59 protein-coding genes, 4 tRNA genes and 1 pseudogene are annotated in these 57,343 nt (G+C 37.6%); 41 read left to right on the forward strand and 23 right to left on the reverse strand.

The window, feature by feature from the left end:
- Positions 1-246: ShlB/FhaC/HecB family hemolysin secretion/activation protein (locus tag ACFSAV_RS07540; RefSeq protein WP_379098058.1), on the forward strand; the 246-nt coding region annotated here is incomplete at its 5' end.
- A 757-nt stretch (positions 247-1,003) separates the two neighbouring features.
- On the forward strand, positions 1,004-2,194 hold the full coding sequence (locus ACFSAV_RS07545) for an MFS transporter (RefSeq protein ID WP_379098061.1): 1,191 nt from the start codon (positions 1,004-1,006) through the stop codon (positions 2,192-2,194).
- A gap of 294 nt (positions 2,195-2,488) precedes the next feature.
- On the opposite strand, the gene toxA is transcribed toward ACFSAV_RS07545, so the two are convergent.
- From toxA to ACFSAV_RS07585, 8 genes and pseudogenes are all read right to left on the reverse strand, one after another.
- Positions 2,489-6,346: a dermonecrotic toxin ToxA gene (gene toxA, locus ACFSAV_RS07550; protein WP_379098064.1), complete on the reverse strand. Its 3,858-nt coding sequence runs from the start codon at positions 6,344-6,346 to the stop codon at positions 2,489-2,491.
- Between the two features lie 732 nt (positions 6,347-7,078).
- Complete coding sequence (locus ACFSAV_RS07555) at positions 7,079-8,524, reverse strand: ParB family protein (RefSeq protein WP_379098067.1); 1,446 nt, start codon at positions 8,522-8,524, stop codon at positions 7,079-7,081.
- 1 nt (position 8,525) lies between these two features.
- Positions 8,526-9,067 (reverse strand): annotated as a pseudogene (locus tag ACFSAV_RS07560) (DnaB-like helicase C-terminal domain-containing protein); the annotation flags it as partial.
- Entirely contained in the window at positions 9,057-9,893 is an 837-nt protein-coding gene (locus ACFSAV_RS07565) for a DnaB-like helicase N-terminal domain-containing protein (protein WP_379098073.1), read from the reverse strand. The pseudogene ACFSAV_RS07560 and the gene ACFSAV_RS07565, both read right to left, overlap by 11 nt.
- A 14-nt stretch (positions 9,894-9,907) precedes the next feature.
- A complete protein-coding gene (locus ACFSAV_RS07570; protein WP_379098076.1) occupies positions 9,908-10,714 on the reverse strand; it encodes a ParA family protein in 807 nt (268 codons plus the stop codon).
- A 296-nt stretch (positions 10,715-11,010) separates the two neighbouring features.
- Positions 11,011-12,033 (reverse strand): site-specific integrase, encoded by a 1,023-nt coding sequence (locus tag ACFSAV_RS07575; RefSeq protein ID WP_379098079.1) that lies wholly within the window; start codon positions 12,031-12,033, stop codon positions 11,011-11,013.
- Positions 12,034-12,065: 32 nt separating this feature from the next.
- Complete coding sequence (locus tag ACFSAV_RS07580) at positions 12,066-12,974, reverse strand: BRCT domain-containing protein (protein ID WP_379098082.1); 909 nt, start codon at positions 12,972-12,974, stop codon at positions 12,066-12,068.
- Between the two features lie 4 nt (positions 12,975-12,978).
- Complete coding sequence (locus ACFSAV_RS07585) at positions 12,979-13,554, reverse strand: phage repressor protein CI (protein ID WP_379098085.1); 576 nt, start codon at positions 13,552-13,554, stop codon at positions 12,979-12,981.
- 125 nt (positions 13,555-13,679) lie between these two features.
- Between ACFSAV_RS07585 and ACFSAV_RS07590 the strand changes: the two genes are divergently transcribed.
- From ACFSAV_RS07590 to ACFSAV_RS07630, 9 genes are read left to right on the forward strand one after another with little or no spacing between them, the layout of a single operon-like run.
- The gene (locus tag ACFSAV_RS07590) at positions 13,680-13,892 is read left to right on the forward strand and encodes a hypothetical protein (RefSeq protein WP_379098088.1); all 213 of its coding nucleotides are present in this window, start codon (positions 13,680-13,682) and stop codon (positions 13,890-13,892) included.
- A gap of 50 nt (positions 13,893-13,942) precedes the next feature.
- The gene (locus ACFSAV_RS07595; RefSeq protein WP_379098091.1) at positions 13,943-14,302 is read left to right on the forward strand and encodes a hypothetical protein; all 360 of its coding nucleotides are present in this window, start codon (positions 13,943-13,945) and stop codon (positions 14,300-14,302) included.
- Positions 14,303-14,332: 30 nt separating this feature from the next.
- Complete coding sequence (locus ACFSAV_RS07600) at positions 14,333-14,662, forward strand: hypothetical protein (protein WP_379098094.1); 330 nt, start codon at positions 14,333-14,335, stop codon at positions 14,660-14,662.
- Positions 14,646-14,849: a hypothetical protein gene (locus tag ACFSAV_RS07605; RefSeq protein ID WP_379098097.1), complete on the forward strand. Its 204-nt coding sequence runs from the start codon at positions 14,646-14,648 to the stop codon at positions 14,847-14,849. The genes ACFSAV_RS07600 and ACFSAV_RS07605 overlap by 17 nt, the downstream gene beginning before the upstream one ends.
- Before the next feature lie 16 nt (positions 14,850-14,865).
- The gene (locus ACFSAV_RS07610; protein WP_379098100.1) at positions 14,866-15,315 is read left to right on the forward strand and encodes a hypothetical protein; all 450 of its coding nucleotides are present in this window, start codon (positions 14,866-14,868) and stop codon (positions 15,313-15,315) included.
- A 1-nt stretch (position 15,316) separates the two neighbouring features.
- Positions 15,317-15,589 carry a hypothetical protein gene (locus ACFSAV_RS07615; RefSeq protein ID WP_379098103.1) on the forward strand — a complete coding sequence of 91 codons (273 nt, stop codon included), beginning with the start codon at positions 15,317-15,319 and terminating at the stop codon, positions 15,587-15,589.
- A 48-nt stretch (positions 15,590-15,637) separates the two neighbouring features.
- Complete coding sequence (locus ACFSAV_RS07620; RefSeq protein WP_379098106.1) at positions 15,638-18,034, forward strand: replication endonuclease; 2,397 nt, start codon at positions 15,638-15,640, stop codon at positions 18,032-18,034.
- Between the two features lie 3 nt (positions 18,035-18,037).
- Positions 18,038-18,283 carry a hypothetical protein gene (locus tag ACFSAV_RS07625; protein WP_379098110.1) on the forward strand — a complete coding sequence of 82 codons (246 nt, stop codon included), beginning with the start codon at positions 18,038-18,040 and terminating at the stop codon, positions 18,281-18,283.
- Between the two features lie 44 nt (positions 18,284-18,327).
- On the forward strand, positions 18,328-18,870 hold the full coding sequence (locus tag ACFSAV_RS07630; protein ID WP_379098113.1) for a phage N-6-adenine-methyltransferase: 543 nt from the start codon (positions 18,328-18,330) through the stop codon (positions 18,868-18,870).
- Between the two features lie 96 nt (positions 18,871-18,966).
- On the opposite strand, the gene ACFSAV_RS07635 is transcribed toward ACFSAV_RS07630, so the two are convergent.
- The 4 genes from ACFSAV_RS07635 to ACFSAV_RS07650 all read right to left on the reverse strand — a co-directional run bounded on the left by ACFSAV_RS07635 (position 18,967) and on the right by ACFSAV_RS07650 (position 22,688).
- Positions 18,967-19,206 carry a hypothetical protein gene (locus tag ACFSAV_RS07635; protein WP_379098116.1) on the reverse strand — a complete coding sequence of 80 codons (240 nt, stop codon included), beginning with the start codon at positions 19,204-19,206 and terminating at the stop codon, positions 18,967-18,969.
- Positions 19,207-19,485: 279 nt separating this feature from the next.
- On the reverse strand, positions 19,486-19,755 hold the full coding sequence (locus ACFSAV_RS07640; RefSeq protein WP_379098118.1) for an ogr/Delta-like zinc finger family protein: 270 nt from the start codon (positions 19,753-19,755) through the stop codon (positions 19,486-19,488).
- An 81-nt stretch (positions 19,756-19,836) separates the two neighbouring features.
- Entirely contained in the window at positions 19,837-20,814 is a 978-nt protein-coding gene (locus tag ACFSAV_RS07645) for a phage portal protein (protein ID WP_379098468.1), read from the reverse strand.
- A gap of 62 nt (positions 20,815-20,876) precedes the next feature.
- On the reverse strand, positions 20,877-22,688 hold the full coding sequence (locus ACFSAV_RS07650; RefSeq protein ID WP_379098121.1) for a terminase ATPase subunit family protein: 1,812 nt from the start codon (positions 22,686-22,688) through the stop codon (positions 20,877-20,879).
- Between the two features lie 191 nt (positions 22,689-22,879).
- Between ACFSAV_RS07650 and ACFSAV_RS07655 the strand changes: the two genes are divergently transcribed.
- From ACFSAV_RS07655 to ACFSAV_RS07775, 25 genes are all read left to right on the forward strand, one after another.
- Positions 22,880-23,767, forward strand: a complete 888-nt coding sequence (locus tag ACFSAV_RS07655) for a GPO family capsid scaffolding protein (RefSeq protein WP_379098124.1) — start codon at positions 22,880-22,882, stop codon at positions 23,765-23,767.
- A 3-nt stretch (positions 23,768-23,770) separates the two neighbouring features.
- On the forward strand, positions 23,771-24,778 hold the full coding sequence (locus ACFSAV_RS07660; protein ID WP_379098127.1) for a phage major capsid protein, P2 family: 1,008 nt from the start codon (positions 23,771-23,773) through the stop codon (positions 24,776-24,778).
- Positions 24,779-24,797: 19 nt separating this feature from the next.
- Entirely contained in the window at positions 24,798-25,667 is an 870-nt protein-coding gene (locus ACFSAV_RS07665; RefSeq protein WP_379098130.1) for a phage terminase small subunit, read from the forward strand.
- Positions 25,640-26,092, forward strand: coding sequence for a head completion/stabilization protein (locus tag ACFSAV_RS07670; RefSeq protein WP_379098133.1), 453 nt, complete (start codon positions 25,640-25,642; stop codon positions 26,090-26,092). The genes ACFSAV_RS07665 and ACFSAV_RS07670 overlap by 28 nt, the downstream gene beginning before the upstream one ends.
- Positions 26,089-26,625 carry a phage tail protein gene (locus tag ACFSAV_RS07675; RefSeq protein ID WP_379098136.1) on the forward strand — a complete coding sequence of 179 codons (537 nt, stop codon included), beginning with the start codon at positions 26,089-26,091 and terminating at the stop codon, positions 26,623-26,625. The genes ACFSAV_RS07670 and ACFSAV_RS07675 overlap by 4 nt, the downstream gene beginning before the upstream one ends.
- On the forward strand, positions 26,622-27,311 hold the full coding sequence (locus ACFSAV_RS07680) for a hypothetical protein (RefSeq protein ID WP_379098138.1): 690 nt from the start codon (positions 26,622-26,624) through the stop codon (positions 27,309-27,311). Before ACFSAV_RS07675 ends, ACFSAV_RS07680 begins: the two co-directional genes overlap by 4 nt.
- Before the next feature lie 18 nt (positions 27,312-27,329).
- Positions 27,330-28,460, forward strand: coding sequence for a DUF2586 domain-containing protein (locus ACFSAV_RS07685; protein ID WP_379098141.1), 1,131 nt, complete (start codon positions 27,330-27,332; stop codon positions 28,458-28,460).
- A gap of 4 nt (positions 28,461-28,464) precedes the next feature.
- The gene (locus tag ACFSAV_RS07690; protein WP_379098144.1) at positions 28,465-28,917 is read left to right on the forward strand and encodes a DUF2597 family protein; all 453 of its coding nucleotides are present in this window, start codon (positions 28,465-28,467) and stop codon (positions 28,915-28,917) included.
- Between the two features lie 79 nt (positions 28,918-28,996).
- A complete protein-coding gene (locus ACFSAV_RS07695) occupies positions 28,997-29,209 on the forward strand; it encodes a phage holin (protein WP_379098147.1) in 213 nt (70 codons plus the stop codon).
- A complete protein-coding gene (locus tag ACFSAV_RS07700; RefSeq protein ID WP_379098150.1) occupies positions 29,196-29,747 on the forward strand; it encodes a lysozyme in 552 nt (183 codons plus the stop codon). The genes ACFSAV_RS07695 and ACFSAV_RS07700 overlap by 14 nt, the downstream gene beginning before the upstream one ends.
- The gene (locus ACFSAV_RS07705; protein ID WP_379098153.1) at positions 29,744-30,130 is read left to right on the forward strand and encodes a hypothetical protein; all 387 of its coding nucleotides are present in this window, start codon (positions 29,744-29,746) and stop codon (positions 30,128-30,130) included. The genes ACFSAV_RS07700 and ACFSAV_RS07705 overlap by 4 nt, the downstream gene beginning before the upstream one ends.
- Complete coding sequence (gene lysC, locus ACFSAV_RS07710) at positions 30,036-30,257, forward strand: Rz1-like lysis system protein LysC (RefSeq protein WP_379098471.1); 222 nt, start codon at positions 30,036-30,038, stop codon at positions 30,255-30,257. Before ACFSAV_RS07705 ends, lysC begins: the two co-directional genes overlap by 95 nt.
- Before the next feature lie 6 nt (positions 30,258-30,263).
- Positions 30,264-30,572: a putative phage tail assembly chaperone gene (locus ACFSAV_RS07715; RefSeq protein WP_379098156.1), complete on the forward strand. Its 309-nt coding sequence runs from the start codon at positions 30,264-30,266 to the stop codon at positions 30,570-30,572.
- 56 nt (positions 30,573-30,628) lie between these two features.
- Positions 30,629-30,751 (forward strand): DUF6890 family protein, encoded by a 123-nt coding sequence (locus tag ACFSAV_RS07720; protein ID WP_005725168.1) that lies wholly within the window; start codon positions 30,629-30,631, stop codon positions 30,749-30,751.
- A 12-nt stretch (positions 30,752-30,763) separates the two neighbouring features.
- The gene (locus ACFSAV_RS07725) at positions 30,764-32,884 is read left to right on the forward strand and encodes a phage tail tape measure protein (protein WP_379098159.1); all 2,121 of its coding nucleotides are present in this window, start codon (positions 30,764-30,766) and stop codon (positions 32,882-32,884) included.
- Positions 32,885-32,887: 3 nt separating this feature from the next.
- Entirely contained in the window at positions 32,888-33,226 is a 339-nt protein-coding gene (locus tag ACFSAV_RS07730) for a DUF2590 family protein (protein ID WP_379098162.1), read from the forward strand.
- Positions 33,219-34,385: a baseplate J/gp47 family protein gene (locus tag ACFSAV_RS07735; protein ID WP_379098165.1), complete on the forward strand. Its 1,167-nt coding sequence runs from the start codon at positions 33,219-33,221 to the stop codon at positions 34,383-34,385. Before ACFSAV_RS07730 ends, ACFSAV_RS07735 begins: the two co-directional genes overlap by 8 nt.
- Entirely contained in the window at positions 34,385-34,909 is a 525-nt protein-coding gene (locus ACFSAV_RS07740; protein WP_379098474.1) for a phage tail protein, read from the forward strand. The genes ACFSAV_RS07735 and ACFSAV_RS07740 overlap by 1 nt, the downstream gene beginning before the upstream one ends.
- A 16-nt stretch (positions 34,910-34,925) precedes the next feature.
- Entirely contained in the window at positions 34,926-37,229 is a 2,304-nt protein-coding gene (locus tag ACFSAV_RS07745) for a phage tail-collar fiber domain-containing protein (RefSeq protein ID WP_379098168.1), read from the forward strand.
- Between the two features lie 8 nt (positions 37,230-37,237).
- On the forward strand, positions 37,238-37,840 hold the full coding sequence (locus ACFSAV_RS07750) for a hypothetical protein (protein ID WP_379098171.1): 603 nt from the start codon (positions 37,238-37,240) through the stop codon (positions 37,838-37,840).
- A complete protein-coding gene (locus ACFSAV_RS07755; protein ID WP_379098174.1) occupies positions 37,816-38,094 on the forward strand; it encodes a DNA helicase UvrD in 279 nt (92 codons plus the stop codon). The genes ACFSAV_RS07750 and ACFSAV_RS07755 overlap by 25 nt, the downstream gene beginning before the upstream one ends.
- A gap of 16 nt (positions 38,095-38,110) precedes the next feature.
- On the forward strand, positions 38,111-38,875 hold the full coding sequence (locus ACFSAV_RS07760) for a hypothetical protein (protein WP_379098177.1): 765 nt from the start codon (positions 38,111-38,113) through the stop codon (positions 38,873-38,875).
- The gene (locus tag ACFSAV_RS07765) at positions 38,862-39,434 is read left to right on the forward strand and encodes a baseplate complex protein (protein ID WP_379098180.1); all 573 of its coding nucleotides are present in this window, start codon (positions 38,862-38,864) and stop codon (positions 39,432-39,434) included. Before ACFSAV_RS07760 ends, ACFSAV_RS07765 begins: the two co-directional genes overlap by 14 nt.
- Positions 39,431-41,032 carry a hypothetical protein gene (locus ACFSAV_RS07770; protein ID WP_379098183.1) on the forward strand — a complete coding sequence of 534 codons (1,602 nt, stop codon included), beginning with the start codon at positions 39,431-39,433 and terminating at the stop codon, positions 41,030-41,032. The genes ACFSAV_RS07765 and ACFSAV_RS07770 overlap by 4 nt, the downstream gene beginning before the upstream one ends.
- 564 nt (positions 41,033-41,596) lie before the next feature.
- A complete protein-coding gene (locus ACFSAV_RS07775) occupies positions 41,597-41,845 on the forward strand; it encodes a DinI-like family protein (protein WP_379098186.1) in 249 nt (82 codons plus the stop codon).
- Positions 41,846-42,081: 236 nt separating this feature from the next.
- On the opposite strand, the gene ACFSAV_RS07780 is transcribed toward ACFSAV_RS07775, so the two are convergent.
- The 3 genes from ACFSAV_RS07780 to ACFSAV_RS07790 all read right to left on the reverse strand — a co-directional run bounded on the left by ACFSAV_RS07780 (position 42,082) and on the right by ACFSAV_RS07790 (position 42,369).
- Positions 42,082-42,168, reverse strand: a tRNA-Leu gene (locus ACFSAV_RS07780).
- A gap of 44 nt (positions 42,169-42,212) precedes the next feature.
- A tRNA-Cys gene (locus ACFSAV_RS07785) sits at positions 42,213-42,286 on the reverse strand.
- Between the two features lie 7 nt (positions 42,287-42,293).
- A tRNA-Gly gene (locus ACFSAV_RS07790) sits at positions 42,294-42,369 on the reverse strand.
- A gap of 274 nt (positions 42,370-42,643) precedes the next feature.
- Here ACFSAV_RS07790 and ACFSAV_RS07795 point away from each other — a divergent pair.
- The gene (locus ACFSAV_RS07795; RefSeq protein WP_101776062.1) at positions 42,644-43,753 is read left to right on the forward strand and encodes a methionine biosynthesis PLP-dependent protein; all 1,110 of its coding nucleotides are present in this window, start codon (positions 42,644-42,646) and stop codon (positions 43,751-43,753) included.
- 111 nt (positions 43,754-43,864) lie between these two features.
- Complete coding sequence (trxA, locus tag ACFSAV_RS07800) at positions 43,865-44,188, forward strand: thioredoxin (protein WP_167383056.1); 324 nt, start codon at positions 43,865-43,867, stop codon at positions 44,186-44,188.
- A 57-nt stretch (positions 44,189-44,245) separates the two neighbouring features.
- Here trxA and cobB read toward each other — a convergent pair whose 3' ends face one another.
- Positions 44,246-44,950, reverse strand: a complete 705-nt coding sequence (gene cobB, locus ACFSAV_RS07805; protein WP_101776064.1) for a Sir2 family NAD+-dependent deacetylase — start codon at positions 44,948-44,950, stop codon at positions 44,246-44,248.
- A gap of 62 nt (positions 44,951-45,012) precedes the next feature.
- Positions 45,013-45,984, reverse strand: a complete 972-nt coding sequence (rluC, locus tag ACFSAV_RS07810) for a 23S rRNA pseudouridine(955/2504/2580) synthase RluC (protein WP_379098190.1) — start codon at positions 45,982-45,984, stop codon at positions 45,013-45,015.
- A gap of 425 nt (positions 45,985-46,409) precedes the next feature.
- Between rluC and rne the strand changes: the two genes are divergently transcribed.
- Together rne and ACFSAV_RS07820 are read left to right on the forward strand one after the other, a co-directional pair.
- Positions 46,410-49,421 (forward strand): ribonuclease E, encoded by a 3,012-nt coding sequence (gene rne, locus ACFSAV_RS07815; RefSeq protein ID WP_379098477.1) that lies wholly within the window; start codon positions 46,410-46,412, stop codon positions 49,419-49,421.
- Between the two features lie 142 nt (positions 49,422-49,563).
- Positions 49,564-49,653 (forward strand) — tRNA-Ser (locus ACFSAV_RS07820).
- A gap of 360 nt (positions 49,654-50,013) precedes the next feature.
- On the opposite strand, the gene priC is transcribed toward ACFSAV_RS07820, so the two are convergent.
- The 4 genes from priC to gloA all read right to left on the reverse strand — a co-directional run bounded on the left by priC (position 50,014) and on the right by gloA (position 53,240).
- Positions 50,014-50,562: a primosomal replication protein PriC gene (gene priC / locus ACFSAV_RS07825; protein ID WP_101776067.1), complete on the reverse strand. Its 549-nt coding sequence runs from the start codon at positions 50,560-50,562 to the stop codon at positions 50,014-50,016.
- A 44-nt stretch (positions 50,563-50,606) separates the two neighbouring features.
- Complete coding sequence (locus tag ACFSAV_RS07830; RefSeq protein ID WP_379098193.1) at positions 50,607-51,965, reverse strand: Na+/H+ antiporter family protein; 1,359 nt, start codon at positions 51,963-51,965, stop codon at positions 50,607-50,609.
- Between the two features lie 137 nt (positions 51,966-52,102).
- Positions 52,103-52,753, reverse strand: coding sequence for a ribonuclease T (gene rnt / locus ACFSAV_RS07835; protein WP_101776069.1), 651 nt, complete (start codon positions 52,751-52,753; stop codon positions 52,103-52,105).
- A gap of 79 nt (positions 52,754-52,832) precedes the next feature.
- The gene (gloA, locus tag ACFSAV_RS07840; RefSeq protein ID WP_379098196.1) at positions 52,833-53,240 is read right to left on the reverse strand and encodes a lactoylglutathione lyase; all 408 of its coding nucleotides are present in this window, start codon (positions 53,238-53,240) and stop codon (positions 52,833-52,835) included.
- A gap of 121 nt (positions 53,241-53,361) precedes the next feature.
- On the opposite strand from gloA, the gene ACFSAV_RS07845 reads away from it, so the two are divergent.
- On the forward strand, positions 53,362-55,836 hold the full coding sequence (locus ACFSAV_RS07845) for a GDYXXLXY domain-containing protein (RefSeq protein ID WP_379098199.1): 2,475 nt from the start codon (positions 53,362-53,364) through the stop codon (positions 55,834-55,836).
- Between the two features lie 46 nt (positions 55,837-55,882).
- Here ACFSAV_RS07845 and cmoA read toward each other — a convergent pair whose 3' ends face one another.
- Entirely contained in the window at positions 55,883-56,608 is a 726-nt protein-coding gene (gene cmoA, locus ACFSAV_RS07850) for a carboxy-S-adenosyl-L-methionine synthase CmoA (RefSeq protein ID WP_379098202.1), read from the reverse strand.
- A 64-nt stretch (positions 56,609-56,672) separates the two neighbouring features.
- A complete protein-coding gene (locus tag ACFSAV_RS07855) occupies positions 56,673-57,191 on the reverse strand; it encodes an isoprenylcysteine carboxyl methyltransferase family protein (protein ID WP_379098204.1) in 519 nt (172 codons plus the stop codon).
- Between the last annotated feature and the right edge of the window lie 152 nt (positions 57,192-57,343).

The raw sequence follows: 57,343 nt of genomic DNA on the forward strand, positions 1-57,343 counted from the left end.
GATTATGTGCAAGAAATCGCAGCGGCTTTTGGTTCGACGGTAATGTATTCGGGGCGAAGTGAGAATAGCAAGGTCACACTTTCTCGTTTAGTGTTTCGTAATGCGCAACATAAAACCACCCTTTCAGGCGCATTATGGGCAAGAAAATCACATAATTTTATTAACGATGAAGAAGTGAGGATTCAGCGTAAACGGACGGGGGGATGGGAAGTAGTTATTATGCGGAAGTACCGAATGCAAAAATAGATAGGGAAAAACGAGAGAGATTTATAAAAATTTGGGGGAGCCAAGTTCAAATGAGTACAATCCATCTTCACCCAAATTAGTTAAACCAATAAATAGTAAAGAGCATGGAACATATGATGAAAATCCATTTTAAACTAATATATATCAGTTCAGTATATTTTTATTATCAGGTTGCTATCCTTGTAAATTTTTAGATTGGAATTGTAATCAAAGTATAGCAGATACAAAATGGTATAAAGCGTCTCTTTTGTGTGAAAAAGAGCAACAAAAAGCTGCAAAAAAGATATTATAAGGAAAAATATACAGAAGATGTAGATATTTACATTATAGATAAGTGCATTATTTATAATGGGAAATATGAATTTATTTCAGATTCTAAATTCAAACAATAATTGAATAATTTTTTGTATTATGGATAAATAAGAAAAGTGCGGTCAGTTTTGAATGAGTTTTTGGTTTTGAGAGATTAAGCACGTTTTTATATGACAAAGTAAGAGCGAAACTAGATGAGGTTTCTGTTTAGCGTTTCAAGCCTTTTAGGCCTTTTTTTCCTTTCATAAGGAATCAAAATTTCCTTTTTTAGTAAGCCCACTCCACTTCGGTGGAGTGGTTTATCCTTAAAAAATTACCCTTATTCCTTTGGCCATTTTGGTGATGATGAATTTCATCTGATTGATGGAAATGCATTAAGGGGTTGGAAAGATAGAAACCTATCTCAATTCTAAACTTATATTATTAATATTAAGGAATTGTAATAATGAATAGAAACTTTTTAATTTTTATTATCAGCTCTGCTTTAACATTATTAAGTGTAGAAATTTTTTATATTGCAATTCCTTTAACTGTTTTAGCATTAGGCTATTCTGCTGTACAAACAAGCTGGTGTACTTTTGCTTTCTTTTTACCTGTTATTTTAGTCAAGATATTCATATCTCCAGTAATTGAAAATAAAGAAAAGAAATTATTATTGTTGAATAGTGAAATTTTTAGAGGATTAATCATTTTCATTTTTATAGTGACTTTGTTTTTGATGAAAGACAGTAACTCTCTTATTTGGTTTATAATTCCAATATCTTTTCTATTTGGCTTATTTACTACATTAACAGAAATAACAGAACCAGCTGCACTAAAAAGCTTGTTAACAGGAAAAGATGCAGCACCAATAATTAGTAAGTATGAGATTAGAACAAGAGGGGTTCAGCTTTTAGCTCCTACATTGTGTGGTATTCTTATATCATTTGACTTGTCAGCTCCTTACTTGTTAGCCTTTCTAATATCATTCTTATCTATACTCTTATTATATCAATTAAATTTATCAATGCCTTATGGGAATTCTAATGCTTCAGTGAATTTAATTAAGAGTATTTCTGAAGCAGCTATTTGGATAAAAGAGAATAAATTATTTCTAAGAATGGTTATGTTGACAGCTATTAATAATTTCTTACATCCTATTTTATATTTAACAATTATATATCAATTGAGCTTTAATAATGTAGGATTTGATATTACAGGCTATATATTATCTGGATTGGGTGTTGGAGGGATAATAGGGAGTATAATATCAAACCCTTTGTCTAAAAAGTTAAGTTTTAGCCAGTTAGTTATAAGCGTGAATATATTACGAATTTTTGTTTTTGCTGGTTTCATATTTTTTCCTACAGCGTGGGGATATTTTGTATTCTTCGTATTTAAAGCTATACTAGGGGGAATATGGAATGTTTGTTACAATGTTTATACTATTCAGGAAATGCCTCATGCTTATGTGGCTAGAATATCTGGTCTTAGTGGTTTAATCATAAAGATATTTACTGCTATAGCAAGCCTTCTCGCGGGATATTTTATTAAGTATTTAGGCGTAGATAACGTATTGTATTTTCTAGTCCTATTAACTGTTGGGATGTTCCTGTTTACATTGAATATCAAAAAGTACACTATTAATAAAGATTAGTTTTTATTCTATGTCAGTATAGCCATTGTAAAAGAGAGTTAGAGTGAACCGTCCCTAGCTCTTTTTTATTTTGAAATCATCAACTAATTTAATTGAAAAATTTTAAAATATAATTTTTACCCTTTAATAGTAAATAACCTTTTTAGGCAATGAATTTATTATATATCCAAGAAAGTTATATTGGTAATAACATTTGATTTTATCTATCTCATTGATTTTGATTTTTTTACTTAATAATTCTTGAAAGAAAATTAAAGCCTTATAATATAAGGCTTTAATACAGTCTTTAATTAGTTATAGTACTCTTGTTAAGCGAGGCTTTGTGAAAAGAGGAGGCATGAAGAGCGCTAACATATTTCCTTTTTTACTAACATATTCCACAAAGGGATTAATAGCCCGATTTCTTTGAGCTATTTCTAAAGCCCAATCATCGACAGGCAGTATCAGGATAGTTGTATCTAATTGGTCATGTACAAATTGCAGATGTGAAGCATCCACGGCAAACTCTTTACCAGCAAATTTAAAGGAAGCAGTAGTGTGCATCTGATGTGAAAATTCCATCCCGCCTTCACGTCTCCACCAGGTAATAGAAGCGCCCATCCCAGTTTCTAACCCCATATCTTTAAGGCGGGCAGCTACTTTAGGGCTTACTGAATCACAAGAGCCAGCCTCCATACACACTAAACTATTCATTTCCACATCATTTTTTATTGCATCAATCTTTTGCATTAATTTTTCCCTTAAATCTTCAGAAACTGAATTCTCTAGAAGAGGTAAGCGACTTTGTTCTGTTGGAAAACCTGCCGTCAATTTAAATTGCTTTAATCCAAGAATCTTACCTTGTGGAGGAGTTAAGACTTGCCAATTTTCTAACTCTGTAACTTCAATAGGAACTCTGCTTGAAGCTACATCTGGAAGAAATTGCCATGCACCATCGCTATCTACTACAGTTGCAGGTATTTTTAAATATTGAACTAGTCCTGGCATAGGACGACCTGTCCCAGGCGTGCTGTTGAGCAGAGAACTATCAGCAAATACAACAAATTTTTGACCTTCTCGATCTAGTTTTTCAATTGCTTCAGCTATTGTATTTCCTTTATAATATAAAGACTTATAAGGGTTATTAAATGGCGGAACAGAATTATCTGAATGCCCTATAGCTCTAAATTTTATATTATTATCTTTTGCTGATTGCAGAAGCTTTCTGAAAGCACCATTAATATCTCCTTTATCTAAGTTAAATAACATGGCATCAAGTGTTTTCCATTCATTACTTCCTTGTAAGAATTGAGAGATTTCTTGTTGCACAATATCATACGGTAAATCAGATATAGCAATTTCGGTTAGTCCATTATCAATGAATGTGGTTAGATTATTTAGGAAAAAGTCAATACTTTCTGAAGAGTTTTGGAATGCCACACCTCTATAGGTATTCATACATTTTTCTATGCGTTCATTAATAGACATTGCAGCAAATTGTTCATCATAATTAATATCTCCATAAATAGCATCCCAAGGTGTATAATCAAAACTTTCTGTAAGTAACATCGTATTTTCCATTAAGGATAGTCGATCAGAAACAAGAGTATTGAAAAAGTTACGTGTGGCAAAGGCCTGCTCAAATCCTAAATCACCTTGTACCTCTTGAAGCATACTGAAAAAAGTGAAAGGATATAATTCGTAAGGTCCTCCAATCTGGTTTGAATATGGAGAAATGCTGTAAAACATTTCTTCATAGCTATGTCCAATATAAAGGCTATTTTCTATGATACGACACTTACTTAACATCCCCTTACTCTGCGATTCGCGTAATAAACCAGGCAGTAATGCGCTATTACTTTCTTCGTTCCAGCTTTCATAAGCAGGGAGTTCCCAGTAATTTGTCTGTATTTTATCAAATACAGATATGTCTTCTATTACATATTTTATGGGAAAGTCTATTACCTCTGGAATCGCGCCAGCATATCCGCGAAAAGGCGCTGAAATTACTGTATCTTGCAAGGCAAAGCGTATTAAATCAGCTGTGCTTTCACTAGTTTTTCCAGCCATTTCATTCATGGCTGTACGAAGTAAAAATCGAGCGGCACCAGAACCTTTGTTAGGAATCTGTAGTATTTGTTTTTTTAATGCTTCCATTTCAGGAAGATAAAGCGCTTTTTCTAATTGAGTACGCAGTTCACGAAAAGCATTCAAACGCTCTGAAGAAGGTTGCGATTCTTCATAAAGATCAATAAGCTCCATGAGTTCATGCATTAAACCTTGTCGCTCATCTAAGACATTACTGTTATGTATTCCTTGTAGTTTGGCTAATATTCTTTTATATGATTCTCCAATAGGCTTTCCAATAACGGAAGCTCTTGCTTTTAATACCTCTGGTGTCCAAACACCTTCTAATCCAATACGGAAAGGGCTATAAGGAGAGCCCCCTAATAGTTTAGCATTGCTTACATAGTACGTTTTATTAGTCACTGGATTTATAACTTCACTTACTAAAGAACCTTTTATTTCCTGGAATGTTATAGGATCGATTCTGATAAATTTATTTCCTCCTAATCTTCGCAACATAACTAAAGGTTGATTTTCATTGTTAAGACGTACTAGACGAATTTTATGTAAATTCTTGTCAGTAATTTCTCGAGGAGGATCATCAGGTGAGATCGAATGTAATTCTTCTTCTATCATTTCAAAGCGTTGAGCTAAAGCTTGTTCTTCAGTTAAAAAAGCTGGAATAGCTTCTTCTGTTCTAGAGAAAGAAGATAAAATTTCTGCAGTTTCCGAAATAACTGGAATAAGATTAATTCCTGTGAATAAGGCAGATTGCACTAAAGACCCTATTCCATATTTTCTCTTTTCATATGAATCTCCATTAACTACAATATCTGAGCTAAGTCCTAATGCTGTAGCTGATAGAGCAAAATTAATTGGGATACCTACTGCGGGCACTAACATATCTATTGCAGATAACTGTGAAATAAAAGTTTCAAGTAGTGAAAGAGCATAGTCACGGGCAGCTTCTGAATTTGATCTAATCTGTGCATCACTATCTTCAAGCATTCGCTGTTCTGTTCGCTTCATAATGATGTTGAATAAATTTCCTGTTTCTAAATGTGTCGGACTATAAAGGATGTATTTATTGGCGGGCCACTCAGGAGACTCTTCTGCAATATATTGGAGTGCCTTATCTATACCTGTAAACGTTTCTCCTTCCTGACGTTGTTTTAGTGAGAAATGTTTGCGGAATGCGACCATATGTTTGCTATCTTTTAAATGCCATGCAATCCATTGTTTCAGATCATCTATATTAAGAAATTCAACAAATGGTTGTGTTCCTCCAGGAATGTAAAGTATCACTTTAGTAGTAGGAAGCCCTTTTTGCTCTATACAAATTATATCAATGGAAGGGTATCCATAAATATCTAGTAGAGTTATCTGAACTTCTTCCTTATTGCCATAATATGTGTTACAAACCATAAGAAAGCCTTCATCAGTAAGCGTTTGTCTTGTATATTGCTGAATAGCCATTGCAAGAAATGTATCAGATAACATTTCGGTATAAAGCTGATCATATTTTTGCCAATACTCCATGAAGTATTTTTTAAATTCATCCCATACAGAGCGAGCATAAAGGATATCTGCAATCACTCTAGAATGGCAAATTTGTTCATTTGGTCCCCAAACAGGGTTATATTCTGGACCATAATCATGATCAGGATAATAAGCTCCTTCTTTTCCTACTGAATATATTCCATTATTGGCTAAGTTATTTAGCAGATCCCAATCATCAAAATAACGCTCTACAAAAATATTCATTAGACAGGCATCAGTAACTCGATAGGATTCTGATAAAGAGTTATAATGAAAAACGTTTCCATCGGAACTGTCAGAAGATGAAAAAATATTGAAATATGTAGTTTCAGGATCTATATTTTTCAGGCCTTGTTTTCCAATCCCTTCATTAATAATTCTTTCTACAATCTTTCTTGGATTAGGAGTATCTAGCATCATCTGACCAAAACGATTAATAAAAACTTCTTTCCATTTTATATTGTTTAATTGTTTGTCAGGATGATCAGTACGCAATCTTCTAAAAATTTCATCGGCACTTTTTCCTTTTATATTAAAATCTGAGTTAAAAAAATGTTTTGTTTTCATATCTATAACCTCTATGTTAGTTCATTCCTAAAGTAAGACAATGCTTACTTAATGAACATACTAATATCAATTGGTTATAAGTAAAACATTTTTATTAATTTTTTGTTATAAAAATATTACTTAAGTACTTTCAATATGTACGATTTTGTTATGATGACCACGTTGTGGAGCTTCAAACTAATCTCACAGCCTCCCGTGTAAAACTGAATTTCTGTTGATTGGCTTGAGCTTAGATTGTGTTGTTAATAATAGTCGATATTCATGGGCTTTATTTGATAGAAAATCAGTTCATTTTCAGTAATATTATTAAGCATAACCATATAGCTATATGCGTAAATGTATTACGAGTTTTTGTATTCTTCATGTTTACAGAGGAGGAGTGTGGAATCTTTATACTATTCAGGAAATGCCTTATGCTTATGTAGTTAGAATATCTGGTTTAGTAGTTTAATTATAAAGATATTTACTACTGCAGCGGGTCTTCTCATGGGATATTTTATTAAGTATTTAAGTGTAGATAACATATTGTCTTTTCTATTCTTATTCACCAATATCAAATTAAATACATTTAGAGAGAAAAGATGTGTTGAAGCTCTTTGTTGAAAGCGCAGTTAATAAAAGGTGAGTAAGTGTTGGGTTCTAAAGAATGAACTTTAAAACTATAATCAATAGGATCATGTATTACATGCTCAATGAGATGCATAAAACCACATTCTTCAGCAATATCAATTGTTAATGAATATGCTTCTGTTTTATGGAGCGATTTGGATAGATTTTCCAAATGCTGCTGATTGGTTGGCGGACAAGATTAGCAAATTCCAACGTATTAATACGCGCTTCTTCTCTTTGAGTTTGAGGATTTACACCTGGCGTTAAACCTAAATTTGCTAAATATTCACTCGCCTCAGCTGCAATTTCGCTGATACCTAAATTGACTGGTATGCTATCTTCGACGGATACATCGTCATTTTCATCTGATAGATATGCCTTTGTATTATTTGATGGCATATCATTAAAAGTAGATAGCGTTTGCTCTTCTGACTTTTGGTTATTTTTCTCAATTCTTTCTGCTGGATTTTTGGCATCAGAAGGTGAGACCCTCGTTTCAATAGCTGGCAAAGATGGGGATTTTTCATTATTAGCGATGGTGTGACTTTCGGTAGAACGTTGTAAAATAGCAGGCTGTTTTTCAGCTAATTTACGCAGTTTCTGCTCAGTTAAATCAATATCAAATTTAAATGTTTCGTAAGGGATATTGTAAGAAAATGCTTCGGTGATATTGCCAATTAAAGTATCTTGAACATCATTGATTGTAAATTCGGTAGGCTCCTCATCAAAACTAGAGAGTGTATCCATCCATAGCTGATCAAAGTCAACTGTTGGAAGATATTCTTCCTTATGAATATCCCATGAAGTCATTGCATTTTTGCGAAGATTAAGTAATTTTTCTATTTGTGGTTTACCCAAACCACTTAGCAATACATTAGGGATATGAGGGTATAAATAGACTAAGCATTGTTCCATTCTTACAAGAATAGAATGAGAAATTGGGTAACCATTTTCACCTAATTTTTCAGCCAGTTTGCGATGTGAAAAAAATTCTTGGTATTTTTTCTCATATAATGCTTTTACTTCACGGATACCTAATGCTTTTTCGATAAATGAAAATTCCCCTCGGATATCATTTTCAGCTAAGTGTCCAATCAACACGTTTAGCTGTGAGTTGATATCATCAGCATCACCTTCCCAAGGTTTGAAAATGCATTCAATCGTCCAAAAACGCAGATCTTGCGTTTCTTGGAAAAGTTCATTTAATGCTTGTAAGCGTGTATTACCACCGTCTAATATAGTATAGAAATCATCTTCCGGGTGTTGAGTAATATTCGGTGCATGATCTAAGCCACGTGATTTAATTAGGGCTTTAATTTCCTCATAAGTAGGGTTTTTTGTTTTTCTTGGATTACCTTCATACGGTCTTAACTGTTCTAAAGTAACCGTGACCAAACGATGCTTGTTTTCTATTGTTTGCGATGCAGCTAAATGTTGCGCTTGTACTATTTGCTGATATTCAATGGAATTGTTTGCAATTGGTGGCGTACTTAATGCTGCTAACATTTGTTTTGCTCTTTCTTTTTTACTTTTCTTGACTACAAGTGGATTTTTATTTTTACTCATCATCTTATAATCTCGCTAATTTGTTATATTCATCATCAGGAATGTTCTCAAAAAGAGAATATTCACCTTTAAATTTTGCAAAAATAGTGCCAATAGGACCGTTGCGTTGCTTTGAAATGAGATACTGCGATATTCACTATCTGAGTAGTAGACTTCATCTCGATAAATAAAGAGAATGACATCTGCATCTTGTTCAAGTGGGCCAGAGTCTCGAAGATCAGCAGGCATTGGTCTTTTATCTGCACGGTTTTCTAAGTTTCGGTTTAGCTGTGATAAGGCAATAACTGGGCAACCGATTTCTTTGGCTAGTTTTTTCAGTGAGGTTGAAATACTACTAATTTCTAGATTTCGATGTTTACTGTCTTTGTATGATGGGTCATTCATTAATTGAAGATAATCAATAATAATGACAGCAGGTTTGCCGTATTTGCGAACATTACGTCTTACGCGACTACGTAGCATTTGTGGTGTTAATTCACAACTATCATCTAGTAATAAACGATTTGTCCAATAGTTTTTGATATGCCCGATTGCATCAGCATATTTTTCCCCAATCTATTTGAGTCATATTGACTGCTTGTCTCGCTTTTTGCATTTCAACTTTTGAAATCATGGATAAAAAGCGTTGCATTATTTGCTCTGCGGGCATTTCTAGACTGAAGTGATGTACTGGCTTATTGGTTGATTCTAATGCACTTTTGGCAAAAGTAAGTGATAGTGCAGTCTTCCCCATAGACGGACGAGCAGTGACCATGATGAGATCTCCATCTTGTGCGCCTGTAGTATTAAAGTCGAGGCGCTCAATTCTAAATGGGGTACCCGTAATAATCGAACCATTTTCAGAAGCAATAGTCATTTTATCTATCACTTTCTCAATAGCATCATCTAGAACAACATTTGTTTCACTTTCTATAGAATTTAATGTTAATTCTGTTAAACGCTTTTCAGTTTCTGTGATAAGAAAATTAAGTTTATCTTCTGTATTTACTTTGCGGGCTTCTTTACAAATTAAATCCCCTAATGCATATAAATATTTTGTTTGACTATCTGTTCTCACAATTTTTGCGTAAGCAGAAATATTAGAAATATGTGGAAGATTTTTGATCAGCTCTGCTAAATAAACGAAACTTCCAATTTGCTCTAATTTTCCTTGTTCTTCTAATATGCGGCTGACAGTTAGTAAGTCAGCGGGAATATTTGAAAGCAGTAAGCCAGCAATAGTAGTAAAAATGAGTTTATGAGCAGAAATATAAAAATTATTTTCATTAATAATTAAAGATATTTCATCCCATAAATCATTATTGATCAGTAATCCGCCAAGTACAGATTGTTCAGCCTCATTGGAATAAAGTAATTGAATAGTAGAAGTCATCTTTTCCCCCTTAATTAGAATTTATCTTTCCATTGAGGGAATAAAAGAATACAAAGTTGACGAATGTTTTGCTTTTCTTTCTTGCTATGACGATGTACTGGGAGGGCAAGACTTGCAGCCTCTCGATATGCCACACGAGATGGAATTGTAAAATCGAGCAATTCCATATTTGGAGCATCGTGTTGTGCAAAAAGACTTTTTAAACTTTCGACTACTGATTTGCCATCATTAGTATGATCTAAACAATTGATAATCGCTTTTACTTTAGGAAGTGTAAAATCATGTTTAGTAAATGCTTGTAATTGTTGGTATAAACCCAGAGTGCCACGCATGAATTCTCTTGCTGATAGCAATTCAGGTTTAAGTGGAGATAACACTAAGTCACTGGCCAATACTGACATATCGACAGTAATCCCTCGAGTTCCTCTTGTATCAACAAGGATTAATTCATATTCATGAAATGCTTCAATAAGATCATTAAAGCGTAGCATTTCATCAGGATAATTACGTAAATATGTCGTGATAGTGTCTGTTGGATCATTCGATTGAATGATGTCTAAATGAGTAAATTCAGTTTTTGAGATAATTTGTTCTGCTTCAGTTTCTCGATGAATAAGAAATTCAAAAAGTCCTTTTGGCACAGAGTAATTAAGATGATAGTAAGAGGATAAAGTTGGTTGCACATCTGTATCAATCATTAATGTTTTGATACCTGAGTCAGCACAGAATGCACCGATGTTTGCAACATTAGTGGATTTAGTTACGTCACCTTTAGTGGATATAACAGTTACAACAAACGTATTAAAGTGCGATTTTTTCATAACGAACTCTCTAACTTGAAATTAAAGTGAACTTATGAACAGCTAAGATAGGATTCTTTAGAAGTTTTATATGGTGCCCGAGGCCAGACTTGAACTGGCACGCTTCGAAAAGCGAGGGATTTTAAATACTTTTTAATATTCTTTAAAATCAAATAGTTGTGTAAAAATAATAATTTATTAATAATATATATTAACAAATATTGATTAATATTAGCGGCGACAGCCACCAAAAAAGCCACATTAAAATAGTATTTTTTAAAGAAAAGAACAAGGGATTTTTAAAAATAAATCCCTTTTTAACGTCTGTTTGATGGGTTTGTAAGCGGATTTAGGGATATAGCGCTTTCTAAATGTGATGGCGCGAAGTGTGCATATCTCATTGTCATTTCAATAGTTGAATGTCCTAGAATTTCTTTTAATACAAGAATATTCCCACCATTCATCATAAAATGACTGGCAAAAGTATGACGTAAAACATGCGTTAACTGCCCCTTTGGTAAATCTATGCCAGCTCTTATAACTGCATTTTCAAATGATTCATAAGCGTCACAAAATAAGCGCCCACGTTTTTTTGGTAGCATGTTATATAATTCAGGACTGATTGGGATTGTTCTGTTTTTTCCGCTTTTAGTATTTATATAAGTAATTTTATATGGGATAACTTGTAATTGTTTTAATTGCTCTGCCTCGCTCCAGCGTGCGCCCGTCGCTAGGCAAATACGTGTGATTAAACCTAAATCTTTATTTCTAGAATTATCACACTCATCAATCAAGCGGCGGATCTCGTCGCCATATAGAAACGCAAGTTCTGTATCGTTTTCTTTAAAAAGTGAGATTTCACTTAAGGGATTATCGCCAGACCACTTGCCTAATGACTTTAATTCATTGAAAACCGCACGTAAATACGCATGTTCGCGGTTAACTGTGGATTGTTTAGGTGGGCGTTTAGGATCAGCTGAAAACTTACCCGCAAGCCGTTTTTTTCGATATTCCGCAAAATCTTGCGTAGTAAATTGATTCGCTGGCGGGTCGCCCAAGTGTGTACAAAGATTTAATAATTTATTTAATCGTGCTTGCCCGTCATTAAGCGTTTGCCCGTAGAGTTCGAACCATTCTTGCGCGTAGTGACTTAACGGTGGAAGATCGTTAGATAATAAAACACGAACATTTTCACTTTGCGCTGCATTCTTTGCTTGTTCTTGATTGAAAAAACGTGTGGCTTCCCCTTTCGTAGCAAACCAACGGCGTATGCGTTTGCCGTTGTTATAAAATTCTGCAAGCCATTTTCCGCCTTTTGTATTATCTTTACGTACCGCCATTACCTCAAATCATCCTTATTATTTATAATGCATTATTCTATGATCCATTGAGTTTCAGAAATGATTTTTACTTTATGCGCACGTTTTAATTGATATTGTTTTGCTATTTCAATTTTTTTTCCGTAGCTTTGATACATCCAATCACGTGAATTGAACGAACCTACAATTAAATAATCTAAATCAAGACGAAAATCATCAATAACAGTTGCTCCTTGTGAAATAGCTAAGTTCTTGCATTTTTGTCTTGAACCAAATTTAAATTTACCCGTCAATTGAATAACTTTACCATTTAAATCTAAGTCATTAATTTGATCAAAAAAAGAATCACCTAATGATAGCCCATCAGCGTTTCCTTCCATGTCTGAACCGCTAAAATCCACAAGTAATCTTTTTAACTGTTCTAATTCATTTGAAGATAAGTTTTCAATATCAATACTATTAAAAAAAGAAAAAAACTTACTAGCTAGAGGGTCGTTCTGTAACAATTTATACTCATCTAGCCAATTTGCTAAACATCTTACTTCTTCAATAGCAATATCATTATCAGCAATTAATCCTTTGCATAATCCTTGAAGTTCATTGATTATAATTGCTAGATAGTAGCTATTTATCTCATCTTCTGAAAAATCATCAATAGATTTATTAAATTGCTCTATAACTTGATCTTGTAATAATTCTAATTCAGTAAGTAATCCATCTAATGTTTTATCTTGTAATTCATTGTCAGAATAAGATAAAACTTTATTAGAGAATTGCCTTGCGCTTTCATAAACTTGAGTTGAGAGAGGATTTAAATAGATTGATGAATTGAGTTCTAGTAACCAAGTATCTAAAAATAATGCTTCTGATTTATTCATTGTGAGATCACAGTAAAGTCCTTCAAGAATGCCATTTAATACAGCAAGAAACTTAATGTTAGTTCTTTGGTAATTAGTAAGCATATTTTTAATATTTCTCCATTTTTAAAATAATCTTACCTACAATCTCAATATCATTAACGTCACATTCAAAAGAGAATTTACCGCCATCCACGCGTACTTTGCTGGCTGGCAAAATTGTTAAATAACGAATTAGATGTGAGTTCTCAACAGATATAAAATATTCACCATCAATTAAAGTGCCATATTCTTTATTAGCAAAATAAGTGCATTTATTTTCAGTAATTGCAAAAAGATTGTCATAGTCTTTACGACTATCTAAATTCGGCAACTGGCTAATAAAAAAAGGAATTTCTTTTTGTATGAAAAATTTCCCATTTTCTAAATTGATTGCATGAAAATATTTCATATCACTAGAATCATCAAAAATTGGCTCTATTCCGCATGCTACATAATCTAGTCTAGCACCAGTTTCTTTAACACAACGTATAACAAGTTCAGCAGGGAAAATTCCACGTGAACCCCATGTAGCAAAGGTACTTTGTGGAATAGATAAATGTCTAGCAAGATCTATTTGTTTTGTAAAACCATAGGCTTTTTTGATCCGTTCTATTACTTCCTTACCGCCAACTAAATCATTCATAAAACACCGTAAAACTCAAATGCAATAAAAATCCTCTTGAATATCGCAAATGAAATATAGTATTATTATATTGCAAATGCGATATTCGCCAGTATCCATTAATATTCATTATGAGGTTATACAGTATGACAGCACAAAATGCAATTTGTATAAACATACAGTTGGACGCGCCATTCGTGACGAAAGACGAATATAAGAGAAGAACAGGGCTACCAATGGGGACGATTAACGACCAGTTAAAAGCAGGCAAATTACCAACATTACCGCGTAAGTCGCCAAAAGAAAAAGTACTTATCAATTTAATTGCACTGGCAGCGCAGGCTGCAAGTCAACAATAAAAAACCGCACAAAAGTGCGGTCAGTTTCAAAAAGTTTTAGGGGTAAGACTATGAATAAACAAATCATTATTATCAATTCTTCAACAGATCAACAAAATAGCTCTCAATCGCCTGGGCGATTTGCGGATCTGTTTCAGCAATTACGCTCACTTTCTCGAGAATCTCAACTTCAAGCGAATCAACAAAATGCGGAGAAGTGCGAGCGAGCGCACGAACAAGAGAACGATTTAATGTTTCTAGAAATGCTAGTCGCAAAGTCAATTCGCGCAGATGTTTTTGTGATTCTTCAAGATTTTCTAATGTCTGATCAGTCATATCAGGATTACCTAAATTTAAGAAATGATATTGAGAAAATATGTAAAGAAGAATACAGCAGAATACAAGGGCTTGCAATTAAATCAGTTAAATAGCTGAAAGCGCTATAGTTGAGGGTACTAGTTATGAGTGAAGTAGATCAAGTAAGAGAACGAGTTTTAAAAGATTTTCGACACAAATTAAAACTTAGTGAAAATCGAGTAGAAAGACATTTTGACAAAATGCCGCAAGACGAAAAAGAAATTATTTTCGCACTGGCGGGCATAGAAAAAGAACACTTAATAAGAACTTCGAAGAAGCCAAAATATTTAAGAGATTTTACAGAAAGCGGGCAAATTAAAATTGCGCGTGCTTATAAAAAGATAAGAAAAATCGCGAATAGATTGCCGCAGGGTATCAGTATGAGCGAATTTTCAAAAATTGATAAAGAGGTGCAGTATGCAAACGCAAATTAAAGTAAACATAAATAAAGTAAATGAATTGATGTTCTATTTTAAAGATTCGCACGACGCATATTTAACGTTAGCAAAACGCGCAGAGACAAAATCACAACGAATTATGCATGCAGAAAATGCTAAAAAGTGCCGTCAGTATTATAAAAATGCGGCTGATTTTTCACGTTTAATAAAGCAAGTTCATTAATTAAATAGGTGAAAAAATGGAAAAATTTAATAAAGAAAAAGCATTAACAGGCGAGCCAGTTCGATTGAAAAATGGTTGTAAAGCGTTTGTTAAGTTCGAATTGATGAAAACAGAATCTACATATCAAAGATTGCATGGTTTTTTTATAGATACTAATGGTATTTATGTACATCTTAATTGGAATGAACAAGGGCGTTACTCCATACATCCACATTGTTTAGATATAGCTGGAATGTATGCTGAAAAAGATGATTTTGTGAATATAAAACTCGCAAAACCTTTAAATGCCATAACGGTTATTGAAGGGGAAAGAGTGTTTTATTTATCTGGAAGGGGGATTGAATCATTTATTTTTAATAAAAGATTGATTGGGCATAGCTTAATGTTAAGCAGTGGGGAATTATTTAAAACTGCTGATGGAGCATTGAGTTGGAAAGAATTAAGAAAAAAAGTGCAGGGTAAATAAAATGGCAGAGCAACACATCATAGAACTATCAAATCACTATCAATTAAAAGCAACAGATGATTTTTTAATTCTTTATCAATTGAAATTACAAGATAACGGGACTTGGGCGAGAGTAAAAGCATGCGCTACAAAATCACCAGATTATCTAATTGATACTTTAATCAGATTGGAGCTTCAAAACGAAGAAGTTGCAACGCTTGAAGATATTGCAAAAACAATCAACGCAATGCGCGCAGAACTTAAAGAAGCGATTAATGTTGGTCGTACACAATAAAAATTTTAACTCTTATCATTAATTCATTTCATAATTAAAGGTTTTCTTATGATTAATTCTAATAATTTGCAAGCGGGGGCGAACAATAGCGCGCCCGCTGTATTTAAATGGAATTATGAAGAAAACGCACGTTTAGTTGACGAGCGTCGTCATCAGCAGTTTTTAGAGAAAAAAGCACATTACGACGCTATTCATAAAAATGCATCTTTAATACCGCCAAAATCAGCAAGAACAGAATTACAACTTGAGCTATTTAATACAGCACCAGAAAGCTATGACTTTGTTGAGAAGATGATAGAAAAGCTACCGCGTCAGCGGCAGCGTGAATATTTTCGCAAGCTTTATCTAAAAACATATAGATCAGTAAAAGATGATGGATCGATTGCGTATCGCTTGGGCAATATTCAACGCCGTACAGCTAATATTTTTTTGCGTGATGTTTTAGAAAATCGCTTAAAAAAAGTAATGTCAAACTATCATATAAATGTTTCTTTTTTACTTGCATTTAGTCGTGATTTACCCAAGTGGAAGTTGGATTTAGAAAGTGAAATTGCGCAATCTTTTAATGAAAAAGAACCAGAAATCAAGATTTCACAAGAAATAATCGATCGCATAAATGAAGATTACTACAAGCAGAATGATCTCATTTCACCAGATAGAAACACTAGCGCAGCACAGATCGACGCAAATTTTGAGCAGTATACGAAAAACCAAATTAATAAATCAAAGTTGCCGTTTTATTTAATTACAAAGCAGAAGTTAGAAGAAATCGCAAAAATGATAGCGAGTGCGTTTGAGCAGGAATTAATACATTTTATGTATGATCTTGCGCCAAAAGCAGAAGAATTGGGCGCAAAAGGTGTTAAAGACGCATTTCTAAAACTATATGAAAAATGTGGTTTTGCTTGTTATGAAATGGGATTCCCTGCCCCCTCTTGGGATATGAAAAAAAGCCGCTTGACTGGTGAAAAAATAGATATAGCACTACAAAAAATTAGCTGCGAAAAATATTGGTTAAGGATTCTGAACAGAACACAAAAGAGAATGATTGAGCATGTATCTATTGCATGTGGTGAAGTGCGTAAACAATCAAGTAGTTATATCTCATTTAATGGGTTTAACGGCTGGTTAAGTAAGCAAAAATCAAATCTTGATTATTTACGTTCAATGACTTTAATTAATATTGATAATCCAGAGGAACAGATTGAACTTTTTCAAACATTTTTAAAGTCATCATCAAATCCCAATAATCGCCGCAACGAAATGATGTGCCGTTTGCGAGGCTTAGAAGAATGGGCGGAGCGAGAAGAGCACGAAGCGTTGTTTTTAACTTTAACAGCGCCGTCTTCATTTCATGCAACGCGTAGCACGGGAAATCTTAATAAAAAGTGGCAGGGTGCAAGTCCGCGCGATACACAAGCTTATTTAAATAAAGTATGGCGACAATATCGAGCACTTTTAGCGAAGCGTGGAATTAAATTCTATGGAATGCGCGTAGCAGAGCCTCATCATGACGCTACACCTCATTGGCATTTATTGGTTTATGTAAAATCAGAAGAAAAAGCCGAAGTGATTCGTTTATTCAAGAAAAAAGCGCTTGAACAAGACGGCACTGAACGGGGCGCGTTAAAACACCGTTGTGAAGTAGAGGAGTGCGATAAAGCAAAAGGAAGTGCAACTGCTTACATCGCTAAGTATATTTCGAAGAATATTAATGGTTTCGCACTAGATGGCGAAATGTCAGACGAAGTGCCTAATCTTTCCTTAAAAGAAAACGCACAGCGTGTACGTGCGTGGGCGAGTACATGGGGCATTCGACAGTTCCAATTCTATGGAGGTGCGTCGATCAGTGTTTGGCGCGAATTACGTCGTTTAGTCGCGGGTCAAGCTGATGATGAAATTATAGAAAAAGCCCGTGCTTGTGCTGATGTATCGTGCTTTGCTTCGTATTTAGAGGTTCAGGGTGGCGCAATGGCTATGCGTAAAGATCAACCGATTAAATTAAATTACATCGAAACCGAACCAAATAAATACGGCGAAACTCGTCAGAAAATTGACGGGTTAGAAAACAAAATCAACTTTAGAAAAGTATTAACAAGACTGAAAAAGTGGGTTATCGCAAAAAAAACTGTTTCGCGTAGCGAAACACAAGAAAGCGCGGTACGCGCAACTTGGACTTGTGTCAGTAACTGTAACCGGTCAATTATTGAGCAAAAGATAAAAAACGCAGTCGCGCCGATCTGTTTACCGCTTCACGGGCGACAAATTGAACAATTATTAAGCGGAAAACCGCTTTTATTAAACGAGCGCAACAAAATTCAAGTCGTGAATAATGAGATTGTGATCACAGATCCGCTCAAAGAACGCGTCGAACGCGAGAGCTTGAGCAAATCGCATATTGATCGCTTGCGAGAAATACCAGTTTTTTTAACTAACAAGGGGTAAATTATGGAAAAAGTAGAAATTACAAAAGAGTTTTTTAATTCTTTAATAAAAGATAGAGAAAGATTAGATTTTATTGAGTGTTATAGAGTGAGGATTATTGAAGATAAGCCAGGAGAAAATGGAGGATTCGAATTATCTCATTGTAACGGGAGTGAGTATCCAATTCTAGTAGATCTTGTTTATTCAAGCAATGTAAGGGAGGGTATAGATAGAATGATAGAATATCAAAAAGAAGTGGAAAGAAAATAAAGAGGTGAGTTATTGAATTTTATTGAAGAAAAGGAAATTTAAAAATGAATATTTCTAAAACAAACAAAAACGATAAAGACTTATGGGCTACGCCCTGGTGGCTTTTCTTCTTTGCTGAATATTATTTCGATGTCAAGTTTGATCTTGATGTATGCGCAAGTGCGCATAATACGAAAGTTAAAAAATATATTAACCAAGAGCAAGACACGTTAAAAACTGTGTGGTCAGGGCGATATTGTTGGTTCAATCCGCCGTATTCTAATCCGTTGCCATTCGTTATGCGAGCTGTTGAGATGGCAACGCTACATCGCAAAACAGTTGTAATGTTGCTAAACGTCGATAATTCTACGAAGTGGTTTAATTTATGCGTGCGAAATGCGAAAGAAATCGTGTACATCACAGATAAACGTGTGCCATTCGTACATAACCAAACAAGAAAAGCTGTAGATCAGAATAATAAAGGGCAAATGCTAGTATTGTTCGCACCAGAAAACCCACTAGAAACGCTAAAATCCAGTTACATTTCAATGCAAAAAATGAAAGAAATTGGCGAGAGAATTAAAAATGAGAAAAAGAAATTATTATGATTTATGAACCTTTTAAACATATACCAATATATAAAAAAGGCGGGTATGATTTACCGCCCATGCAACCGAAAAAAGAAAAAGACGATAAAAAAGCCGCTACGTAATGTTAGCGGCTTTATTTAATTTAAATTCTAAATATAATTCACAAAGTATTTTCAAACATTCCGGTCTGCTTAATCCTAATTCTGTGGCAATAATATCAAAATTATTCGCAACTGATGTTGGAAGCTGCATTGTAATTCGCCGCGCAGTACCATTTTCTAAAACTTTTTTATTATAATTAGAAGCAGTTTTTACCCGTAAATTTTTACTATGTTTAGTCATTGCGTTTGCCATAATTTACCCCTTGCTTTTTATTATAACTTTGATTAATATTGGAGCCGTTGGGGGGAGTGCCATTCCCCCCGCAGGGTTATCTAATAACTAATAAGCAGATTTGCTTACCGCTAACAAGATAACTAGGATGATGAACTGAAACCACATATCCTAGCTCCTTTTTTAAGCCCCACTCTACACAGCGTGGGGTTTGCTGTATCTAGCCCCTTGCTAGATGATTTTATTATATTGTGCAATATAATAAAAAGCAAGTGTTTTCATAAAAAAAATCGCTAAATTTTAGCGATTTTCTTCATCTAATAATTTTTTAATTTTTTCTTTATCTTCTTTTGAGAGTTGACTTAGCGTCAACGCTAGCAGCTTATCTTTTGTTAATAGAGATGAGGAAGTGGAGTGGCTAAACTCTAAATTAAAAACGAACTTATGTTGGCATTTTTGATTACGGCAAGAACAATATAGCTTATTAAAATTACTGTGTATTCGATCAGTGCGCGTCACAATTGCTTTAGAGTTGCAAACATTGCAGTAAATATCAAGCGTTCTAGCCATTTAATAATCCTTTAACCATTAAAAAAACTAAGCTTATTCTATCAAAGTACTGTTATTTTATACAGACTAAAAAACGAAAAATTATTCTTTTTTATCGGGTTGTTTAAACTTGATTTTTAATGCGTTTTTAATTTCATAATCAGAATTAATCGCTTCCGCGATTATCTCTTGCAACGGCAAAACTTCATCAGCTTGATACGCTTCACGGATTTTAAGAGGATCGCCAAGCCCAGCGGTATTGACAGGAATAATACCGCTTAGACCTGGTGGAAATCGGTGCGAAGTTAATACATCTTGCGCAGATATGTTTTTAATATTCGCAAATTCGTCTTTTTGTCCCGTATCGCCGATCGGAATGACTTTCAAGCCGTCGGGATGACCGCCGGCGATATTCACAAACATTGATCGGAAGTTGCCGACGCCTTTAGAATCGCGGATTCTTTCCGCGATTTCGTCTTCCATTTCTTCCGTCATATCGGGGTCAGTCGAATAAAGAATAAAGCCCATATGCGCACCGTTTGAGTAGTAACGGCGGCGGAATATCGTTGCGTCAGAGTTTAAAAGTGCAGATGTAATACCGCCTACGTAGTCCGGTGAGCCGTAGATTTGCTGCATTGGGTCATATAGTTTAATAAAAATAATATCGTTTGTGTTGTATTCGTAAATCTCTGCTTTTGTATCATAGAGAGATTTTTTCATTAAATATTTATAATTGCCGTCTTTGCAAACACGCATATAAAGAGACGACAGAACGTGCAAGCGCACGACTTGCCCGAATGCGTTGCGAATTTTTAACAGTGCGACGTCGCCGAATTGAATCAGATTTAAACATAGCGCGCGCATATCAATTTTTGACAGCAAAGACCCGCCCATATATCCCGCGCTAACCATATTTGCGCGGCTATGTAAGATCCCTCCGTGTTGCGCGTTTTGGTGCGGCAACTTAGCGAGCGCGTGGCGGTTGATCGGTGGCATAAAACAATTATAAATATCATCGTGCATAAGCCCCACATAATCCAAGGCTGGCGCGGAAGAATAAGAATAATTTGCACTGTTCATTGAGATAATCGACGTGCTTTTTACATCTTTTTGTTGTGATTTTTGTTTATTTCTCGCCATTTTTACATTCTCCAGCCACGCATTTTACGGCGTGGCTTGTCTGTTAATGATTTATTGTTTACCGCATTCGCAATCGCAAAGAAAACGTCTGCATGTTGTGTTTTTACTGTGCGTTCTGCTGTAAAAGTCATTGTGTTGCCGCTTTTAGTTGATGTGTGTCGAATCATCAAGAAAGACGGCACAATGTCGCTTTCTTTCTCGTCCCATTCTATTTGTTCGTGTTCGACTAAATCATGGACTTTTAAAACCATTTCTGTCTTGCTTTCAGGATTGTAAACAAGCGGCACCGCTTTGCGCCCAGCAAACTCTTTTACTTGTTCGTAAACGCCGTAGCCGACACCTGTCGCGTCGATCCCTATGTACGTCATATTGTATTTTTCAAAGAGCTGCTTAATTTGCGCCGCTTGATACTTATAAGAAAGCCCGTTCCACTGGTAACGTGCTAGAACTCTGTATTTTTCTTTTAATAACGCGGGCGGTGCAACAATCACAAAGCTAGCCCCGTCGCCACTGTGTGCGGGGTCATACCCGCCCCACACTTCACGCCCGCCAAAAGGTCGCACATCGTTCGGGTTGTGATCTTTCCATTTGTTAACGTCAACACAACATTTAAGCAGTTTTTTAATGTTAAAAATTGAATCTGCGTCATCGACCCAAACACACATAAACAACTGGGCGAACGCGTATTTGCTATATTTCTGTTTGAGTGCGTCAATATCGAAAAGCACGCCAGCCCCGCCTTTTAGCGCGTCCTCAATTGTGATGACATAGCGCCATGTGCCGTCGGGGCATACGCGCCCGCCGTCGCGCAATTCATCAAAGCTTGGGAAAACTACATTTTTTCGTCTAGGATCGCCTTCTTTCCACATATCGCCCGACCAGAAGGCATATGCAGGGTGAAATTTCGATGACGGCGTAGAAAAATACGTTTCGCGCCAGTGCTTGTGCGTCGCCATTGCCGACGATACAGTGTTAAATCGCTCAAAGTCGCGAATCCACGCATATTCGTCGCCGTAAACATGACCACTATTACCCTGCGATGTGTTTGCATTTGTTGCTAAAAAGTGCAATTCAGCGCCGTTGCTTAAAACAATAGGACTACCTTTTAATTCAACATCGAAATATTCACGTGCCATTTTTACGATGTACGTTTTAAAAATTTCGGCTTGTCGTTTCGAAGCAGATAAAAATATTTGATTATCGCCAGTAAATATCGCGTCTTCCAACGCTTCAAACGCAAAATAATAAGTCGCGCCAATTTGGCGTGATTTAAGAACATTGCGCACTGAATGATGTTTATTAGCACGGCAATGCTTTTGATAATCGAATAAAGAATCAATGAACGGCTGTACCATTTCTGCAGTAACATGCGAGATGTCATTTTTAGCCCGCTTTTTGCTTTTCTTCTTATTATCGCTGTCGCTGCCGTCGCCTGAATCCGCGAAATCGCCGAAACTTTCTGAAAAAGTGACCGCACTTTTTGCTGTGCTTTGCGCTTTTTTCGCGCGTTGCTTTTTGTATTCGATATCCTTATCGATCAGTGCTTCAAGTTCTTTAATTTCTTGATCTGTTTTATTTTCACGTTCAGTGAGAGTGATAATTCGTAGCGCGATCAATTCTTCAATGCCGTTTTCATTAATCAGATTGCGCCAGTTATATTTTTCCGCCCAATAGTAGATCGGGCGCGCTGAATTTAAGCCAAGTTCTTTCGCTATTTCATTCGGCGTCCACTTCTTCAAATAAAGAAATTTAGCCGAATAAATCAATTCATCGTCATAACGTTTTGTTTTTCTTATTCTAAGTTGTGCCGTCATTTATGCTCTTTTTTATAGTTTTTAGGGCTATTTTGACAGTAAAGCAGGGGTAGAAAAGTAAGAGAAAATAGGCTATGGACGGTTATTAATGATAGTAGAGTAATATCAGAACATATCCGAATTTAATCACATGATTTCTGAAAAAAAATCAGGAAAACTAACATCAATTACATGAAATTTTAGGTGTAAAAATGGGAAATAAAACCGAATTAATTACAGATTTTGTATGCGTCGCGACGTCTGGTAATACAGTCGATGGGCGCCATATTTCAGCGCAAGATCTTAAAGAAATGGCAGAAACATACGATCAAGCAAAATATACAGCTGTAATCTGGTGGGAGCATTTTCGCTGGCGAAATTTCGGGCGTGTCGTTGAAGTGAAAGCAGAAGACGGCGACGACGGAAAAACGCGTTTATATGCCCGCATTGCCCCGTCACTTGAAATGATCGAAATGAATAAAGACGGGCAAGGACTGTTTACAAGTATTGAAATCACGCCGAACTTTGCGAATACGGGTAAAGCGTATTTAAGCGGTTTAGCGTTTACTGATCAGCCAGCAAGTCTTGGCACAACGCAACTAAATTTTTCAAAGCGTATTAAAGATGAAAACGTAAAAGTAGGCAATTGCGAGCAATTAGACTTTTCAAAAGTTACGTTTTCAGAAGATGAAACGCGCGAAAGTCTTTTAAATAAATTTTTTAATCTTGGGAAAAAACTGTTTAGCGCTGAAGAAGTCGCAACAGCAGAAAATCCCACAATCAATCCCGACAATAATAATAAAAAAGAGGAAAACGAAATGACCGAAGAACAGTTCAACAAGTTGATCGGCGCGGTACAAGGCTTGGGCGAGAAAATCGACAAGCATTTTAATGTACAGCAACCAGAACAACCAGCGGCAGAGCCAAAAGCGGAAGAAAAACCGGCAGAAACAGGCGTGACCGCAGAGCAATTCAACAAGCTTATGCAACAAGTAGAAGATTTAGGCAATAAGTTTAATCAAGCGTTAACGCAAGAAGTGACACAAGTGCCAAATGGCGCACCAGCGTCACAAGAGTTCACTTTAAAGAAAGGAATTTAAAAAATGGATAAAAGCAAGTTTTATTCTTTCGTTAAAGCCGTCGCTGCATATTACAACGTCCCAGTTGAAAGTGTTTTGCGTGGCGAATCATTCAGTTTGGAAGCACCACAGGCTGCATTGTTGGGCGAAAACATTCAACAGAGATCAGATTTTTTAAGCAAAATCAATATGTTTTTTGTTGAAGATATCAAAGGTAAAAAATTACTTGGTGCGACTGAAAAAGGTATTACAGGGCGTAAAAAAGACGGTCGTTATATTGCGAAACTAAATCACGATCAATTTGGTTATGACCTTGCGGAAACTGATTCAGGGATCATCGTACCGTGGCAGATGTTCGATTCTTTTGCACGTAATTATGAAAAGTTAGAAGAATTATATGCGGAATTTGTGCAAACACAAATCGCACTTGATATTTGTCAAATCGGTTGGCACGGTACAAGCGTTGCAGAAAATACAACCAAATCCGATCTCTCTGATGTGAATAAAGGTTGGTTGACGCTATTAAAAGAGCAGAAATCAGAAAACTTTATGACAGAAGGCACACAAAGTGGAAAAATTCGCATTTTTGGCACAGGGGCAGACTATGACAGTCTTGACGATCTGGCGTCAGATTTAAAACTTGGGTTACATCAACGCCACCGTGACCGCAACGATTTAGTGTTTCTCGTTGGTGCTGATTTGGTGAGTAAAGAAACGAAACTCATTAATAAAAAGCACGGCTTAACACCGAGTGAGAAAGCTGCACTTGGCTCACATAACTTGCTAGGTAGTTTTGGCGGTATGAATGCGATTACCCCGCCGAACTTCCCCGCGCGTGGCGCTTGTGTGACAACGCTTAGAAATTTGAGCGTTTACACTCAAACAAAATCGGTGCGTCGTTCTTTACGTAATGACGAAGATAAAAAGGGAATTATTAACTCTTATTATCGTCAAGAGGGCTATGTTGTCGAAGATCTTGGCTTAATGACTGCGATCGATCATAGCAAAGTGAAGTTTGAAGGTGAAAACTAAAAAAGTTTGAGTGTTAAAAATGGGGATTCGTGAATTTCAAGCGCGTATGCGTGCTTTACAACAGATTCAACAAGCGACAGATGACAGCACTTTGCAAAGTGAAGTCGTTGCACAGCATGGCAACGATTACACAGTGCTAGAAATCGCGCTTGCAAATGATGTCAACGCAATTCGCGCAATCCCGACGCTTGAGCTTAGAGCAGAACACAAGCGCAACCGCTTTTTACCGAAGTGGTTGCCCTTCGTTGATGAATATTTAGAGAAAAATGCAGTCTATCAGAATGATTATTTTACTTATTGCATTATCTATTTGTTTGATATTGGCGATTTCGACAAAGCTTTGCAGCTATCTGAAATTGCAATCGAACAAAAACAAAGTTTACCAGCGCGCTTTGATTCAACTTTACCGAATTTTGTCGCTGATCAAATCTTTAATTGGGCGAATAAAACAGCGAGTGCAGGCGGTTCGGTTGAGCCATATTTTACGCAGACTTTCGAAAATGTGGCGACGAAGTGGCAACTACACGAGATTGTAAAATCAAAGTGGCTAAAAATGGCTGCCGCACTGCTATTAAGAAATGACAACGGCGAAGTAAAGGCGTCGGGAATTGATGACCCAGACAGCCTGATCTTAGCAATTAAATTGTGTATTAGAGCGTTTCAGCTTAATCACAAAAGCGGCGTTAAAAGTATGATTGAGCGCTGCTATATGCGACTTAGCGCACTTGAAAAAGAGGGGAAATTTACCCCGAATGAGCTTACCCCACTGCCCGCTTTAAGTTTGGAAACGGTCGAAATTGATTTTTCAGAAGTCGTGAAAAAACTTAGACGCGGGCAACTTAACGAAGAAGAAGTAAAAGAATGTTCAACGGCAGAAATCAACAGCTAGAAAGCACTGTAATTTTAAACAGTGGATTTTGGGCGGATATTAATATTGCGGAATTTCAGAAAGAAAGAAATATTCCGCTACAAATGCCGGTTGAAACAGTAAAGTCGGCACTAATCACTGCTATGCAAGAATTAGAGCTTGATTTAAAAGATGTCGAGCAACGCTATAAAGCGCGTGGCATTAATAACGTGCGAGAGATTGCTCAAAGCACAGTGAACAATGAAAACCCCGCGCAGACACTGTACAAAAAAGCAGTATTTGCGCGGGCAAAAGCGGATCTATTACCCGAGTTTTTCGCGCTATCGTCGCGTGAAATTCATCAGAACCGCGACTACGTGGAAGAACAAAAGAGCTTGTTAGCGGAGGCGACGCGCGCAATCCGCACGTTAAAAGGCAAAAAGCGGGGATCGGTGCATTTACTATGAAAAAAATGCTTTATCAACAACTAACCGAATTTTTGCTTACGAAGTTGCCAGCACGCTATCACGCGCACTTTCACGCGTGGATCGAGAACGGGAAACTACTCAATCAAGGCAAGCGCGTGACAGACGCGGGAATTGAGATCGCGCATATTCAATATGACGCAGTTTTGTTCTTTGACGAGTTCCCATTTCGGGAAATTTCAGCGCAAAAAATTATGGCTGATATTCAAATTTGGCTGAATGAAAACGATTATTTGCGCGACGTATTAGATGAATATGAAACGCCGTTCGAGCTAGAGATTATCAATGACGACGTAGCGGATCTCACGTTCACAATCTCTTTTCAAGAGCCTTTAACCGCCGTCGAAGATGAAAGCGGCGATCTTGAAATTGACGGGAAAAAATATCGACTTGATGAAATCGAAATTAATATCGTGAACAGTATTGATCTTGTCTATCCGCAGCCGAAACGATCCGAAGACAGCGCAGAAACGCAGCACGATGATGACGCATTAAAAGAAACAATAATGTTATGAATACGGCAATAAAAATGGGCGTAAATCCAAACGATTTACGCGATTTTTTAAAAGATTTAGAGCTTCTAAACATTCCGCCGAAAAAGAAAAAAGAAATTTTAATTCGGACGTTGCAAGAAATGAAAAAACGTTCGGTGAAAAGCGCAAGCAATCAACGCACGCCCACCGGTTCAGGCTGGAAGCCGCGTAAAAATGGCAATGCGAAGATGTTGCGACGTATTGCAAAACTCTTAAATTCACAAGCGCAGACAGCGAACAAGGCGCGCTTGCACTATAAGCAGAAACGCACGGCGCAGATCGCAGAAGAACACCAACGCGGGCTAGATCACGAATTTGAAAAGCGTGACTTTAAAAAAGAGCCGGCAGGCACAGCGAAAGATCCGGCAACAATGCGACAAGCGAAGAAGTTGCGCGATCTTGGCTACACAGTGCCGAACGGTACGACGAAAAGCGGGAAAAAACGCTACCGCAGACCGAGCGCCCGCGAGATTGTCGCGACGCTATCACGCGCAAAAGCAAGCTTGCTTATCCGCTACTTTCAAGAGAAAGACGGAAAAGGAAAAGGTAAAAGGTTAACAGAATGGATTATTCCGACTGAAAAGCGCCCGTTTTTAGATGAACGGGAAAAAGAAAACGCCGAGATTTTAAGAGAATTTATTCTCAAGATGTCTGGCATTGATAAATAACAATAAGAGGATCAAGAAATGTTCCCGAGTGTAAAGATTAACACGCTTAATCTATTGAGCGGTGAAGTGAAAGAAATCGAACGACACGCGCTATTTGTCGGGGTCACAACGCAGCGAGAAACGAAACTCACGAGCGTGACCCCTGATAGTGATTTTGACAAAGTCTTTGGCGTGGGCGCTGATGAAATTAAAAAGCAAGTACGCGCGGCAATGTTAAATGCCGGTCAAAACTGGATCGCGCACGTAATGCTAGTGCCGCAAGATAGCTACGATTTCAGCGACGCAGTGAAAAAAGCGAATGAAGTCGCGTCATTTGAATATGCAGTGAATACACACGCGACGGGCGTCGATAAAGCAGCAATTAATAAATTGCAAGAATTATACATTGAGTTATTAACGAAACTTGGGCGCAGAACGTTTTTCATTCAAGCCATTGCGGGCGCGAATCCAGATAGCAGCGACGGTGAGACGTGGGCGCAGTATGTACAGAAATTAACAACGCTGCAGCAAACAGTCGTCGCAGATCACGTAATGCTTGTACCATTGCTTTTCGGCAACGAAGTGGGCGTAATTGCGGGACGTTTGGCGAATCGTGCGGTAACCGTGGCAGACAGTCCAGCGCGCGTATTAACAGGCGCACTGATTGATTTAGGTAGCGCAGAAAAACCAAAAGACAAGGAAGGCATTTTACTTGACTTGTCGCACTTAAAAACGCTTGAGCTAGCTCGCTATTCAGTGCCTATGTGGTATCCCGACTATGACGGCTATTACTGGGCGGACGGTCGCACGTTAGATGTCGAGGGTGGAGATTATCAAGTGATTGAAAACGTTCGCGTCGTTGACAAAGTGGCGCGCCGCGTTCGCTTGTTAGCGATTCAGAAAATCGCAGATCGTTCGTTTAATTCGACAGCGTCTAGCACTGAATTTCACAAAAACTATTTCGCAAAACCAATGCGCGATATGAGTAAATCAGCGACGGTAAACGGTAAAGAATTTCCGGGCGAATGTATGCCGCCAAAAGACGACGCTGTGACGATTGTTTGGCACAGTAAAACCAAAGTCACGATCTATATTAAAGTGCGCCCGTACGATTGCCCGAAAGAAATCACGGTGAATATTTTCTTAGATTTGGAAACATTGGGAGATTAAAAAAATGGAAAGAATCAGCGGAATGAGCTTCGATTTCTACGTGCTCGGCTTTCCAGTTCACGCAGAATCTATTTCATTGAGTATCACGGACAATTCAGCCGTCGCACAAACGCGCGGAATCCCAGATGGGTGGGTTTCGGGTGATGTAAGCGCAGAAGGTGAGATTGAGCTTGATTCAAAGAACTTTCAGAAATTAACAGGCGCAGCGGCAGCGGCAGGAAGTTATCGAGATTTGCCAGAAACGGATTTTACTTTCTTTGCACAGCGAGGCGGCGTACGTGACAAGGTAGAAGCATACGGGTGCAAAATGGTGATTACTGATGTATTGAGTATTGATCCAAAAGGTGGTGCGAAGTCAACAAAGAAAATTAAGTATTTTGTCACAAGCCCAGATTTCATCCGTATTAATGGTGTGCCTTATCTTTCACAAGATGACACGCGCGATCTGATCGGCTAACAGCAGTTTTTAGCGAGCGCCCGCCAATAACAACAATAATAAAGTGCGGGCGTTTTGCTAAAAGTTTGAGGGATCGGTAATGTTTAAAAATACAGAACATAATGCAATTTTTGGATCAACCGTTGCCGGCATTGTCGGGCAGTTAAGCTGGGGTGATATTGGGGCAATTTTCGGTATTTTGTTTGGTTTATTCACTGTTTTGACAAATTGGTATTTTAAATACAAAGAAGATAAACGCGCAGAGAAAGCGCTAGAAATAATGAGGGATAAATACAGAAATGAGAAAGGCTAAAGGCGCAATCATTGCGTGCGCAATCGCGCTGATTATTGCAAACGTGAAAAGCACCGATCCGGAAATTCGCACAAGCGCCGAAGGGCTTGCGCTTATTGCGAAATTTGAGGGGTGCAGCTTGCGGGCGTATAAATGCCCGAATGATGTTTTGACAGTTGGGATCGGCAGTACAGCGGCGGGCGGTGAGAAGATTATCGCCGGCAAAATCTACACAAACGAAGAAATCGCGGCGCGTTATAAGAAAGATATTAAAGCGGTAGAACAATGCTTAAATCAGTATTTTAACGGCGCGCAGATGACACAAAAGCAATTCGACGCAATGGTATCGCTTGGGCTAAATGTTGGTTGCAGGAATTTAAAAACGTATTACAGCACGTGCTTGGGCAAGCGATTACAAACAACAATTCACAAGCGCGCACAGGCAAAACAATTTGCGGAAATGTGCGAAAGAATCACCGACTTTGACAGATCGGGCGGGCGCAAAGTGCGCGGCTTGACGATTCGCAGACAAGAAGAAAAGGCACTGTGTTTAAAATGAATTTAAAAGATTATTTAATTTTTGTTTTACTGTTCTTTTGTACAGTGTTTTTTATTGGTGCAAGCTATTACAAAAGCGAGTACAAAACGACGGCGGAAACACTAAAAACGCAAGTCGAAAAGAACAAAGAACAACAAAAAAGCATTAAAAACTATGAGAGAAATCTCAAAGTTTTAACGCATAAACTAACAAACGCAACAGCGCAAGCGGAACAACGCGCGAAAGCGTTAAACGAGGTGCTAACAAGTGAAGACGTTAAAAATTGGAGCGCTGGCAATGTGCCTGATGATGTGCGTCGCTTGTTCAACGAGCGACAAAGCGACGTCGGTCAAGGTCATTTGCCCGAAAACAACGGAATGCCGAGCGGAAAGCGTGCAGATTAAGACAAATGGCGATTTAGCGCACGCGTTAGAAAATGCGCTTAATCGCGTGGAAATGTGCGTTATCGCATACGAAAATGCGCACGAATGTATCAACGATTTTAATAACCAAGCAGAAACAAAAAGGTAAAACAAAATGGAAAAAACACAAGCACAGACACTTTTAGAAAAGTTAAACGCGGGCGTGAAAGATAGTGTGATCGTAAACGTGGCGGGCGTTGATTTTAAATTTAATCGCGATAACGCAGCATACGACACGATGATCAATGAGATTGATTCAGGCAACAAAGTAACGCCGATCAAAGATTACTTACTAGCAATCATTGAGCCGGCGCAAAAAGACGACTTTTTACAAGTGATTAATGTGGCGGGCTTAGCGATTCAGGTCGCCGGCGCGGTCAATAAAGTTTTAGTGCCGAAAATTGAGGTAACAGTAAAAAACTAAATGCGCGTGTCAGTGCAATAGAGCGCAACGGCTTATCGCAAGCCGTTGCTTTACGTATGCACTACTTACCACACGCAGACAACACGGAACAGAATTTAGCGCGGGCGCTTTGGCTGAACAAGCAATATTTTGAGAATATGGCGAACGCAGTCGCAAGTGGGATCGCGAAATGTTTTTAAACAAGGGCAGTTATGGCAGTTCAGGGCTTAGAATATGTGATTAGCTTGGTCGATGAGATTAGTGCTCCGCTAAAGGGTGTTATGAAATCTATTGACGATATTGGTAATCGCGGTAAAGAAGCAATGATAAAAATCGGCGCAGGGGCAGCGGGAATCGCAGCTGCAGGCGTTGCATTACATAACGCTTTATCGCCAGCAATTGAAATGAATCGCGCAATTGGCGAAGTTCGCTCTTTAGATGTCGCAGAATCTTCACTTCAAACACTCACAGCTACAGCGCTAGAGTTTTCAACACAATACGGCGAATCCGCAACAGAATTCGTCCGTTCTTCTTACGATATTCAATCAGCAATTGCAGGTTTACAAGGTGATGAATTAGCCGAATTCACGAAAGCGTCTAACTTGTTAGCGAAAGGAACGAAAGCAAGTGCGACAACAATCACAAGCTATATGGGGACGATGTACGGTATTTTCGAAGAAGACGCAAAGGCACTGGGTAATGCGAATTGGGTAAACGAAATTGCAGGAAAAACAGCCCTTGCTGTGAAAATGTTTAAAACATCAGGTGATGGTATGTCATCTGCATTTACATCTGTGGGAGCCGCCGCGAAATCAGCGCGCATTGATATCGCGGAGCAATTCGCGGTACTCGGTTCATTACAGGCAACAATGGGTGGTAGTGAGGCGGGGACAAAATATAAAGCGTTCCTTGCGGGAGTCGGAAAAGCACAAAAGGCGCTCAATCTACAATTTACAGACAGCAACGGTAATATGCTAGATATGGTTAGCATATTAAACAAGATCAAAGGTAAATACGGCGAAACGCTCGACGTAGCAGAAGCGGACGCACTTAAAAAAGCATTCGGTAGTGACGAGGCGGTAGCGCTGATTAAGCTTTTATTGCCAAAAGTCAATAACTTAAAAGGTTCTATTCAAGAGCTGTCTAATGTGAAAGGTGTAGATGGTTTACAGAAAATGGCACAAGCAATGACTGATCCATGGGCGCGTTTTTCGCAAACGTTGAATAATATCAAAACAGCAATCGGCACAGAAGTGTTGCGAGTGATTGAGCCGATCGCGAATAAAATCGCGGATCTTGGAACTAATTTTGTGAAATGGCTTTCAACTTATAAAAATATTGCGAGATGGATTGGTTATATCGTTGGTGCACTAATCGGATTTACGGGGTTGACTGCTGCATTAACACTAATGAGCGGAGTTATCTCTGCGATCGGTGTCGCTTTTAGTGTTCTATTTAGCCCCATTGGGGCGGTAATCGCGTTAATTATTGGTATTGGCATTGTGATTTATAAATTTAGAAATCAATTTATGTCATTTATTAGCGGATTTATTAAAGGTTTTAAGTCTGTTGGGGTTTCGTTCGAGCCACTTTTTAAAGCATTCAGTAAAATTTGGGACAGTTTAAAACAAATCGGGCAAACAATTGCTTTAGCATTTGGTTTATTTGGCGGTGCTACTGATTCTATGGATACATTTGCAAGTGTTGGTGAAGCAGTCGGGTATATTGTTGGAAATGCGCTTGATAGCGTTGTAAAAGTCGTTGAGTTAATAGCAAAAAATATCGCAATAGTTGCAAAAGTGTTTGATGAAGTAGCAAAAGAAATTTCTATTATGTGGCAAGGTGTTGTTAAGGGCTGGGAAGAAAGTGATCCGAAGCAAATTTTTGGGGCATTAAGTGACGGTGTAAAAAATATTTTCTCAAGTATTTTTAAAGGTATTAAAAATATGTTTATTAATACACTCAACTGGTTAATTACACAAGCGAATAAACTTAGTGGGGTAATCGGCATTGAAATACCTTTAATAGCTACAATCGATGATAAGCCAGCAGTTACAGATTTTACACAAACAGCAACACTTGCTACGCAAATAGCAAGTCAAACAATTAGTGCTACAGGCAATCCGCAACAGTCGGGGGGGCAAGTCTTTGCACTTGGTGCAAACACACAACCTCAACGTACACAGATTGCAGGTAGTTCAGTGAGTAAAAATTTAACAACAAATCAGAATATTAATAAATCAGTGAATATTCAAAGTTTAACAATTCAAACAGACAATCCAAGTGCATTTGAACAATGGGCGAGGGATAGAGAACAACTGCAGGCTGGATAATGGATGACTAAAAAACTCTATTTTGATTTATTGATAACAAGTGAAGATATAACGCTAGATAGCGGTAATCAACCCATTATTTGTGATAACCGCGTTTCTATTGCGCAAGATATTAAACACGCGCTAATTGAAAGCGGGCTTGCTACGCTTTTAATTGCTGAACGTAGCCGAATTTTACGCCGCGATATTATTCTGCAGATGATTTTAATTGTTGAAGAAGATCAGCGATTAGTACCGGGAACGATTTTTATTGACGAAGAAGATCAAGGGCGCTTGCGCTTGACGGCGAAAACTTACGAATTTGGGAAGATTGAGAATTTGGGGATCGTATTAAATGACTGATTTTAAACAGATGTTAGAAGAAAACGGCTTGCCGACAGAAGAAACGCAGATCCGGAAAGAGTTTGAAAAAATCACAGCCGAGGCGGGTTTAATTACCAATACGTCGAGAATGTCGCCATTTTGGCGCTTAATTACTGCGATCGCGGTCAAGCCGGTGAAGTGGCTTACTGATCACTTGATTGTTGAGATTTTGCCAAATTTATTCGTTAAAACAGCGCGTGATAAATGGTTGCAAATTCAAGCTTGGCAAGTTGGTCTTGATTTTAAAGACGCAACAAAAGCGCGCGGCGTTGTGCATTTCACAAAAGAAAGCGACTTGACAGATTTAACAATTAAAGCGGGAACAGTCGTGCAAACAGAGCGCATTAATGACGTGATTTTTAAATTAATTGTGACTGAAAACACGGTTATCCCACGCGGTACGTTAACCGCGCCCGTGCCGGTCATTGCAGAACACACGGGGACAGCTTACAACCTTGCGACGGGCTATTACCGCATTTTGTCAGAAAATATCCCGGGCGTGGTGAAAGTCGAGAATTTAGATGATTGGTTGACGCAACCAGGAGCAGATAGAGAAACAAACGACGAATTGCGCGAGCGTTATCGCACGCAGTTCGCAAGCGTAGGACAGCACCATATCGATAGTGTTTATCGTGGGATGATTGCAAAAGTAGCGGGTTTATCCGTTGATCGCATTTATTTTAAACACGACGCCCCACGCGGCGCTGGAACGGCTAACGCATATTTATTGCTAGATACTGGCGTGACAAGCCAGCCGTTTATTGACGTTGTGAACAATTACATTCAGACAGAAGGCAATCACGGGCACGGTGACGATTTAATTTGCTATGCAATGCCCGAAACGCAGCACAATATCACATGCGCGATTTATTTTGATCCGCGCATTGCGATCGGTGAGGTGAGAAAAGGCGAAATAAAACAAGATGTCGAGAATATGATCCGTTGCGCGTTTCGTGAGAATCGCAATTATCAAGTCACGAAAACTTATCCATTTTCGCGCTTTTCTTGGTCAAAATTGGGTGAAGAAATTCACGCCAAACACAGTGAAATTGATTCGCTTGTTTGGGGTCAACAAGATATTAAAAGCGAGCTAATGATCCCACGTATTCAGTCTTTATCGGTAACGGTGGCAAAATGATAAAAATAAAATTACCGTTTTGGATGGATAAAGGGGAACTGCAGAAAATCGCGCTACTTTTTGAAAAATGGTGGGCGTATGTGTTAAGTTCGGTGAAATTCCCTTTTAATATTTTAGATGAAGAAACGTGCGGCGAGAAAATACTTAATTTAATCGCGTATCAGCGCGACGTTGAGCGGTTCGACGGTGAGCCAATCGAATTATTTAGAAAGCGCGTGAAATATGCGTTTTTAAACGCGAAAGACGCAGGCAGTAAAGCTGGATTTATTCGAATTTTCGAGCGACTAGGGATTGGATATGTCGAAATCATAGAGCGTTTCGATGTTGAAAGCTGGGACGTGATCAAAATTCATTTAAGTGATTCTCAACTAGCGAAAAATCACGAGCTTTTAAATTTAATTATTCGGAAATACGGGCGCACTTGCCGCCGCTACACGTTTGAGGTGATTTCAAAAACAGAGGTAACAATCAAGCACGGCGAGTTTGATCACAATTATGAATGTCACTATATAAAAATAAATTAATAAAAAAGGTGAAAAGATGGCGACTTTAGTCACACAAGATTTTGAGCGCGAGATCGCAGAAAAAACAGTAAACGGCGGCGTTATTCAATATGACGAATTTATTTTCGCGATGATTCCGAATCTAACCGCAGATAATTTAACGCAGCATTTAACAATCCCTGGCGAAAGCCTTATTAAACATCGTCAAGCGGTGAGCAAAGCAGGCGTGATTAATGAAAATTCAGTGGTTTATTCGGTCACGCTTGGTACAGAAATCGGTGATTTCGATTTCAACTGGATTGGATTAATTAATAAACGCACGAACAAGTTAGCGGCAGCAGTACAAGCGGACACAATTAAGAAGACGCGCAACAAAAACAATGTGCAAGGTAATAGTTTAACGCGTAACGTTTTATTAGAGTTTGCCGGCGCTAAAAAGCTCACACAAATCAACGTGAGCGCGGACACTTGGCAGATCGATTTTACAGTGCGTTTGCACGGCATTGATGAAAAAATCCGTTTAACAAATCGCGATCTTTACGGGCGCGCGGTGTTTTTTGATGACGCTTTTTTAGTCAAGCGTGGCGCGGGTAGTAATTACACGATTGAAGCGGGTCACGCGTATATTGAGGGCGTTCGCGCAGAGATTAAACAAGCGCAGACAATTCAGGCGGCGTCGCTACCCTGTTCGATCTATGTTGACGTGGTTCATCATTGCACAGTAACTGGCGCATACGAAACAGAAATTAAATTTTTAAAACAATCGAAAAGCGACTATTTAGACACAGCGAACAGACAGCATTATGTGCAAATTATCGCAGATATTGACAGCGCGGGCGCAGTCACTGATCGCCGTTTATTATCGCCGTGGTTCGGTATTACACCGAAAGACTTAGACGACACAACAACAAGCACGCGAGACAAAACGGGACATACGCACAGATTGCCGCTTGCAAGTCTTATTAAAAAAGGGCTTGTGAAGTTGTATTCAGGCAACGACAGCAACAGCGAAGAAATGGCAGCAACCCCAAAAGCGGTCAAGACGTTAAAAGGGTTTATTGATGCAATCACACGAAATCTAAATAACTACATTCCGAATAGCAAAAAATCATCAGCAGTTAACAGCAACAGCGAAGACACAATCGGCACAAGTAAAGCTGTAAAAATTGCGTATGATCGCGCAGTAGAGGCAGAGAAAAAGGGGCTGCCAGTGGGTGCAGTTGTAGCTTTTTCAAAAGAAATTGAGAATGTTTTTGGCTATTTAAAAGCTACAGGTGCGACTTTCTCTGAATTAACGTACCCAGATCTTTATAGAGCACTTGGTAATAAAAATAAAACGCCGAATTTACAGCGATCTGATGTCGGAATGACTGCTTTTTTTGCAGTAGATGAAATCCCAGACTGTTGGATTGCGTTTGATAGTATTCGCTCAAAGGTTACGCAGCGTGATTATCCAGAGCTTTACAAGCATTTAGTTAAAAAATATGGATCTATTTCTCAAGTCCCGTATGTTGAAGATAGGTTTATTCGTAATACAGGAAATGGATTAAGCGTTGGGCAAACGCAAAGTGACGCTATTAGAAATATTACTGGTAGATTTGGTCCTTTAGACAACTCAATTTCAAGTGGCTTAAAAGGCATGTTGGATGGACCTTTTTATCTGATTAATGAAGAAAGGCATTTTGGTTTAAACGCAGATTGGAACAGTAATAACCCTTTAGTTGGATTTGATATTTCAAGAGTTGTCCCAACAGCTGATGAAAATCGCCCTAAAAATATTGTAATGAAATTATGCATTAAAGCTGTAAATACATTTGATGATGTCGTTTTTTGGATTAAAGCATACGGAGTTGTTGAGAACACGGGAGCGTTAAACGCTGGTAATCTTGCGCGTGATATTCAGCAAGTCAACGCTAAAACTCAACAACTCGAAGAGGCTTTCAATCAAAATAAAGAGCAGACAGCTTTAAAAATACAAGAGCTTAAAGATAAGGCGTTTAATAATGAGAGTAAAGTTGTTTGGATAGGCAATGTAACGCAACACTCAACAAACATCATCGAGTTATCCGAATCTATTTTAAATAAGACGCTTATTTTTTATTTTCAATGGTCTCAAGCTCATTCATTACAACAAAATGTCGATACATATACTGTCTCGGTATTTGTCGATAAAGATCTTGCTAAGACTTCCGGTCGTAAATATTTTCATGCCGCCTTTTATGTCGGAGGTTGGAAAAACTGTCAAATTGAGCTTGTGAGTGCAACACAGATTAAAATTATTGACATATCTAGTATGTATTTGAAAAAAATCACAGCCACAGCCACAGCCACAGCCGCATAGGAGTAAGTATGAAAGTTTATTTTTTAAGAGAGAATTTGAGTAATTATCAGATTTTTCCAATACCACAAAATTTGCAAGATTTTGTAGAAATCGATATAGAAAATGAGTTAGAGCTTGATAATAAGCAGCTTATCTATTTTAAAAATGAATATATTTTAATTGATAAATGCCCAGATGAATTACACAAATGGAACGGTAAAAAATGGATAGAAGATAAGCTTAAAAAGCAAGCAAGATTACAGGAAGTTAAAGCAAAATTGATAGATATAATTGCAGAACGTGCTGATAACATTAAAAGTAATTTACTTGTGGGTTATCCGCAAACTGAAATTGACAGTTTTTACAGACAAGAGAAAGAAGCGTTAGCTTATCAAGAAGATAAAACTGCAGATACTCCTATGCTTAAAATGATCGCGCAGGCGCGCGGCGTGCCGTTTGATCTCTTAGTGCAAAAAGTGATTGAGAAATCAAATCAATTTGCAGTAGCGATCGGCGTGATTATCGGGCAACGTCAGAAGTTTGAAGATAGAATTCTAGCAGCTCAAAATTTAGAAGAATTAGAAAATATTAAAATGGAGGTAGCAGAATGGAAATTCACGCTAGAAAATTAAAATTATGGATTTATAACGTGGTTATTGCTTTAGATCAGTTTATAAATGCATTTTTAGGTGGCGGCGCTGATGAAACATTATCAAGTCGGGCTTATCGCGGGGCTATTTTACAAAGTAAACCACGTAAACGTTGGAAAATAATTTATCGCGTGATTGAAGCTATTTTTTTCTTTGAAAAAGCTCATTGTAAGACTGCTTATGAATCAGAGTTAAACAGAAAGCAATATCCAAAAGCATTTCAAACTATTAAATAAATTATAAAGGTGTTTTATGTGGAAAAAAAAACAATTAAAACTATCCCCACAGGCAAAAAACACACTTGAGCAAGCACAAAGGGGGATTATTTCCCCCTTTTCGCTATCAGCGCAAGGGGTCAAAATCGGGGTGCATAACTGGTCACATGGAATTAAAGAAAAATCAAATATGTATCTATCGCCTGAAAATGCAGTGAAAGCACTTTCTGCGAAGTTAGTTGATTATGCTGATCCAAATCGCCCTCGAGGGCAGCAGGATGTGATTGCGGTGATGATAACTAGCAATGATATTCAAGACTTTATCAGCAGACTTGAACAAGTGCGCGTTTTAATGCCTGAACCGACTTTTAAACAAGCATTAGACTATGCGAAAGCAAGTAAGTCATTGCAAGAAACGAAGATGATTAAGACGCCGACGATTCAAAGCCCTGCTTTCGCTAAATCAGCAGATATTACGCCGGGGGCGAATCGTGAAATGCAGTCAATTTTACGCAACGCAATGAGTGCAGCAAAAGCGACAAGCTCGGGCGACCCGCAAGCAAAATTAACAGCACTTTTAGCTGCTAAACGTGAGAAAGAGCAGCAGAACGCGCAGCGCGTTGTGCAAATGTTAGAAACAAGCGTTTTAGTTGACGCGTTCAGTGTGTCGGACTTTTTGGAATCAGTCGACGCGCAAATAAAATTAAATATTCCGCCCGCCAGCAACGTATTCACGGCTTGTGTGATGTTTATTGGCGAGGAGCTATCAACAATTAAAGGAATGTTAAATGACAACAGTTAAACGCAATCCGAGCGTACAGTTAGCACTAGATGGTAAGCCAGTTTATTTGCACGATATTAATATCAATGCGAGCGTAAAGCGAGATGATAAAGATATGAGCGGGCAAAAAAGCTCAACGAAAAAAACAGATAAGGGCGTGAAAGCGAAGGAATTAAACGTGATCGGCGTAATTCCATATGATCGTAAAGAATGGCTCACTAACCTTTTTAATTTAGCCGAGGCAGAGAATGAGAAAGGCGAGCAAGTCAAGTATCGCGTTTCATGCTTAATTGCCGAAGCGATTAATATGCGTGAAGTGCAATTTACTGGAGCAGTGAACGCAACAGAAATAGGTGGGCGTTTGGCGTGGTCTGTATCGTTTACTTTGCGCGAGGTGAACTCAATCGCAGAGAAAAAAGAACAGCGCAAGCCGAAACCGACGGTAAAAACGCAGAGTGAGAAAGCTCCAGTAGCAGAACAGCAGAAAAAAGATGATGGAGCGACAGCGGCAGAAAAACAGCAAGAAGATGATAATTCAATATCTAAAAAAATTGATGATATTTTGGGTGGTTTGGGATGAAAATAATTAAAACTGTGAGGATAGATGGTGAAGAATTAGAATTAGCACAAGAAGACTTGATTTTAGAGTTGAATAATACAGGGCGCGGGTTCGTCACTGTTCGTACAGATAAGCCGTGCGAGGGTAAAAGTGTGGTGATCTTCGTCGGTGAGTATGACAATTTCTATAAATGGTTTGACGGATTCGTCGAGCGTGAGCAATTAGCAGAGAATGGCTATAAAAAGCTATTCGTGCGTGAGAAAGTGGCGATTTTTGAAAGACCTCTCAACTGTTCGCACCGTCACATCACATTGCGCGATCTGTGCGCTTGGATAACGAATGCAACAGGAATCACTGTTAAAGTGCCAACGGCTGATTATGCCGACACGCCGATCCCGCTTTTTACGCATACCGGTAGCGGCTATCAGCTTTTAAATAATATCGGGCGACAATATCAGATTAAAAATTACATGTGGCAACAGGCGGCTGACGGTTCGTTGTTTGTGGGAGCGCATGATGATTCACGCTGGCACGGGCGAGATGTGCGCATAGATGATAGTGTAACGCTATCAAGTGGCAGCAATGATATGACGATCCCGATCGCTGCCGCAATTCGCCCCGGTGCGCTGATTAATGGCAATAAAATTAAAACAGTCCAGTTAAAAGGCGATGATTATGTATTGACGTGGGAAAGTTTAGACAAAGACGGCAAGCCGGTGCAGAAAAGCCCAGAACGACGACAAATTGAAAAAACATTTCCCGAATTGGCTGGCGGTTATCATTTGCCCCGCTATGCGAAAGTTGTCGGGGTTGCAGATCCGTCGGGCGCGGGTGATATTTCTGATCCGTTTCGCCCGAAATATGCCGTAGAATTACAATTATTGGACGAGCACGGCGAAGTTGATCAGACTGTGCCGGTCTATCCCGCTGTGCCGTTGCCAGTGAGCAGTACAGGTTCACAAGGTGGCGATTTTGCGTTTCCCGAAGTTGGCACGGTGGTAGAAGTTGGGTTCGCGTACGGGCGTTCTGATAAACCCTTTGTGCGTACGATGTTGGCGCAAGACAAGACGATCCCAAGTGTTGAAGTTGGGGAACAGTTAAAACAACAGCGCCCCGAAGTTTACGAGCGCACAGACGCGGCGGGCAACAAAACGCGAGAAACTGATCAGCAAATCAAAGATAAATCATTCACGCGCGTAATTGAGTGCGATAAAGAAACGAAGGCGATCGGCACGTCTGAAAAGACAATTGACGCAGACGCGGACGAAATGATCGGCGGTAATAAAAGCGTGGGCGTTGTCGGAAATAATGACGAAACCACAGCAAGTAATAAAAGCGTGGGCGTTGGCGGAACGTTGCAAGAACGGATCGCGGGCGTCGCTTTGCGCGTATCAGATACTAAAAACAAGTTTGCCGCGCCACTTAGCTTTATGGGGACAAGTGGGCAGAATATTTTCAGAATATTAGAAGAATTAATTCAGATTGTTGCAGATATCGCAGACACGGCAAGCGGTCATACACACAACGGATCCCCACCACCCGATCAACGCGGGAAATTCTCACAACAAAAAGGCAGGGCAGACGCAGAGAAAGCGAAGTTAAGCCCAATTATTGAGTAAAAATATTTTACCACAAGCAGTAAAAAGCTACGTTAAAGTGTGGCTTTTCTTTTATGTGCGATATTTTACGCCTTTAATAACAATAAGTTAGAGTAAAAACATTTTACCACAAACAGTAAAAAGCCATGTTAAAGTGTGGCTTTTCTTTTATGTGCAATATTTTATGCCTTTAATAACAATAAGTTAGCTATATACGCTACAACGCGCGGAAAGTCACGTAATTCTTTCACGGCAACAGCAACGGCACGGAAAATCCACTTCCTCCCCCGCCGAATTTTTGAAAAAAATTTTGATTTTTTCAGCTAATTTTTAAATAAAAAGTGTAATGAAGCCGCACGGTAAAAGGATCTATAAAAAAGATCTTAACTGTAAAATTTCAGCTAATTACAGCTAATTACAGTTAAAAAAGATCGTGGAAATTATTATAAATATTTCAACATATTGAAAATAAAAGAAAAAAATAGATTTTACGTGAGAATGTTGCCAATGTTACTGTATATATTGACAGTATTATGTTTTTATATAAAATACTGGTTAAATTTACAGTAAAACAAAGGGTAGAGCATGAAAAAACTAGATATTCGTTTCAAGAAAGAAACTAATAAAAAATTAGAACAGCAACAATTAGAAATGATTAGTAAACTATCTGAACGTTTGCCGAACAGAATCGCAGAAAAGTTTAATAATGTTTTTGTCAGCATACGGCTTTCTAGTTCAACTGGATATGAAATTACGGGTTTTAGTAGTGATGACAAAAAGAAATTTTTAGAGTATCTAGAAGAATTGTGGAATGATGATACTTTAATTGAATAATTAAGTTACTATTGTAAATAAATTTAAAAGCGATCTTCGGGTCGCTTTTTTTAAAAAAAGTGGCAATACAGCCACCTAGTTAAAATAACTATCAAAAAAATGCAGCTACTAAGAACACAGAAAACAGCCACCGAACAGCCACTTATTAAAATTTATGAGAAAAAGAAAGGAAAATTGCAGGCATAAAAAAAAGCCGCATTGTGCGACTAGAGTATTGATTTTATTGATGTTTTAAATGGTGCCCGAAGCCAGACTTGAACTGGCACGCTTCGAAAAGCGAGGGATTTTAAATCCCTTGTGTCTACCGATTTCACCACTCGGGCGCACAATTTAGATATGTTGCGATAACTAACTACGTTTTAGGTTATGGAGGCGTGTCCCGGAGTCGAACCGAGCTACATGGATTTGCAATCCAGTGCATAACCGCTTTGCTAACACGCCGTTAGTTTGGAGCGGGAAACGAGGCTCGAACTCGCGACCCCAACCTTGGCAAGGTTGTGCTCTACCAACTGAGCTATTCCCGCATTCGCTGTTAGTGCGGTGCATTCTACTGATTTCTAAAAATCTGTCAACGATTGTTTTTAAAAAAATTGATTAATTGCTGAAAAAAAATGCAGATTAGTTGTTTTTGTGCAGAAATAATCAATTTTTTGTTTGATTTTAAACAAGTTGTATCTTTTCTTTAAGATTGAAGAATTTACTTTTTTGTTTTTTGCCTTTGTGTCATAATATGTATCTAGCCATCTAGATGTCTAATTCGTTATGATGATTTCTTATTAATACAGGGGTAGAGAATTTATGACACAACAACATTCTATTGATACCTTGCTTGCTCAAGCAGGTAATCGAACAGATAAGCGAACTGGTGCAGTATCAACACCTATCTTTTTGTCTACAGCTTATGGGCATCATGGGATTGGCGAAAGCACGGGTTATGATTATACGCGGACAAAAAATCCAACACGTACAGTGTTAGAAGAAACCATTGCTAAACTTGAGGGAGGGGAACGTGGTTTTGCCTGTGCTTCAGGTATGGCTGCAATTCAATTAATTATGTCACTATTTGCAGCGCCTGATGAGTGGATTGTATCAAGTGACGTTTATGGTGGTACTTATCGTTTATTGGATTTTGCGTATAAAAATATGCATGGTGTGAAGCCTATTTATGTTAATACCGCAGATGTGACGGCAATTGAAGCGGCTATTACGGAAAAGACCAAAGCAATTTTTGTAGAAACGCCGTCTAACCCGTTAATGGAAGAATGCGATGTGGCTGAAATTGCTAAAATTGCCCAAAAATATCATTTATTACTAATTGTCGATAATACATTTTTAACGCCAGTTTTATTTAGACCCATTGAACATGGTGCAGATATTGTGATTCATAGCGCAACTAAATACCTTGCAGGCCATAATGATACGTTAGTTGGGCTTATTGTAGCAAAAGGCGTAGAGTTATGTGAACGTTTATTCTATGTGCAAAACGGGGCTGGTGCAGTGTTATCTCCATTTGATTCATGGTTAACGATTCGAGGGATGAAAACCTTAGCGTTACGTATGGAACGTCATCAAAATAATGCAAAATTATTAGCTGAGTTTTTAAGAAAACAACCACAAGTAAAAGATGTATTATATCCAAATAAAGGTGGAATGCTGTCTTTTCGTTTACAAGATGAAAATTGGATTAATCCCTTTTTGAAATCTATTAAATTGATCACATTTGCAGAAAGCCTAGGCGGAACAGAAAGTTTTATTACGTATCCTGCGACTCAAACTCACATGGATATTCCAGAACAAGAACGGATTGCTAGAGGTATTTGTAATTGTTTATTACGTTTCTCAGTTGGCTTAGAAGATGTTGAAGATATTAAAGCGGATTTACTACAAGCCTTTGCACAATTAAACTGAGTTTTCATTGCAAACGGATTGATTTGCATAATGCTTGTGATATTATCAATGCACTTGAAATTATGAAAAGCGTTCTTATTATAGAAAGCATTGTTAACAGAAAAGGAAGAAATAATGGAAGTATTACATTCAACTGATGCAACATTTGCAGCTGACGTAGTTAATTCAGATGTACCTGTATTATTAGATTTTTGGGCTCCTTGGTGTGGTCCTTGTCGTATGATTTCACCAATCTTAGATGAAATTGCAGCGGAATTTTCGGGTAAAGTAAAAGTCGTGAAAATTAATATTGATGAAAACCAAGAAACACCAGCGCAATTAGGTGTTCGTAGTATCCCAACGTTAGTGTTATTTAAAGATGGTAAAGCCGTAGCAACACAAGTCGGTGCATTACCAAAAAATCAGTTAGCGAATTTTATTAATCAGAATATCTAATTTAAATAAATTAAAGATAATCCCAAGTTTGATACTTGGGATTTTTTTATGGACGAATTATAAGAACTGATTGATATATAGAGGAACAACTTCGCTCGCTTTACCGTAGTGAAATTCGTCAAAATTCGACCGCACTTGACTTGGTTCTAAGTTGAGCTCAACAGTATGTGCGCCATGATGTTTTGCTTCATTAACAAAGCTGGCGGCTGGATAGACATTACCTGATGTGCCAATCGCAATAAAATAATTGCATTCAGAAAGCGCAGTATAAATACGTTCCATTTCTAATGGTATTTCTCCAAACCAGACGATATGTGGACGTAATGTTTGTGGTATTTGACAACATGCACATTTATCTTGTTCAGTAATATCTTGTTGCCATACATAAATTTTACCAGATTTTATACAGCGTACTTTTAATAATTCGCCATGCATGTGAATGACATTTTTTGAACCAGCACGCTCATGTAAGTTATCGACATTTTGTGTTATGACCAATAAGTTTTTACCAATTTTCTCTTCCAGCTTAGCTAAAGCAAGATGTGCCGAGTTAGGTTTTAAATGAGGATCTAAGAGTTGTTTACGGCGTTCATTATAAAAACGTTGAACCCGTTGTGGATTTTTTGTAAATCCTTCTGGAGTCGCAATATCTTCAATACGATGCTCTTCCCATAAGCCATCTAAAGCACGAAAAGTACGAATACCTGATTCCGCAGAGATACCAGCACCAGTTAATACAACAATTTTAGGTTGATATGACATTATTGCCTCTCTCTTTTATTGATCATCCACATTAACAGAGCACTATATTATTTTTATACACTTTATTTCTGGTCACGTAATGTTCGTAAAATACGTTTCATTTCTTCATCCAGTGGTGCATTCACACGTAAAAGCTCCCCTGTTTTCGGGTGTTCAAAACGAATAGAAAATGCGTGTAGAAACAAGCGTTTTAAGCCTATTTTACTCATTTGTTCATCAAATTGACTATCGCCATATTTATCATCTAATGCGATAGGATGACCTGCATATTGAGTATGTACACGAATTTGGTGGGTTCGTCCTGTGACAGGGAATGCTTTAACTAACGTTGCATTAGTATAGCGTTCTTCAACTGAAAAGCGTGTTTCAGAAGGTTTGCCTTGCTCACTGACTTTGACGATCCTCTCTCCACTTGATAATTCATTTTTCAGTAAAGGGGCTTTAATCACTTTACAATGCGACTGCCATTGTCCGCGAACTAAGGCTAAATAATCTTTTTGTATCGTTTTTTCGCGTAATTGTTCGTGTAGATGACGTAGAGTAGAACGTTTTTTAGCGACTAATAAGATACCAGAAGTATCACGATCTAAACGATGTACAAGCTCAAGAAAGCGTGCATTTGGGCGCAATGCACGTAATGCTTCAATAACACCAAAATTTAGCCCACTACCACCATGCACTGCAATACCAGAAGGTTTATTGAGGATTAACAAGACCTCATCTTCAAAAACAATGTGTTTTTCTAATTGACTGACTTTATTTAATTTATTGGAAATTGGTGCTTGTTCTTTTTCTGATATACGGACAGGTGGGATGCGTACTACATCATTGGTTTGTAATTTATATTCTGGCTTAATACGACCCTTATTCACTCGTACTTCGCCTTTACGTAAAACGCGATAGATTAAACTTTTAGGTACGCCTTTCAATTTGGTCAATAAATAGTTATCAATACGTTGTCCTGCTTCATCTTCGCTAATGGTGAGTTGTTTTACACTTTGATTGATAGTTTTTTCGTTTGTATTTTGGCGCATTTGACAGCTCTTTTTTGTGAAAATTGGGCGGATCATATCACATTTTGATATCCTTTGAATGATTAAAATTACCTTGATAAATAAGAGTGATAAGTACATAATAGTGTGTATTTTTACGTCATTAAAGTGACTTAAAAATGGAGCGTTATTATTAAGTGAATATAATGCAGCATGTGGCATAAGACATTAATAACTTAATGATTTTACATGTTAAAAATAGCATGAGTACTTGCGGGATCATTTTTTATAGGTCGATTCTGTTTTACGAAAAATGTGTTTTTTACTTCATTTGAGTAACGTAATCAATGCACCCAGCCGTTGACAGTCGAGAGATTGACATTCGGCGACAGACACGAGGTCGATTGCGAAGAAAAAGTGCGTTTATTTTTAATCAAGCAACAGAATTAAAGTTAAGAGAACGAATAATGAAAAGAATGTTAATTAATGCAACTCAGAAAGAAGAGTTGCGCGTTGCATTGGTGGATGGGCAGCGTTTATTTGACTTGGATATTGAAAGCCCAGGACATGAACAGAAGAAAGCAAACATTTACAAAGGTCGTATCACACGTGTTGAGCCAAGTCTGGAGGCTGCATTTGTCGATTATGGTGCGGAACGTCATGGTTTTTTACCATTAAAAGAAATTGCACGTGAGTATTTTCCTGCGGATTATGTTTATCAAGGACGTCCAAATATTCGAGATATTTTGAGCGAAGGGCAGGAAGTTATCGTTCAAGTAAACAAGGAAGAACGTGGTAATAAAGGAGCGGCATTAACGACTTTTGTTTCTTTAGCGGGCAGTTATTTAGTTATTATGCCAAATAACCCAAGAGCAGGGGGGATTTCACGCCGTATTGAGGGAGATGAGCGTTTAGAATTAAAAGAAGCATTAAGCTCATTAGATGTACCAGAAGGCGTGGGATTAATCGTGCGTACCGCTGGAGTTGGTAAATCACCAGAAGAATTACAATGGGACTTAAAAGTGCTATTGCACCATTGGGAAGCAATTAAACAAGCATCAGAAAATCGTCCCGCGCCATTCTTGATTCATCAAGAAAGCGATGTGATTGTGCGTGCAATTCGTGATTATCTACGTCGTGATATTGGTGAAATCTTGATTGATAGTCCTAAAGTATATGAAAAAGCTAAAGCGCATATTAAGTTAGTACGCCCAGATTTTATTCATCGAGTTAAACTTTATCAAGGTGAAGTACCATTATTTAGTCACTATCAAATTGAGTCACAAATTGAATCTGCTTTCCAACGTGAAGTGCGTTTGCCTTCTGGTGGTTCTATTGTGATCGATGTAACGGAAGCGTTGACTGCAATTGATATTAACTCCTCTCGTTCCACTCGTGGTGGTGATATTGAAGAAACGGCTTTAAATACGAATCTTGAAGCCGCAGATGAAATTGCACGCCAATTACGCTTACGTGACTTAGGCGGCTTAATTGTTATTGATTTTATTGATATGACACCAGTCCGTCATCAACGTGAAGTTGAAAATAGAATTCGTGATGCGGTACGTCAAGATCGTGCTCGTATTCAAATTAGTCGTATTTCCCGTTTTGGCTTACTTGAAATGTCACGCCAACGTTTAAGTCCATCGTTAGGTGAGTCTTCACATCATGTTTGCCCACGTTGTCAAGGTACAGGAAAAATTCGTGATAATGAGTCACTTTCCTTGTCAATTTTACGTCTTATCGAAGAAGAAGCATTAAAAGAAAATACAAAACAAGTACATACTATTGTGCCTGTTGAGATCGCGTCTTACTTATTGAATGAAAAGCGTAAAGCGATTTACAGTATTGAAAAGCGTCATCAAGTGGATGTTATTGTTGTACCAAATGAAGCTATGGAAACACCGCACTTTGGTGTTTTTCGTGTTCGTGATAGCGAAGAAGTGAATGAACTTAGCTATAACTTAGTTAAATTACATCAAGATCAAGACGATCATTTTATACCTGAAGAATCTCTGGTTTCACGTAATACTGAAACAGCGGCAGTGACGAGTGAAAATGCGTTAGAGGGGGCAGCGGTTTCGATGGCAATTCCTGCGCCTGCACCAGTTCCAGAGAAGAAAGTTGATAACAAACCTTCTTTACTTGCACGTATCATTGCCAAAATTAAGGCGATGTTTGCGGATAAACCAGCAGAAGAAGAGAAATCTAAAAATAGCCGTAATAGGAACAATCGTAATCGTCGTAATCAAGAACGCCGTAATAATCGTCGTTCTCGTACAGAAAATGCAGAACGCGAAAATAACTCGAAACGTAATGATGAAATTGTTGAGGAAGTCGTTCGTCCACGTTCAGAACGCAATAATAAGCGTAATCGTAAAGCAAGTACAACGGAAAGTGCGGTTGTAAATGAGGCTATTTTAGAAAATGTCGTCGAAAATACGGAAGTGGAAAAAACTGAGCAACCAATCCAACAACGTCGTCAGCGTCGTGATTTACGTAAGAAAGTTCGTATTACAGATGAAGTTGTTACAGAAAAAGTGCCAATCACTACTTCTGAAGAGATATCGGTGGATGTGATTAAATTGACCGCTGAGTCTGATACGTCAGTACAAGCTGATGTTACGTTAGTTGAAACTGTTGTGGTAGAGGAAGTTGAACCTGAAAAACGTCGTGATAACGTTCGCCGTCGTTTACCGCGTCATTTACGAGCGAATAATCAGCGTCGCCGTCGTAATCATCAAGAAGGTAAATCACCAATGCCATTGTTTGCTGCTGTTGCTTCACCAGAGTTGGCTAGTAGTAAAGTGTGGATTGATTATAATCATGTTTTAGTCATTGCTAAAGAAAATCAATTTTTGTCAGTGGATGAATTGCTAGAGCAACAAAATCAACCAAAAGATGAAGTTGTAGCGACTATTCCTGCAACAGGTTTAGTTGTTGAGAGTAGTGAAAAATCATCAAAACCATTTAATGCATTTATGACTCAGCCTGCTAATGAATCTGTAGAGAAGAAAGTACAAGAGTCTTTACAACGTTTAGAAGCAGAGCAACCATTAGTTGAAATGACTGTGGTCGATACAAAAATTGATGGGCAGGTATCTACAGTTGAACGTATTGTTATTGAGCCTGTTGAATCAATTACTAAACTAGTTGATGTTGTTGTAGAACAAGTCGAGCAATTGAGTATTCCAGTAGATGATGTGCAAGTATTACCTGCAGAGGCAGACATAAAAATTATGCCAGATTCTGACCGCACTTTTAACTTTACTGGGCGCTTAGGAACAATTTCAGCTGTTGTACATACTAAAGCTGAAATGACTTTAGCTCAGGCAACAAGTGAGATTGAGCCTATGTCATCACAAATTGAGATTTGGGCTGAATCACGTTATTACTTCCATGGTAAAGGGGCAGCAGGACATCATAGTGCAATTAGCCATGTGTATGCGGTACCAACAAGGGCTGAAAGTCAAGCTTAAGCAAGGTTTTTTACAGTTTCTGATTGAGATTGTAAGATGAAATGTACGAGTTGTTCTAAATTAGAGCAATTGAATAAAAATCTTAATTTAATTGCTTGACTTAGAACAACAAAATCCGTATTATTCACCTCGCTTAAATCATGGAGGAATGGTCGAGTGGTTGAAGGCACCGGTCTTGAAAACCGGCGAGGGTTTACGCCCTCCGTGAGTTCGAATCTCACTTCCTCCGCCATCAAATTTTAGAAAACCGTAAGTTGATAAAACTTACGGTTTTTTATTGTCGACTAAATTTACTTCCCTGAAAGTGGATTTTTACTGCTAAGTTAACGGCTAATTACTTTTCTCTCCAAATTGGTTTTATTACCGTAGGAGGATTACTTTTTGCGATGTCTGAATGTGTAATAAATAGTACAGTGTACTTTTAACGTACGGTTGTTTCTTTTTTCTATTCTAGAGAGGATAAAGTACGGTCTGCTATGCGTATTTTTCGCTTGTTACGTTCATCTTGTAGAGCGTGATAAGTAAGCTTGTTAAGCTACTTAGCACAGATTAGGTCTTTCATATAATGCTTTTGGTAGGTACTATCCAAGAATTAGATTTGATTTTGTTTAAATACCAAATATTCCTCTAATACTTCAATTGCCATGAGACATTTTTCACGACGTTGTTTAGTGAAGGCGATTTTTTGGACTAAATAAGCTTTTTCATTGTGATCTTGTGCCTTACGTTTTTCATCCTCTTGTTGAGTAATTTTTTCGTTCAACGCTTGGAGGGCGGCATAATATTTTTCTAAGCGCTCGCGAGGTGGCAGTTGATGAATGTTTTGTGCAATTTGTCTTGTTTGTTTTGTTGGCGTGGTTTTAATTGGAATTGGATTTAATGCATCAGAAAGTGCAGCGCATTGAGATAATAGTTTTTCTGCAAAAAAAATGGCTAGATTGAGATCATTTTCCGTTACACCAGCAAGGTGTCTTAGTGTTTGTTGTATTTCTTGATAATAAAATGAGAAAGATTGACCATTTTCACTAAATAACTGAGGATCAAATTTAGTCTGTAATTTTTGCTCAGTACGTTGAGCATATTGTGTATACAGTTGATTTACTTTGTTTGTTAAAGATTGAAGTAGTTCTGTTTTGGTCATCGCATTTTTACATGAAAAATCCTCCCCAAGGGGAGGATTGTTTGTTAGAGATACATAGCTGCTAACCAGCCAAAAATAATGAGTGGGATGTTGTAGTGGATAAATGTTGGTACCACAGAATCCCAAATATGATCATGTTTACCATCAGCATTTAAACCAGAAGTTGGTCCTAACGTAGAATCAGATGCTGGTGAACCGGCATCACCTAATGCGGCAGCTACTCCAATGATGGATACTGTAGCAAGTGGTGAAAAGCCTAGCGATATGCATAGTGGTACGTAAATTGACGCAATAATTGGTACGGTTGAGAATGAAGAGCCGATACCCATAGTGATAAATAAACCAACTAATAGCATTAAAAATGCGGCCAATCCCTTGCTGTCAGCACCTAAACCTTGGCTGAAAGTTTGTACTAGGCTGGTTACTCCGCCCGTTGTATTAATCACGTTGGCAAAGCCAGAAGCCGCAATCATGACGAAACCAATCATTGCCATTAAACGTAAGCCTTGTTGGAAAATATCATTACTTTCTTTCAGTTTGAAAATACCACATACAGCAAAAATAACTAAGCCTGCTAAACCACCGATAATAGTTGAGCTAGTAAACAACTGTAATCCAAAAGTCACAATGATTGCAGCTAAGCTGGCTCCAACATGAAAGGGTTTGATATTGGCGATATGTGCTTCTATGTCAGCCGTACTGATTTCGCTGTGTGTGACGGCATATTCTCTTGGTTTACGATAGCTAATGAAAATGGCGGTAAGCAAGCCTAAAATCATACCAACAACAGGAACTGCCATTGCAAGTGATACTTCTGCAACAGAAGTCTGTAAACCTAGAGCTGCCCCAGCTTGGTTGATATTTTTGACTAATACACTCTCAATAAAGATTTTCCCGAAACCGACAGGTAATAACATATAAGTTGCCGTTAAACCAAATGTCAATACACAAGCCACTGCACGGCGATCAAGTTTTAATTTATTAAAGATTGCAAGTAGCGGTGGAATCACAATCGGAATGAATGCAATATGCACAGGTAATAAGTTTTGTGATGAAATAGCGAATAAAGCGAGTATAGCTAAAATAAAATATTTAAAACCTACCATTGAGCGACTGGTTGGTGTATTGCCTAATCGTTTGATTACTTTATAAGCTAATAAATCTGTAATGCCTGACTTGGAAATTGCAACAGCGAAAGCACCTAAGATAGCATAGTTCATTGCAACTTCGGCACCACCACCAAGTCCGTTAGTGAAGGTTTTAATTGTTTCGCTGATGCCAAGATTACCCGTTAAACCTGCTACTAATGCGGAAATAACCAGCGCAATGACTACGTTAATTCGCAACAGACTTAAAACAAGTAAAACGACAATAGAAATCACGACTGGATTTGTTATTAACATTGTGTTTGTCCTTTGGTTATTTTTTAGAAAGAATTTCTAAATTTACTAAAAAAAAATAATTTGTCTAGACTCGATTTAGCAAAATGGCAAAATTGATTTAGATTTTGCTAAAAAGAGCGGTCTGTTTTTAGAAAATTTTAAATTTGGTGTGGGAAGCCACCTAGACTTTTTAAGTGATTGACCATGTAGCAAAATAATTCGGCAGTACGTTCAGTATCATATAAAGCAGAATGTGCTTGTTTGCCATCAAAGGCAATTTTTGCGGTTTGGCACGCTTTTACTAATACAGTTTGCCCAAACATGAAACCGCTTAAGGTTGCGGTATCAAATAGTCCAAAAGGATGGAATGGGTTACGTTTTATACCAGTACGTTCAGCTGCTGCCATGAGGAAACTTTGGTCAAAGGCGGCATTGTGTGCAACAATAATTGCACGCTGGCATTCAGCTTCTTTTTGTCCTTTACGAACCATTCTAAATAATTCAGTGATAGCATGTGTTTCGCTGACAGCACCACGCAAAGGATCATGAATATCAATGCCATTGAATTGTAATGATTCTGGATTGATATTAGCACCTTCAAAAGGTTGAACATGGAAGTGGCATCGTTGATTTGGCATTAATAAACCATTTTCATCCATTTTTACCGTGATCGCAGCAAGCTCTAACAATGCATCTGTTTTAGCATTAAAGCCCGCAGTCTCGACATCAATAATTACCGGAAAATAACCGCGAAAACGATTTTTTAATAAATTATAATTAGTGGTTGATTCAGTTTGGATTTCTGTCACATTACTATCCTATATTCAAGTAAATAGCGTGGACAAAGCCACGCTATCAAAACTTTTCAAAAATTGACCGCACTTAAACTTAGTTACCTAAGCCTACTTGAGCACTCTTATTTTCAATAAATTCAATTTTATAACCATTAGGATCTTCAACAAAGGCAATCACTGTTTTACCACCTTTTACTGGACCTGGTTCACGTGTAATTTTGCCTCCAGCATTACGAACAGCTTCACAAGTCGCATAAATATCATCTACACCAATTGCAATATGCCCATAAGCTGTGCCTAGCTCATATTCTGTTACGCCCCAGTTATAGGTTAATTCTAATACAGAAGCCTTGCTCTCATCGTCATAACCTAGAAATGCAAGTGTGTATTTGTATTCTTCATTTTCACTCGTGCGTAGTAAACGCATACCTAATACATCTTGATAAAATTTGATTGAGCGTGCTAAATCAGTTACACGCAACATTGTGTGTAGAATGCGCATAAATTACTCCAAATTTGTGTTAACTAGTTAAAAAGTATGTAAAGTCGTTGTCAAAATTGAGTAAGATTATGCCATAATCGAGGTGAAAAATCATTATATTCTCAAGAATAAGGAAAAACAGATGCAACAGACGACATTGTTTAATTTATCTTGGCAGAAGTATTTAGCGCTGTTATTTGCATTATTAAGTGCAGGTTTCTTTTCAAGTGGCGTAATTACCTGGATTGCTGCAAATTGGGATTATTTTTCTAAATTTCAAAAGCTTTATGGTATTCAAGCTTTATTTTTTATTACTGTAGGCCTAGGGTTATTTTTTTATTATCGGGAAGTGAAAAAAGCCAATAGTTCAGCGCTTTTTTCACTGATTTTTTCGTTTTTATCACTTGTCTTTCTTGGAGGTTTATTTGCATTAATTGGGCAAACATACCAAACTGGGGCAGATCCTTGGGAGTTATTTGCTATTTGGTCATTATGCCAAATTCCATTTTTGATTTTATTTCCTAATATCGCAAGCGCGTTGTTATTCGCTACCACGTCAAATACAGCATTGATTTTAGCGGACCACATTGTTGGTAACAATTTAGATAGTCTTCTCATTGGGCTTAATTTAATCTTATTGGTGCTGTATGAATATTTTGGTGAAAAGCTAAAAGATACAAATTGGCGAGTGCTGCCAAAATTATTAATGCTGAGTTTAGTCGGATCTTTTTTATCCTTAATGTTTCGCAGTAATGCTGTCATCATTTCTTGGTTAATTGTTGCGGGCTTAATTTATTACTATAAAGAGCGTCGTTTTGATTTCCTCAATTTAATCATTTTATTTATCTATGCCATTATCAGTTTCCATGTGAAATTATTAGTAGAATCAGGCAATGATTTTTTCTCAGGTATATTTCTAGTCACTATATTGGCTTTTGCTTCAACAATCGGTGGGATTATCATTCTAACCAAATGGTTTAAAGCACATAATCCAATAGCTAAAAAAGTAACATGGCATATTTATCCTTTATTTATTTTATTAATCTTATTTTGTACGGGATTATTTTTAGCGACAGCCATTTTTACGTTTGAGTTATTAGATGATGAGCATGAGTTAATTTATCTCAGTTTCACATTGCTTATCATTACCAGCATAATGCATTTTAGCCAAAAAGAAGAGAATGAGTTGCTTTATATTGCCATTGATATGTTGTCAGCGATTGGTTTGATTATTTATTTTATTTTCTTTTTGTTTGAGGCGAAATCAGAAGCTTATTTTGCCTTAATGCTGATTATTTCTGTTTTTTTCTATGTACTACGTACTGCAAATTGGTTGCGTTTTCTTATTAGTGCTCTAGTCATTATCGCATTTCTCCATTATTTAGGTTTTTTTGAATTTGGTTGGTACATCGATGAAGGGAATTTACCGAATCAATTTGTGTTATCAACGCGGCAATGGCTGATGATATTGGGATTAGCACTTTACTATTACTGTGCAATCAATAGTGAAAGTAAAAGTGGAATTATCCTATTGCCGATCGCTTGGTCTACATTATTAATCGGTTTGAGCTTACCAAACTTGGATATTCTCAAAAATTGGGAATTCTTTGAGCCAGTGGCAGAGTTACCTGACATTAAAAGTTTATTTGATTGGTTTGATATCATTACGGTTTATTTTTTTACTCATTTTAATCGCGATGTTTGGTTACTAAAGAGTTTAACTTTCTTACTTTCGATTACACCAATTATCTTTTTTCTTTTACTCAGTAGACGTTTTGCATTAAGCAAAAAATTACAGACGATCTTATTTTTTGCTATTGTGTTGCTATGTTTAAGTTTTATTGCCGCAAATGAGACATTAGCTTGCATTGCATTATTGTTATTAGCTTATTTAAGTGTAAGTCGTATTTTATTTGTGGTTGCTGTATTTGGTGTAGTGATAAATTTAGCCGCTTATTATTATTTACTGACTATACCATTATTATATAAATCTTTTTTATTGATGCTGTTAAGTATTATTTGGTTATGTTTTACGTTAATTTTAATACGCCACATAAAAAGCCAAGAAATGGTTGAAGAACGAGCTGAAAGTGCGGTACCAAATCGTAAAACTTTGTTAATTAGAGTCATGTTGACAGCAATAACGGCATTAGCTATCGGTTTGACTACGAGTTATAGCATTCATAAATATGAAGATGTTTTAACTACTGGTGAATCTATTATTTTAAAAACAGCACCTGTTGATCCGCGTTCTTTAATGCAAGGGGATTACATGAGCTTGAATTATGAAATATTGCAAGATATTCGTAATGCATGGTATGAAGATCCTCCTGAAGGTGCCTCTTTTGTGTATGCGCTATTGAAACGTGATGAATTGGGGATAACTACGTTATGTCGTTTACAAAAAGATATACCCACAAACTTTGAAGGTTGTACACCAGATATTTATTTGCCAATTAACGTAGCACAATGGTGGCCTCGCTTACCAAGCCAAGATTACTTTTTCGCAGAAGGGAAAGGTGAATATTATGCTCAGGCTGAATATGCGGAATATCGTTTTAAAAATGGTAAAGCTTTGTTATTTCAATTATTAGATAAAAATTTAAATCCATTATAAGCGAAAAGGCGGTTTTCATACCGCCTTTCTTTTGTCGCAAATTGTGTTATTTCACTGCAATCATAGAGCCAAAATTGAAGCATTGGAACCATAATTCCACTTGATTGAATCCAGCCGCCGCTAATCGAGTTTTGTGTGTCAGAATACTGTCTGTACGCATCACATTTTCAAGTGCAGTACGTTTTTGGCTAACTTCTAATTCGCTGTATCCATTAGCACGTTTAAATTGGTGGTGTAAATCAATCAGTAAATTATCAATTTTCTCATCTTCAAAGCGGAATTTTTCGGATAATACTAATACACCATTTGGATTTAAACCCTGATAAATTTTTTCTAATAGTGCGCAACGATCTTCAGGAGGCAAAAATTGGAGTGTGAAATTTAAGATTACCATTGAGGCGTTTTCAATTTGAATATGACGAATATCATCGCAAAGAATGTCTACTGGTACGGTACTTTGGTAAGCATTAAGATGTTGGCGACAACGTTCTACCATTGGTAATGAGTTATCTACACCAATAATTTTAACGCCAGATTTGTCAATATGACGTCGTGCAGAAAGTGTAGCTGCACCGCGTGAACAGCCTAAATCATAGACATTACTATTAGCAGTGACAAAACGAGAAGCTAGCATGCCGATTGCAGTGATAATATTGGAATAACCTGGAATCGAGCGTTGAATCATATCTGGAAAAACTTCTGCTACACTTTCGTCAAAAGTGAAATCACCTAATTTAGCAATAGGCGCAGAAAAAAGCGTATCTTTAACCATAGTTTTTAAAATCCGATCAAAAGTGCGGTCATTTTAGAAGAAGTTTTATACTATCACAAATAAATTATTGGGTTTTAAACAAGTGGGTCATTGCGCTTTCTTCTTGCTTAATTCTGATGGCTAAAATTACTAAATAGATAGGTAAACCAATTATTGCTGTGTATTTAGCTTGACAAAATAGACACAAACCAATGAGTTCGGGAATAATGTTTAAGAAATAATTTGGATGGCGTATATATTTGAACAAAAAAGAACGATTGATTTTGTGTTCAGGCAGAATATAAATTTTGACGGTCCAAATTTCTTTTAATTCATAAATGACATAAAATAACATCGCAATTGCAAATATAAGTATCGCTAATCCGATTTGGGATACTGTATTCAATGTGATGCTGTTATAATTAGCTTCACTAATTGCAGCGAGATAAAACAACACATGTACAATAGATAATATAGTTGAATTACGTTTACCATATTGTATTGCACCTCTGGCTATAAGTGCTTTTTCATTACGAATTGAAATAGATAGGCTATAAAAACGAATGGCTAAAATAAGTACAAAAGTGAGATTGATAAATAACATACTGTCATCCTTAACTAGATTAAACTCCTATGAAGTGAGTCAATATAACAAAAATGAGTAGAAGGTGCATTAAAAGTCTGCAAATTTAATCGAAACCAAGCTTAGTTTTACTTATTTTTTTGCCATTTATCCTACAGAAATAATCTTTTTCT

It is taken from the genome of Pasteurella oralis, from assembly GCF_042681465.1.
Taxonomy (GTDB): Bacteria; Pseudomonadota; Gammaproteobacteria; order Enterobacterales; family Pasteurellaceae; genus Pasteurella; species Pasteurella oralis.

Bases quoted from the DNA above. Each gene is read 5' to 3' on its own strand.
- ACFSAV_RS07545 (WP_379098061.1), top strand. From the start codon at position 1,004: ATGAATAGAAACTTTTTAATTTTTATTATCAGCTCTGCTTTAACATTA.
- toxA (WP_379098064.1), bottom strand. From the start codon at position 6,346: ATGAAAACAAAACATTTTTTTAACTCAGATTTTAATATAAAAGGAAAA.
- ACFSAV_RS07555 (WP_379098067.1), bottom strand. From the start codon at position 8,524: ATGATGAGTAAAAATAAAAATCCACTTGTAGTCAAGAAAAGTAAAAAA.
- ACFSAV_RS07565 (WP_379098073.1), bottom strand. From the start codon at position 9,893: ATGACTTCTACTATTCAATTACTTTATTCCAATGAGGCTGAACAATCT.
- ACFSAV_RS07570 (WP_379098076.1), bottom strand. From the start codon at position 10,714: ATGAAAAAATCGCACTTTAATACGTTTGTTGTAACTGTTATATCCACT.
- ACFSAV_RS07575 (WP_379098079.1), bottom strand. From the start codon at position 12,033: ATGGCGGTACGTAAAGATAATACAAAAGGCGGAAAATGGCTTGCAGAA.
- ACFSAV_RS07580 (WP_379098082.1), bottom strand. From the start codon at position 12,974: ATGCTTACTAATTACCAAAGAACTAACATTAAGTTTCTTGCTGTATTA.
- ACFSAV_RS07585 (WP_379098085.1), bottom strand. From the start codon at position 13,554: ATGAATGATTTAGTTGGCGGTAAGGAAGTAATAGAACGGATCAAAAAA.
- ACFSAV_RS07590 (WP_379098088.1), top strand. From the start codon at position 13,680: ATGACAGCACAAAATGCAATTTGTATAAACATACAGTTGGACGCGCCA.
- ACFSAV_RS07595 (WP_379098091.1), top strand. From the start codon at position 13,943: ATGAATAAACAAATCATTATTATCAATTCTTCAACAGATCAACAAAAT.
- ACFSAV_RS07600 (WP_379098094.1), top strand. From the start codon at position 14,333: ATGAGTGAAGTAGATCAAGTAAGAGAACGAGTTTTAAAAGATTTTCGA.
- ACFSAV_RS07605 (WP_379098097.1), top strand. From the start codon at position 14,646: ATGCAAACGCAAATTAAAGTAAACATAAATAAAGTAAATGAATTGATG.
- ACFSAV_RS07610 (WP_379098100.1), top strand. From the start codon at position 14,866: ATGGAAAAATTTAATAAAGAAAAAGCATTAACAGGCGAGCCAGTTCGA.
- ACFSAV_RS07615 (WP_379098103.1), top strand. From the start codon at position 15,317: ATGGCAGAGCAACACATCATAGAACTATCAAATCACTATCAATTAAAA.
- ACFSAV_RS07620 (WP_379098106.1), top strand. From the start codon at position 15,638: ATGATTAATTCTAATAATTTGCAAGCGGGGGCGAACAATAGCGCGCCC.
- ACFSAV_RS07625 (WP_379098110.1), top strand. From the start codon at position 18,038: ATGGAAAAAGTAGAAATTACAAAAGAGTTTTTTAATTCTTTAATAAAA.
- ACFSAV_RS07630 (WP_379098113.1), top strand. From the start codon at position 18,328: ATGAATATTTCTAAAACAAACAAAAACGATAAAGACTTATGGGCTACG.
- ACFSAV_RS07635 (WP_379098116.1), bottom strand. From the start codon at position 19,206: ATGGCAAACGCAATGACTAAACATAGTAAAAATTTACGGGTAAAAACT.
- ACFSAV_RS07640 (WP_379098118.1), bottom strand. From the start codon at position 19,755: ATGGCTAGAACGCTTGATATTTACTGCAATGTTTGCAACTCTAAAGCA.
- ACFSAV_RS07645 (WP_379098468.1), bottom strand. From the start codon at position 20,814: ATGAACAGTGCAAATTATTCTTATTCTTCCGCGCCAGCCTTGGATTAT.
- ACFSAV_RS07650 (WP_379098121.1), bottom strand. From the start codon at position 22,688: ATGACGGCACAACTTAGAATAAGAAAAACAAAACGTTATGACGATGAA.
- ACFSAV_RS07655 (WP_379098124.1), top strand. From the start codon at position 22,880: ATGGGAAATAAAACCGAATTAATTACAGATTTTGTATGCGTCGCGACG.
- ACFSAV_RS07660 (WP_379098127.1), top strand. From the start codon at position 23,771: ATGGATAAAAGCAAGTTTTATTCTTTCGTTAAAGCCGTCGCTGCATAT.
- ACFSAV_RS07665 (WP_379098130.1), top strand. From the start codon at position 24,798: ATGGGGATTCGTGAATTTCAAGCGCGTATGCGTGCTTTACAACAGATT.
- ACFSAV_RS07670 (WP_379098133.1), top strand. From the start codon at position 25,640: ATGTTCAACGGCAGAAATCAACAGCTAGAAAGCACTGTAATTTTAAAC.
- ACFSAV_RS07675 (WP_379098136.1), top strand. From the start codon at position 26,089: ATGAAAAAAATGCTTTATCAACAACTAACCGAATTTTTGCTTACGAAG.
- ACFSAV_RS07680 (WP_379098138.1), top strand. From the start codon at position 26,622: ATGAATACGGCAATAAAAATGGGCGTAAATCCAAACGATTTACGCGAT.
- ACFSAV_RS07685 (WP_379098141.1), top strand. From the start codon at position 27,330: ATGTTCCCGAGTGTAAAGATTAACACGCTTAATCTATTGAGCGGTGAA.
- ACFSAV_RS07690 (WP_379098144.1), top strand. From the start codon at position 28,465: ATGGAAAGAATCAGCGGAATGAGCTTCGATTTCTACGTGCTCGGCTTT.
- ACFSAV_RS07695 (WP_379098147.1), top strand. From the start codon at position 28,997: ATGTTTAAAAATACAGAACATAATGCAATTTTTGGATCAACCGTTGCC.
- ACFSAV_RS07700 (WP_379098150.1), top strand. From the start codon at position 29,196: ATGAGAAAGGCTAAAGGCGCAATCATTGCGTGCGCAATCGCGCTGATT.
- ACFSAV_RS07705 (WP_379098153.1), top strand. From the start codon at position 29,744: ATGAATTTAAAAGATTATTTAATTTTTGTTTTACTGTTCTTTTGTACA.
- lysC (WP_379098471.1), top strand. From the start codon at position 30,036: ATGTGCGTCGCTTGTTCAACGAGCGACAAAGCGACGTCGGTCAAGGTC.
- ACFSAV_RS07715 (WP_379098156.1), top strand. From the start codon at position 30,264: ATGGAAAAAACACAAGCACAGACACTTTTAGAAAAGTTAAACGCGGGC.
- ACFSAV_RS07720 (WP_005725168.1), top strand. From the start codon at position 30,629: ATGCACTACTTACCACACGCAGACAACACGGAACAGAATTTAGCGCGG.
- ACFSAV_RS07725 (WP_379098159.1), top strand. From the start codon at position 30,764: ATGGCAGTTCAGGGCTTAGAATATGTGATTAGCTTGGTCGATGAGATT.
- ACFSAV_RS07730 (WP_379098162.1), top strand. From the start codon at position 32,888: ATGACTAAAAAACTCTATTTTGATTTATTGATAACAAGTGAAGATATA.
- ACFSAV_RS07735 (WP_379098165.1), top strand. From the start codon at position 33,219: ATGACTGATTTTAAACAGATGTTAGAAGAAAACGGCTTGCCGACAGAA.
- ACFSAV_RS07745 (WP_379098168.1), top strand. From the start codon at position 34,926: ATGGCGACTTTAGTCACACAAGATTTTGAGCGCGAGATCGCAGAAAAA.
- ACFSAV_RS07750 (WP_379098171.1), top strand. From the start codon at position 37,238: ATGAAAGTTTATTTTTTAAGAGAGAATTTGAGTAATTATCAGATTTTT.
- ACFSAV_RS07755 (WP_379098174.1), top strand. From the start codon at position 37,816: ATGGAAATTCACGCTAGAAAATTAAAATTATGGATTTATAACGTGGTT.
- ACFSAV_RS07760 (WP_379098177.1), top strand. From the start codon at position 38,111: ATGTGGAAAAAAAAACAATTAAAACTATCCCCACAGGCAAAAAACACA.
- ACFSAV_RS07765 (WP_379098180.1), top strand. From the start codon at position 38,862: ATGACAACAGTTAAACGCAATCCGAGCGTACAGTTAGCACTAGATGGT.
- ACFSAV_RS07770 (WP_379098183.1), top strand. From the start codon at position 39,431: ATGAAAATAATTAAAACTGTGAGGATAGATGGTGAAGAATTAGAATTA.
- ACFSAV_RS07775 (WP_379098186.1), top strand. From the start codon at position 41,597: ATGAAAAAACTAGATATTCGTTTCAAGAAAGAAACTAATAAAAAATTA.
- ACFSAV_RS07795 (WP_101776062.1), top strand. From the start codon at position 42,644: ATGACACAACAACATTCTATTGATACCTTGCTTGCTCAAGCAGGTAAT.
- cobB (WP_101776064.1), bottom strand. From the start codon at position 44,950: ATGTCATATCAACCTAAAATTGTTGTATTAACTGGTGCTGGTATCTCT.
- rluC (WP_379098190.1), bottom strand. From the start codon at position 45,984: ATGCGCCAAAATACAAACGAAAAAACTATCAATCAAAGTGTAAAACAA.
- rne (WP_379098477.1), top strand. From the start codon at position 46,410: ATGAAAAGAATGTTAATTAATGCAACTCAGAAAGAAGAGTTGCGCGTT.
- priC (WP_101776067.1), bottom strand. From the start codon at position 50,562: ATGACCAAAACAGAACTACTTCAATCTTTAACAAACAAAGTAAATCAA.
- ACFSAV_RS07830 (WP_379098193.1), bottom strand. From the start codon at position 51,965: ATGTTAATAACAAATCCAGTCGTGATTTCTATTGTCGTTTTACTTGTT.
- gloA (WP_379098196.1), bottom strand. From the start codon at position 53,240: ATGCGCATTCTACACACAATGTTGCGTGTAACTGATTTAGCACGCTCA.
- ACFSAV_RS07845 (WP_379098199.1), top strand. From the start codon at position 53,362: ATGCAACAGACGACATTGTTTAATTTATCTTGGCAGAAGTATTTAGCG.
- cmoA (WP_379098202.1), bottom strand. From the start codon at position 56,608: ATGGTTAAAGATACGCTTTTTTCTGCGCCTATTGCTAAATTAGGTGAT.
- ACFSAV_RS07855 (WP_379098204.1), bottom strand. From the start codon at position 57,191: ATGTTATTTATCAATCTCACTTTTGTACTTATTTTAGCCATTCGTTTT.